The sequence below is a fragment of the Spirochaetota bacterium genome, assembly GCA_026415295.1.
Taxonomy (GTDB): Bacteria; Spirochaetota; JAAYUW01; order JAAYUW01; family JAOAHJ01; genus JAOAHJ01.
The window spans coordinates 1-50,922 of record JAOAHJ010000033.1; the positions used below are offsets into that span (position 1 = coordinate 1).

Consider the following 50,922-nt stretch of genomic DNA (forward strand, 5'->3'; position numbering starts at 1 on the left):
GATATAAGAATTATGGATTATATATATAATTTTAAATTTTTTATATTTTTAATTTTCTATATTATATTTATATTTAGGATAATTAATTTTTACAAATTGAATAGATTAAAAAATAAAAGTAAATCTAATAATAATGAAAAAGATAATAATATTAAAATTTCTATTATAATACCTATAAGAAATGAAGAAAAAAATATTTTATATATATTAAATGACTTAACAAACCAAACTTATAATAATTTTGAGATCATTATAATAGATGACAATTCAGAAGATAGATCAGAGGTAGTAATAAAAGATTACATAATCAATTATAATATTAACTTTTCAAATTATTATTTAAATAATAATATAAAAATAAGCTACTATAAGCTTAACTATAATTTAGAAGTTTTTAAAAATTGGCAAGGTAAAAGTGCTGCTTGTTATTATGGAACCCTTTTTGCTTTGAATGATTTTCTACTTTTTATAGATGCTGATGTAAGATTGGAAAAAGATGCATTAGAGTATATTATTAAAAATTACAAAAAAGATTCAATTTTAACTATCCAACCATACCATTATACAAAAAAATTTTATGAACAATTTTCTATGTATTTCAATATAATTGCTTTTATAGGAATGGATCTTGGAAAAATAATAAATACTAATAAGACAAAAAATGGTTTATTTGGACCTTTTATATTTTTACCTAAAGAAATTTATTATAAAACTAATGGACATTTAAATGTTAAAGAATACATTATAGAAGATATTATGCTCGGTAAATTTTTTGTAAATTTAGGTTACGAAATAATTTCAATACCTCATTTAAAAAAAATTAAATACAGAATGTATCCAAATGGTTTTAAAGATCTAATTAATGGTTGGATAAAGAATATTTCTTTAGGAGCTTTAAAAACTTCAGTGTGGGTATTTTTAATAATAACATCCTTTATAGCTTTTTCAACTTCTATAACATTAAATTTATTAAGTTCAATATTTAGTTTAAACCTAAAAAATATACTAGTAAGTATTTTATTTTATTCTATATTTTCCTTTATTAATTTTTATTCTTTTAATTTTATTGGTAGCTTTAAATTTATAAGTTTAATTATTTTTCCAATACATTTATTTCTTTTTTTATTGATTTTTATTATTTCGTTTATAATGAAAATATTTAGGATACCTGTAAATTGGAAAAATAGAAAAATTCTTATAAAATAAATTTTATATATAAATTAAAAATATCTATCATGTTAAATTTTATTTTTATTTTTTTATTAAATTCATTATTTTGGATTTTTGCCCACTTAATTTCTGGTTATATTGTTCTTTTAATACCTGATAATTTTTACAATATAAATAATTTTTTATTTAAAATTAAAATTTGGGGCAAAGAGTATTTTTTCTACAAAAATATATTAAAAATTAATAATTGGAAAAACAAATTACCAGAAGGAGGAGAATTTTACAAAATAAAACCATTTAATAAAAAAAAATTAGAGGGTAAAAATATTAATTATTTATATAGATATTTATTAGAAACTTGTAGAGGTGAACTTGCTCATTTATTACCTTTTCTATTTTATCCTATTTCAATTATCTGGAATTCATTTCTTGGAGCTATAATAATGTTTTTATTTTGCTTATTTTTTAACTTACCATTTATTTTTATTTTAAGATACAATAGAATAAGAATTTATAAACTAATAAAAAAAATTAAAACATATAATATAAACTCATAGATATAAGTTTTTTTCTTCTATATATTTATATACTTCTTCTACCAAAAATTGTTTATATACTTTCCCTTCTTTAATATTATTTCTTATTTCTGATGAACTAATAGTTATTGGTCTACCAATTACTATATAATCATCTTCAACTAATATATTTTCAATACATAATTTAGAATTATTATTTATACTATTATCAAAATTTTTTGTTAATAAAAACAAATCTTTATTGTATCTATAATAAAGCACTATTTTGGAATTTTTTTTTATAAATTCAATATTCTTCCAATTCTTCAAATCGTCTTTCCAATCGTACCCAACTAAAATAAAAAAACTACTACAATCATTAATTTCTATATTTTTATAATTTTTTTGATCTTTTTTAAACTTAGTAAACTTTTCCATAAAATATTCTAAAGTCTTATATGTATAGTTAATTTCTCCTGAATTTATTTCAAAATCTGACACTTCAAAAAATGGAAAATCTTTAATCATTAAACTAACCATCTTTAACCTTTCTTCAGGTTTAGCATAGACCTGTTTATCTGTTTTATACTTTTTAGTTGGAATAAAATAAACAATATCTAAACTCAACAAATAATAAAAATCACATGCCATTATTAGATGCCCAATATGAGGAGGGTCAAATGATCCTGGAAATAAACCTATTCTCATATAAAATATATTTTATAAAAAATTAAATAATTTCCTAAGGGATTTAAATATTTGAATCCATGCACTTATCATATATTGCTTTTTTTAAATTTTCAAGATTTTCTTTTGTAAAAGAAGAAAAAGGATAAATTTCATAACCTAATTTTTTCATATATTCTTCAAATTTTAAAACATTTTCAAGATTGATATTTAAATCTATTTTTGAAACAGAAATAATCCTTTCTTTCTTAAGTAAATATTTATCAAAATTCTCTAATTCCTGTAAAAGAATTTTGTATTGCATTATTAAATCGTCTTTTTCACTATCTATTAAAAAAAGTAATACCTTTGTTCTTTCAATGTGTTTTAAAAATCTAATACCAAGTCCTTTCCCCAAAGAAGCCCCTTCTATTAAGCCAGGAATATCAGCTATAATAAAATATTTCTTGCCATCATATGAAAAAGTTCCTAGATTTGGATAAAGTGTGGTAAATGGATATGGAGCTATTTTAGGATTACTATTTGTAATAGTTTTTAATAGTGTAGATTTACCTGAATTTGGAAAACCAACTAAAGCGACATCAGCGATAAATTTTAACTCTATTTTAATTTTTTTACTCTTTCCTTCTAAACCCCTTGTGCATATTCTAGGAGATTGATTAACAGGAGTAGCAAAATGTTGATTCCCTTTTCCACCTTTTCCACCTTTTAATATAAGAATTTTTTCTTCTTTAACAAAGTCATAAATTATATTCCCGTTTTCATCTATTAACTGACTACCTATTGGAACTTTAATAATTAAATCTTTTCCTTTTTTACCAGAACAATTTTTAGGTTTCCCTTTTTCTCCATTACCTGCTTTATATATGTGAGAGGTAGTAAGATGGCTTAATGTATTAATTTCATTAGTAGCTTCAAAATATATATCTCCTCCATCCCCACCATCTCCACCATCTGGACCACCTTTAGGCACAAATTTTTCTCTTCTAAAAGAAACTATACCATCACCACCATTACCAGACTTTATATTAATTATTATTTCATCTTTAAAATAACTCATAAATTACCAACAATTATTTTTAAATTAAAAAAGCCACCTAACTGGCAAGTTAGATGGACTTTAATTAATTTTTATTTTGTTATTATTAATAATTTAATATTAAATAAAATATTTTATAAATTATTTTTATGTAATAGCTATATATTTAATTAAATTATTTGCTATCAGGATAAACTGAAACAATTTTTCTGCCTTTTTTCCACTTATGATTTTCAAATTTAATAATCCCATCTATTAAAGCAAATAAAGTATCATCTCTTCCTCTTCCAACATTTTCTCCTGGAAATAATTTAGTTCCTCTTTGTCTAACCAAAATAGAACCCGCTGTTACAAATTGCCCTCCAAATCTTTTTATACCTAATCTTTTGGCTTTAGAATCTCTACCATTCTTACTACTTCCCCCACCTTTTTTATGTGCCATATTATTCTCCTTTATTGTTTTTATGATTTACAAATTTTTGTAAAAATTAAAGTAAATTATTATTTTTTTATTCTATGAAATTATCCTTATAAATTTCTAACTTTATATAATCTTTAAAATTATTTTCAATTAGAATTAAAGAATTAATTAAAAAATCATTTAAATATTTTAGTTTCTCATCCTTATATAACAAATTATTATAATTTAATTTATTCAAATCTAATTCAATTAATGCTTCTTTAGGATTTCTTAATTCAATATTTGTACCATATGTTTTATATATAAAAAAGGAATAACTCTGCACTAAAAATGATATAGATGAGCAAATTATATCATTCCCCTTAGTACCAAAACCACTATGGCCTTTTACTATAATTTTGCTCAAATATTCTATATTATCAATAATTTTTTTATATATCTTAATATCTATCAATTTTTAATCTAAAAGATTTAATATTATTCTATTTTCTCTATTCTAATAACAGAATATTGTTGCCTATGTCCTTTTTTATTTCTATAACCTTTTCTTCTTTTATATTTAAAAGCAATTACTTTATCACCTTTAATCATAGGTACAACAATTTTTGCTTTAACATTAACACCATCTAAATAAGGATTGCCTACTTTTATATTACCGTTATCATCCCTAATCAACAATACTGTATTAAAATTTATTTCATTATCCTTATCCATATTCAAATAATCAACCCTATATTCTTTACCAGTTTCAATCTTATACTGTTTTCCTTTTATTTCACATATTGCATACATATCTATCTACTCCTTAATCAAATGTAATAAATATTAAATATTAATCTAAAATAAAATATCAAAAATAATTATTTTGTCAATAAAAAACCTCCTCTAAATGAGGAGGTAATTTGCGAGGGTAGGATTTGAACCTACGACCTTCGGGTTATGAGCCCGACAAGCTACCAGACTGCTCTACCTCGCGTCGTTGAATTAAATTTATATAGTTAATTTAATTTGTCAAGAAAAATTTACTTTTGTTTTAATTTAATCAAAAAAAGATATAAAGAAAACCACATTTTATATATTTTAAAGACAACATAATATTTAGTTTTTATAATTAAATTAATCACCCAAAAAATAAAAAAATTTCTAAAACAATCTTAAAATATTTAAATACTTTTCAAGTTCTTTTCTAAAAATTAAGACAAAGTCATCAGTTTGATTAAACATTAAGCTTTTATCAATTAATTCTATACTATGAATAAAATTATTACAAAAATCACTTATAAACTCATTTAATAAGCTAATATTACTCACAGCATATTTATATTTTTCTGAATCATGAGAAATACTTTTATCTTTAAATTCTCTTGTAATAAATATTTTTAAATTTCTTGTTTTTTCTTCAATAGATTCAATAATAAATTGAGTTTTATCTATTATTTTCAAGGAATCATTAATAGAATCAATATGAACTTTTTCAAAGAGATAAAATTTCTCTCTTAATATTTTATCTATTCTTATCGAAAAAAAAGTTTGCCATACATAAAAATAAAAAGATGTTATAAAACCAATTTTTTCAATATAATTTATTAATGGTAAATTATATTCTTCCAAAAATTTATTAATATTTTCATCAAGATTAACAAAATTATATTGTTTTAAGTTTAGCTCTTTAATTTTATTATATATATTTTCCCTTTCTTTTATTTTAAGATTTTGTTCAACTTCTTTCACTTTCTTCTCTAAATAATTATCTATATATTTTGTAACTTCCTTAAAAAAATCTATCTTATACCTAACAAATTCATATTCATATACTGGATTGTTATATATTATTTTTAATAAGTTTAATCCTTTATTTTCATATATATAAAATAAAATAGAATTAATAAAAAGCTCAATATCTCTTTCTTCTATATCAAAATCGAATTGAATATTTTTATAATATTCAACCATCTGCTTAATTAGTTGAATAATATTTTCATTTTCAAATGGAAAGTTTAAAACCTTTTTAATAAAAAATGCTATTTGATCTTTTATCTGATTTAGAGGAACTTTTTCATCAAATTTTTTTGAAAATTCTACTAAAAAATTAATTTCTAAATTAAAAAAATTTATTAAATTAAAAAAAAGATTCAATTTATTATTAAAATTATTTTCAATTTTTCCTCTCAATGAATTTAAGATATCTTTTTTTATTTCAAACAATTTTTTCTTATAGTTAGAATCTTCATAAATCATCTTTTCAATGTTTTTATCAGAAAAATTTTCTAATTTTTTCTTGACAGTTTCATCATACAGTGACTCAAGAAAATATAGTAAAATTTTTTCCTTTATTATTTTTTCTTTAAAACCTAAATAAAAATATTTAAGAAATTCATCATATTTCTTTATAAAATCGCTAATATTATAAATACCACTAAAAAATATTTTATTTAAAGTATCATCAGATAAATTATAGATAATTGTATTTTTCGAATTTAAAAGTTTTACAATTTTTTTTATTTCTTTTTTTAAAATATATTTTTCAATATCATAGTATCCAAATAGGGAATTTATAAAAATAATTATTGAATCTAATAAAGTTAATTTATAAGACTTAATTAAATAATTTTTACTTTTTTCATTATCTTCCTCAACCTGATCTAATACAGAATCATCAGATATATATAATACTCTTGAAAATTTCTCATATAAAATTTTTCTTTCATTTTCAGATAAATTTTTTAGTATTTTTTCAAGATATGTTCCATCACCCATTTTAAAATTCTCTTTAATTAATCTTATAAATAATTTTAATATTTTTTTTTAAAACTTTTTTAATATTATAATATTAATTAATATTTTTAATCTTCTCAGTTTAAACTTACTTTATTTTCTTTTAAAAGGTAATCCTCTTATATAAAATCTTGGATTAAGTAATTTATTAAATCTTCTTATTTCAAAATGAAGATGAGAACCTGTCGATCTTCCTGACGAACCCATATAACCAATAAGTTGTCCTTTTGAAACTGTTTGACCTACTTTAACACTTATTTTACTTAAATGTCCATAAATAGTCTCGTAACCAAGTGGATGTTTTATTACTATCTTTAAACCATAACCTCCATCCCAGCCCGTATAGATAACTGTCCCAGCATAAGCTGAATAAATCGGAGTTCCATATAAATTTGCTATATCCATTCCTGAGTGAAATCTTCTTATTCCTATAAAAGGATCTATTCTAAACCCAAAACCAGATGTAATATATCCATAAACTGGTAATCCGAAATCAACACCATAAGCTTTCAATTTCTCAGTAATTGGAAGCTCAACATTTGGGAAAAAAACTTTACCTAAAGCAACCAGCTCTTCTTTTGTTGCAACCCTATTTGCTATATAGATGGATAAGATATCTACATCATATTCATCTATTTTTTTATTTAAATCATCAATATTTTCAACCTTTATTAAGATACCTGTTTGAGTTGGAATAACAATTTCTTCTGAAACTTTTAAAGAATGTGCATCTTTTAATTTATCTCTATTTGCAGAATATATAGAATCAACTGAAATTCCAAATCTTTTTGCTATATCCCACAATGTATCACCTTTGCCTGTCTTATAAACAACAAAATTAACAGGCTCAAGAATTATATTTGATTCCCCTCCAATTGAATTAATAATTTCAAAAATTTCTCTGGAATAAATATTTTTAGAGTATATAATTTTGTTTAATAATATAAATGGATCAATTTTTTCATCATTAATTAAATCTGATTCATTTTCATTTATATTAGCTTCTATATTTGTTAAAAAGTTCGTACTTTTATATTTATCAAAATAAATTTTTGTTATATCTTTATTTTTATAAATAATAAGATTAATTGATTCATAAAAAAAAGAAAAATTAAATATTATAAAAAAAATTAAGACAATAAAAAGAAAAGCTGCTAAGCTAAAAGACTCAATATCAAAATTATTCGTTAAATAATATTTAACTTTTTTTAAGAATTTTTTTCTTTTATAATAAAAATTATTTTTATCTATATATCCATCATAAAACATAATTTACCCTGAGAAAATAAATTAATTTATTTTTTACTTTTAATTCTTGCAATTCTAGCTTTTAATTCTTCAAGGAATTTTAAACTTTCCAACGGTGATTTATTATATATATCGAAATTTAAAATTGAATTTAAAATACTTTCTTTTTCATTTTCAAAAAAATCAAACAAATAATTTTCCTTTTTCTCTTTTTTAATTTCAAAATCAAACCTTATATCATTGTTTTTAATAATTGAAAGTAATTCATTTGCTCTCTCAATTATATCAAAGGGAATTCCTGCTATTTTAGCAACATAAATTCCATAACTTTTATCTGCATATCCTTTTTCAATTTTCTTTAAAAAAATAATCTTATCCTCCCACTCTTTAACAAGAGTATGGTAACATTCAACCTGAGGATTTTCATCAAGATGTACAAGTTCAAAATAATGAGTTGCAAATAAAGTTTTTGCTTTTATTTTATTAATTATATATTCTGATATAGCAAAAGCTAGACTCATCCCATCAAAAGTTGAAGTTCCTCTCCCAACTTCATCAAGAATTATAAAGGATTTACTTGTTGCATTTTTAATAATATAAGCAGTTTCAGACATTTCTGCTAAAAAAGTAGATTGTCCTCTTGCTATATTATCAGAAGCACCTACTCTTGAAAAAATATTATCAAAAACATGCAATTTAACCTTTTTTGCTGGAACATAAGATCCTATATGAGAAAGGTATATTATAATTGCATTCTGTCTTAAAAAAGTACTCTTACCAGACATATTTGGCCCAGTTATTATATGAAAAAATTTATCTTTATCCATTTTTAGGTCATTAGGAATAAATTGGTCTTTCGATTCTTCTTCTATAAATTTTTTAACAATTGGATGAAAACCCTCCTCAATAATAAGCTCATTTTCATTTATAAACTCTGGTTTTACAAAATTATACTTCTTTGCTACAATTGCTAAAGAAATAAAAACATCAAGTTCGGCAACTTTATTAAATATGTCATATAAAAATATTTTAATATTCTTTATCTTTTCACATAAATCATCAAAAAGTTTTTTTTCAAGTTCTATTCTCTTTTCAGAAAAGTTTAAGATTTTTGACTCAGTTTCAATTAAAAATTCTGTTGTAAATCTTTCTGCATTAGTCAATGTTTGCTTTCTAATAAAATAATTTGGAACTTTTTCAATGTTTCCTTTTGAAACTTCTATAAAATAACCAAAAACTTTATTGTATTTTATTTTTAAATTTTGAATATTTGTTTCTACCTTAAGTTTTTCAAGATAGTCAAAAAGAATCTTTTCAGAATCATTATAAAACTTTATTAATTCATCTAACTCGTAATTATAACCAATTTTAAAAATACTACCTTCTTCAATATTAAAAGATGGATCATCGATTAAAGCTTTATCAATTAATTCTAAACATTCAAGTATTTTGGGTGAGATACATAAAAAATTTTTAAATAAACTCAGTTTATCTAACCAAATATTTGATATTTCGTATATTTTATAAATACTGTTTTTGAAATTAACAATATCTACTGGACTACATCTTTTAAGATAAATTTTAACAAATAATCTTTCAATATCTTTTATTGTTTTAAACTCATTTTTTATTTTTTGAGTTATTTCATAATTCTGAAGAAGTTCCTCTATAAAATTCAATCTTCTATTAATTAAATTTACATTTTTTAGTGGAAAAAGCATAAACTCTTTTAACTTTCTTCTACCCATTGGAGTAGAAGTAAAATCAATAAAATTTATCAATGTTGTATCTTTTTCTCCTGAAAACAAAGGAGAAAAAATTTCTAAATTTCTTCTAGTTCCTTCATCAACTTTTAAATAATTATTTTCTTCAATAAATATTACTTTATTTATAAAAGATAAATCTGAAATATGGTTATTCCTAAAATAATTTAGCATTAATATTAATAAATAGATTAAATTTTTATTCTTTTCTATACTTTTCCAAGATTCAAAATTATTAGTTTCTAGAACTTCTTTTATAAAATCATTAAACTCAAAAAAAAATTCTTCCTTTTCAAAATTGTTTAAATTTAATTCTTCAAAACTTATATTTGAGAAAAAAACTTTATTTTTAAAATTTGATTTTAAATTATTAATAATATTGTCTTCCTTATTAAAAGTTAGATAAAATATAATTTCTTTAGGTTTATTTTTATATAGATAATCTATTAATTCATCATCATCTCTAAATATTGATAAAAATATTTCACCAGTGGAAATATCTGCAAGGGCTATATAATAAATTAGAAATTGTTCATTAGTTACTAAACAATTACATATAAAATTATTCTCTTTTGTTAAAAATTCATCATTTATTATCATTCCAGGAGTATAAATTTCAACAACCCCTCTCTTTACAATACCTTTTGCCTTTTTTGGATCTTCAAGTTGCTCACAAATAGCAACTTTTTTGCCATTATCGATAAGTTTTTTCAAATATGGTTTATAAGAATGATACGGTACTCCACACATTTTTATACCAGCTCTTTGGGTTAAAACTATATTTAATATCAAAGAGGCTTCTTCTGCATCTTTATCAAACATTTCATAAAAATCACCAGCTCTAAAAAAAATAATATAGTCTTTATACCTTTCTTTTATAGAATAAAATTGTTTCATCATTGGAGTTAAATTTTTTACATCTAAAAAATCCATAGTTAAATACTACTTGTTAATTAAATTATTTTTTGCTTAAATTACTAATTAATTTTGATTAAAAAGGATAAAATTTATTTTCAAAATAATAGTTTTCTTCTAGTTCTTTCAATTCTTTATTCAATAAATCATAATGACCAATTTCCCATTTTGAAAGAGTTTTAAAAAGATTTTTTAAATCTTCATTTTCAACTTCAAAAGATAATTTTTCATAAAGTTCAAATGAATCTTTCTCAAGTTTTATAGCAATAGAAATTGCACTTATTTCAAAATGTTTATTTTTAATATTTTTTTTAAATTCCTCAGAAAATATTGGGGCACTTAATCTATTTTTAGTAAGCAATTTTTCAAAATCAACTAAATTAAACTTTTCTTTATTTCTTGACCATTCAAAAGCAACCTGTTTCAATGTTTCAAAATGTTTATTTTCCTCATCTGATAAAAAATTAAAAAATTCCTTTGCCTTTGAATCCTCTGTTTTTTCAGAAATAGTTTTATAAAGTTCTCTTCCCTCAATTTCACCTTTTATAGCAATTTTTAATGCATCACTAAAATTAATTTTCATTTTTAACTCCTTCCTTATGTATTATATTATTGAAAATTTAAATAAAAAGAATAAATTTTCTCTATAAAGATAATTTACTTTTATTAATTTTCAATATATTTAAGAAAATGGATTTTAAACTACTAAATTTAAAAGAAATTAAAGAAAAACTAAAAAATAATAAAATTATATTATGTGAAGGTATTAACTCTTGTATTGAAGCAATAAAAAATAATCTTGTGCCTCAATTATTTCTAACTGTAGATAAATATGAAAATATCAATAAATTTGATTTACTTAGAAAAGAATTATACAAAATCCAAAAAATAGAAATTGAAAAAATTTTAATAGTTGATAAAGATTTAAAAATTATAAATAAAATCTCTTCTACAAAAACTCCATATCCAATATTAGGGATATTTAATTTTCCAGATTTAATAAATATAATAGATGATTCTAATTTTTTAAATCAAAATAATGAAAAACAAAACAAAAACATAAAATTTGCATTTGAAAATATTCAAGATCCTGGAAATCTCGGAACAATAATAAGAACTTTAGTATCTTTTAATTTTTTTGACATAATTCTAATAGGAAAAGATACAACTTCAATATTTTCTCCAAAGGTTATTAGATCTTCATCAGGGAATATTTTTTATCTTAAAAATATTTTTTTATTTAAAAATGATGATAACTTCTTAATTTTTTTAAAAAAATTTAATTACGAACTTATATCTTTAAGTATTGAAGGAGAAAGTATTTTATCCATAAATAATAAAATAAACTTTTTTGATCAAATTAATTCAAATGAAAATTTAAATAAAATAGTTTTTATTTTTGGTAATGAGGGGAAAGGGATATCTGAAAAAATATTAAAACATTCATATAAAAAACTAAAAATACCATTAAATAATAAAATAGATTCTTTAAATGTTTCTATTTCCTTTTCCATAATAGCATGGGAAATCTTTAAAATATTAAATAATTATTAAAACGAATTGTTACATATTATCAATTGGCAAAAATAGAGGATAAGAAAATAAAAAAAAATGAATTTTTTAATTTAATTCAAAGCATAGAATTTAATAACTTTTTACAAATTATATATTTTATTTTAGAGGAAAATTATAAAACAATTTCAGACAACTCTTTTATAAAATTTGATCCTTTATTTTTCCCTAAAACTTTATTTGATGAAAAAAAACATAAAGATAATATTATAGAATTCTATGCCTTATTATCTTCAACATTTGCTTTTGGCAACAGAAAAAGTATAATGAATTTTCTATCAAATTTATTTAATAAAATCTCTAAAGTACTAGATTTAAATGAAATAATAAATAATAAAGATAATGAAAATAAAATAAATTTTAATGTTTTAAATAAAAAAATCTTAAAAAAAATCATTAATTTAAAATATAGATGGTTAGATAGTTATATTATCTCATCATTTATAACAAGTCTATTATTATTTTATAAAGAAAATACTAGTATTTTTAATGTTCTCATTACAAAAAAAATCGAAACTAATAAAGAATTTTGGCTATCTATTGAAAATATTTTGCAAACTATAAAAAATAATACAAAATATTTTTTTATTTTGCTAAAAGAAAAAAATAAAAAACAAAATAAATATTTAAAAATTAATAGTGATTATTTAATTAAAAATTATGATTTAAAATATAAAAAAGATTTTATAAAAATTAATTCTTTAATTCCTTCATTTTCTTCATCATCTCTAAAAAGATTTATGCTTTTCTTAAAATGGTGTAATTTTAAAGATAACCATAACCTAGGAATTTGGGATAAAGATTTTAGAGATTATATTTTATATCCTTTAGATACTCACATTCTAAAAAAAACAACTATCCTTTTTTTATTAATTATTTATAATTTTATATATAATAATTTGGTAGAAAAATTTTATGAACATTTTATAGATTTAAATAAAATAAATTTAATATCTAGATTGAATAAGATTAATACAAAAAGAGAAATTTATCTTAACAATTTGAAAAAATTGTTTGAAAACTTTATCGATTCAAATATCCCCTCACTAATTATAAAAAAATACTTTGAAATAGAAAAATTAATAATTACTGATAATAATAATTTTCTTTACAATAATTTTGTTTCTTTTTTTATAGAAAACTTCGATATTATTGAAGAAAAATTAAATAAAAAATTTTTATTTAAAAATTGTTTTAAAGACGCAATTCTAATAAAAGAGTTCTATAAAATATTTTCATCAGAAAACCCATTAAAATATGATTTTTCTTTAACATTTTTATAAAATATATTTTAATTTATAAATTAAAAACAAAATTAAAAATAAATAAAAATTTTTTTTCTTCTAAAATTAGTCTACATTATCTATATTAAAATCTTCGCCTAAAATAATTGTTACATCTACACCAAGATCAAAATTTTTATTGGTATTTATAGAACCTGTTCTTAAAATAGTTTGAATACTTTTTGCATAAAAAAGATTACCTGTTCTATCAATAATAACAGTCTCTTTTAAATTTTTGCTATAATTACCAAAATATATAACATCTATGTTATAATAAACAAGTTTATTTCTTAGTAATTTAGCTAATCCTAATTTGTTTGAAGCATTTAAAATTTCAACCCTTATTTTTCCATAATATTTCTTTTCATTGCTAGCAAGAAATTCTCTTAAGTTTTTTAATCTTTCTCTATCATAAGTTCCTTTTTGTAAAATTTCAAGGTAATCAGTTCCACCAATCCTTACTGGTTTAGTTAAAACTGTATCATAATAAAAATTTGAAATTTCAATTTTCTCAAGTTCATTAAGTAATATTTTTACATCTGACAAAGTAAAATTTGTTTTTGTTTTTTTAAAAAGAATATCTACTACTTTAGGAACATTTTTAAAATCAAGAATCTCTTTTTTTCTTTGTAATAATACATTAAGAAAATTAATTTGTCTGTTGAGTCTTCCAATATCTCCTTCTTCATCACTTCTAAATCTCAAATATTCAAGAACTTTTTCCCCATCAAGGATTTGCAATCCTTTTTTTAAATTTATATATAAACCACCGGCTTTATCTATATAACTCATATCTTTATCTATATAAATTTTGATTCCTCCAAGTATATCTACTAAACTTGAAACAAAATCATAATTGATTATAACATAGTAAGGAATAGAAATTTCAAGTAAAGATTCAATAGTTTCTTTGAGAACTGATATATTATATTTTGAATAAACAGAATTTATCTTATCATATACAGTTTTTGAAGGATCACTTACTTTAACTCTTAAATCTCTAGGTAAAGAATATATAAGTACTTTTTTGGTAATTAAGTTAAAAAAAACGACAAAAATTGTATCAGTTCTACCTTTGCTAATCTCTTTAGAATCAACTCCCACAACAAGACAAATTAATTCATTTTTATCAGTTGATAACTTCTCTATTGTAGAAATTTTATAATAATTTTTTGTAACTAAAAAAGCAATGTATATTAAAACTAAAATTAAAATTAATGAAACTATTAAAACAATAAAATTTCTTCTTCTCATAAAACCTCTACATTTTATATTTAATTACTAAAGGTTATAATTTAATAACTTACTAATTTATTTTAAAATGTAATTAATACTTCTTAAAATAAAAATAATCAAAGTATTTTATTTATAAATATCATTATAAAATAAACATTGCATCTCCATATGAAAAAAACTTATATTTGTTTTCTTTAGCATATTCATAATATTTAAAAATATTATCATAACCTGCAAAAGCACAAACTAATATTAATAATGTAGACTTAGGTGTATGAAAGTTTGTAATTAAACTATCTACAACTTTAAATTCAAAATTAGGCTTTATAAAAATATCTGTTCTATGATAACCTTCTTTTAATTGATTATAGGAAAAATAATTTCCTTCTAAAGCTCTTAAAGTAGTTGTACCACAAGCTATTACTTTGTTACCCATTTTTTTCGTTCTATTTATTTTATCTACAAGTTCTTTACTTAAAAAATATTCTTCCTCATGCATCTTATGATCATTAATATTCTCCGTTCTTATTGGATTAAAAGTTCCAGCACCTATATTCAAAGTTAAATAATCTATTAATACACCTTTATTCTTTAATTTCTCTAAAAGTTCATAAGTAAAATGTAGACCAGCAGTAGGTGCAGCAAAAGAACCTGGCTCCTTTGAATAAACAGTTTGGTAATATTCTTCATCTATTTGAATAGGTTTTCTTTTCAAATATGGAGGAATTGGAATATTTCCATATTTTTCAAGTAAATCATAGTTTACTGGTTTATTAAATTCTATTTCTACTTTATCATCAATAAATTTATTCACTTTAAAATAAAGTAAAGAATCATTTAAAATAAAATTATTTTCTATTTTATAATGTTTTTCAAATTCCTTATTAACTATGAGTATGTCTCCAAATTTTAATTTTTTCCTATTTTTTATAAAAGCTAAATACTTTCTTTCGGAAATAGCTTCAACAAGGTTTACATTAAAAAAAAGGTTTTTGTTATATAAAATAGCATTTAATTGAGATTTAATAACTTTGGTATTATTTAAAATTAATAGATCATTTTCGTTTATAAAATTTTCTATATCAAAAAAATATGTATCCTTTATTATATCTCCTTTTTTATTAACTATTAATAACTTAGCTCTATCTCTTTCTTTTCTAGGATAAATTGCAATATATGACTCTGGGAGATCAAAATCATATGAACTTAATAAAAATAAATTTTTTTCCATATCAAAAGAAATATAAATAACATTCTAAATTAATCAATAATTTAGATTCTTATTCATTAAATATTATAATTAAAATTGATAAGATAAATATGAAATAATAATAAAAAATAAACCTGAAAGAAACATTAAATAATATATTTTAATCTTAATTTTTTTAAAATTTAATATTAATAAATTAGTTATAAAAATAAATATTGTAAAAAAATATTTCATAATAAAATTTTCATTAATAAAACTATCTTTATAATATTTATTATTTTCAAAAATAAATGAAAAAATTAAATCTCTTATTTTTTTTAGCTCAAAAATATTATTGAAAAGATTTAAAGCAGTAATAATAATTAATACAACAACAGTTTTCAAAATGATATTCAAAAAAATACTATCATTTAAGTTAACTTTTTTAAGAACAATAATTAAAAGTATTACCAATATTATAGAAGGAGTTATAACTCCTATAGTTGATATTAATGAGCCTAAAAATCCACTTAATTTATAACCAATAAAAGTTGCTGAATTAATAGCTATCGGCCCTGGTGTTATTTGTGCAATAGAAATAAGATTAAAAAAATCTTCTTTAGAAATCCAATTATATAAATCTACAAAATCATGATATAAAAGACTTATAATAGTATATCCACCTCCATATGCAATTAACCCAATCTTAAAAAATATAAAGTATAATTTTATTAACATAATTTATAAATTCTAAATAAAAATTTTTTATATTTTTTAATAAAAAAAATATAAGAAATATAATTAAAAAATTAAATAAAGAATCAATTTTTAATGAAGAATATTAATTTATTTTAAATATTCTTTAAATACTTTTGATTTTAAAAAAAATATAATTACACCTAAAATCAATAAAATTATTGGATTAATTTTCAAATAATAATATATAAAAACTAAGAAAAAGGTACAAGCTAAGGAAAAAGGATCCCAATTTTTTTCTTTTAACAATTTATAACTTAAATTTATCATAACAGCAGTAAGACAAACCTTAACACCATAGAGAAACTCATTAATTATTTTATATTTAATGAAGTTTTCATAATAGATAGATATAATTAATATTATTAAAAAAGGTGGTAAAATAACTCCTATTCCAGAAAAGAAAGCCCCCCAAAAACCAGCTATTTCATAACCCAATATTAAAGATATATTAAAAGCTATCACTCCAGGAATAGCTTGTGATTTAGCAACTATATAATAAAACTTACTCCTTTCAATAAATTTAAAATTATTAACAATTTCATCTTCAATAACAGGTATCATAGCATAACCACCACCTATTGTTAAAGAAGAAATTTTAAAAAACATAAAAAAAAGTTTAATAATGTTTTTACTTTTCATGAAAAACATATACACCATCCCAATCACTAGGTGGTGGATTATCCTTATAATATTTGCATCTATCTATGTAAATCAAAGATGGGCCATCTTCATTAATTTCATATGCTTGAGCAAAATAATTTATTGCTTTATCCCAATCTCTTGATTTATAATAACTTAAGCCTTTTTTATAAAGCTCAATAACTTTTTCAAGAGTACTATCTATTTTTTCAAAAGGTTGATAGATAGCAAAAGGAATATTTTTTCCTTTTGGTCTTATCAAATCAAGTTCCCTTGTAGGAAAATGTTTTTCTATATAAACTTTAGTATACTCTGAAATTAGAATTGGGACTTTATAAGCTTTAGTTAAGCCTTCAAGTCTAGATGCGGTATTTACAGGATCTCCTATAACCGTATAATCTACTTTTTGCTCTGAACCAATATTTCCAGCAATTACCTCTCCTGTTGAAATTCCAACTCCTATTTTAAATTTTACCTTACCAAGTTCTTCTTGTTGTTTATTAAACTCTTTTAATACCTCAATCATTTGAAATCCAGCTTTAACACAATTTAAAGCATCATTTTCATGAACTATTGGAGCACCAAAAACTGCCATTATAGCATCACCTATAAATTTATCTATTATTCCATTATTAGCTATGATTTTATCTACCATAAAATTAAAATACCGATTAAGTGACTTTACCAGTTCATCAGCTTTCATTGATTCTGATATTGTAGTAAAATCTCTTATATCTGAAAATAAGATAGTACAAATTTGTTTATTTCCAATTAAAATTGAAGCATTAGTAGATTTAATTTTTAACATTTGATCTACTACTTCTTTTGGTACATATTTCTGAAAAACAGTTCTTACTCTCTTTTCGTTTTCTTTTGCTATAATAGCTTTATAAGCATAATTTTTAACAGCATTATAAGCTTGATTTAATGATTCTATCATTATATTAAATGAGGCAGATAAATTTCCAATTTCATCATTATAATAAACTTTTACTTTTTTATTCAAATCATTGGTTTCTATAATATCGTTTATTGTCCCATTTAGAGCTTTAATAGGAAAAGTAATTTTGCTAATAACAAAAGATAATACTAAAAAAATAAAGATAATAGTTATGATTCCAACAACTAAAATTTGTATTCTAATTTTTTCTGTTTCTGAATAAAAAGTTTTAGCTTCTTCTGATATAACAATATACCATTTCCATGGAGAAAAGGAAATATACATACCTACTCTTTGTACATTATCAGATTTATATTCTATCCATCCAAATTCATTTTTAATTATTTTATTAAAAAGTTCAGAATTTTTTATATTTGCTCCTTTATTTCTTGGAGAAATTACTACAAAACCCTCAAAACTAATAACCTCAATATATCCAGTTTTAGATAATTTAATAGTTCTAGAATACTCCTCTATACCATCATAAGTTTTTTTTAACATTTCCTGATCATTCAATAGATTTGTTTCTTCTAAAATATCATATTGATAAGAAATATTCTTATACATATCTTCAAGTTTAAAAGAAAGAAACTCTTTAGCTACCTTAGTTATACCATCATTTGCGGTTTTTGTAGATAAAACTGCTATAAAAAGTAAAGGAAAAACTATCAATGGAATAGTAACTGATAAGATTTTCTTTTGTATATTCATATACATTCTCTTGAAATTATAATTATATATATATAATTCTATATTTTTTTCTAATTTCAAGCAAAAATAAAAAATAATTAATATATAATTTTTTTAATTTATTCTAAACTATTTTTAATCTCCCTTTTTAATATAATTCTGATAATACTTCTAGCTATAAAAAACATTATTATTAAAATAAAAATTAAATAAAATTTAATATCAAAAAAATTATTTTCAAAATTATAATTTAGTAATTGATCATTATAATTGTTATTAAAGATAATAATAATAAATTGAAAAAAATTGATTAAAAAATGGAATATTGTAGTGTACCATAAGTTTTGAGTTTCTACAAAAACATAACAAAAAGATAATGAAATTATTATTAAGTAAGGTATTCTAACAAAATCAAAATGTAAAAAAGTAAAAAAGAAAGAGGAAGATAAAAAATAAAAAAAATAAAAATTTTTTTGGTTAAAATTTTTTGAAAATAAGGAAAATAAACCTCGGAAATAAAATTCTTCTGAAATCGGAGCAAGTATCACAATGAATAAAAAAGAATATATTTTAGAATAATTAATAAAATCAAAAATATTTTTTTGATAACTTTCTGAACTCATTAAACCATTTAAAAACATTATACTAATAATCATTTGTAGAAAAATAGCAAAAACTAAAGATAAAAATAAGAATTTTATTGAACTTATTAAAGTCTTTAATTTGATAAAAGAATAAAAAGGGATTTTCTTCTCTTTAAAAATCAAAAAAACAAAAGGAACTAAAAAAATTAATACAAACTGCAATAATAATAATTTAATAATAGAATTTTCTTTATTTTTTAAATTAAAAATAAAACTCCATAATTTTTCAAAGTTAAAATTAAAAATTATAAGGAAAAAAAATATTATAATAGTTAAAAAAATTAATGGTGTTAGAATTAGAAAAATATTAAAAAATAAATTTTTTTTATTCATATTTTTTATAAATAATTTAACTATTTTATAATTTTATTATATAATATATATATTGTATAATACCTTATTAATAATTAAAAAATATTAATTAAAAATCTTCAAATTTAAAACATAAAAAATTAAATTTTTTTATTTTCATCTATCAAAGGAGCAAAAATAAACCTCATTAAATATTTCTTTAATAAATTAAGATCCTTTTTGGTTATATAAGGTGATGTAAAAATTCTATTAAAAAGTCTTTTGAACTTTTCAACATCATTTCGAATAAATAGTTTTTTTCTCTTAGAAGCTTCAATAATTTCTTCAAAAAATTTTTCCTTATCTTTAGTTGTCGCTAACTTAAATATACTTTCTACCTCAAAATTTAATCCAGAAACTATTTTTTTTGATTCTTTCATTTCATGATCTTTTTTAATTAAACAATTTTTATATTGTATATTCTCAATATAGTATATTTCACTAAGAATAATACAAACTGCTTGTGCTAAATTTAAAGATGGTGATTCAGGATTTGTGGGTATATATAAAAGTTTTTCGCATTTTTGAATAATAGAATCCTCAAGTCCTGTACTTTCTTTTCCAAAAATAAGAGCTACAGTAAAATTTTGATTATTTAACTTATTTTCCATTATTGAATTGTAAAAATTCTGGAAAAATTCTTTGTGATTTGAAGATATTTCTCTATCTTTACCTGATCTTCGAGTGAAGGCTACCACAATATGTGGTTTTTCATTAAATAAAAAATCATCAAAATCTTTGTAAACTACTCTATTTTCAAATATTCTTTTGCCTAAATCAGTATGAGCCATCCACTTACCTTCAGTTTCATCTTTCCATAATGGATTAACTAAAATAAGTCTATTAAAATCAAAATTTCCCATTAATCTTGCAATTGAACCAACATTTCCTGAAAATTCATTTTCAACAATTACTACCAGATATTTTACATTACTCATAAAACTCACTTAAGAAGGTAATAAAAAACATACAATTTAAGTTTTATAAATTAAAAAAAATTATTTAATAACTTATTAATAAATATTTCAAATGCTTCTTGTCTATGAGAAACTAGATTTTTTTCACTAATTTGTAGCTCAGCTAAGGTTTTTTGTAATTCAGGTACATAAAAAATAGGGTCATAACCAAAACCATAGTTACCTTTAGGATCAGTAAGGTAACCAAAAATATAACCATTAGCTTCTATCTCTTTTTCTTCTGACTTAAAGTAAATAGAAGTTGTAAAATATGAAAAAAAGTAATAATCATTATATAACTTGCAGAATTTTTCTTCCAATATTAGATTTTTTAATTTATTTAAACTTTTGTTATCTTTATTTTCTTTAAACAGCTCTTCTAAAAAATTAAACAAAAAATTTTTATAATCAAACTTAATTTCATCAAAAACAGCATTTTTCAAATAATAAACTAAATTCAACAAAATTTTATTTCTTTCTTCAGTTTCATCTATAAAACAAAACCTTTTAGAAAAAACCCCAGGTAATATTGATATATCTTTCTCATAAAGAGCAAAATTAAAAAAATCCATTATTTTATTACTAATTAAACCAAAATTATTAAGAATATTTTTAGTTTCAATATATTTTAAAAAATTTTTTAACAAATTATTAATAAAATAATCCTTACCAAAATTTTTAATTGAAAAAGTTAATAATAAATTAGTCAATCCTGAATCTTCTCCAATAACTGGCTTTTTAAACTTTTCAAATATATATTCACATTTGATTTTAGCATTTTCATTAAATGTTTTTCCACTTTCTTCAATATCTTCATAAAATGAAAGATCAGAAAGATTTATAAATTTTAAATTATAAATTATATCATTTTTATTATTAAAAAAACTTTTTAATTTATTATTAACTTCATCAATTTTATGTTTATTTTGTGTTGCAAAAATTATTTCCATCCAATTACCCTTTTTATTTCTAAAATATTTTACCAATATCTTATTATATAACCAAATGTATCCATAATACTATTATTGTCATAAATTAATTTGTAAAACAAATAACTTCTCATAATTTTTTTAATATAGATTTGTGTCTCAGAAATATTTATAAATTCAGTATCCAATAAAGTATAAAAAGATCTATTTTGAAATAGTCTTTTTATTCTATTTGGACCTCCATTATAAGCAGCAAAAGAGAGCCCTTTAGAATTTAATGTTAAATAAACTTGATTTAAATATTTAATTCCTAAAATAATTGAAGTTTCTGGTTCTGATAGTTTATTAATAAAATCTTTATCATATTTATAAGCTTTTTTATAATATAAATAATAAGCTGTTGATGGCATTAATTGCATAAGTCCAATAGCTCCTGCAGGAGAAACAGCATCTTTTTTAAAATATGATTCTTCTCTTAATAAAGACAATATTTCAAAAGAATCAAAATATTTTTCGACATTATTTTTATCAATTAGATCCATAAAAAAGTACGGAAAAGAAAAAATATATTCATATAAATTAGATGAAGCTATAAAATTAAGAAAAATATTCAATATTTCTTCATCAAAATAGAAGGAGTTGTTTAAAAATAAATTCAAATCTTTTTTAGTGGAAAAAATTTCATCCTTTGTATGAATGTCTTTTTTTTCTTTAATCAAAAGATTTTTATCACTCATAGAATAAATTTTGTTTTTTATCTTTAAGAAAAATAAAGAATTATCTCTAAAATTAATATAAAAGTTTTTAGATTTTTCATTGAAGATTAAATTTTGATAATAAACGGAATAATTTAAATTTCCAATAAAAAAACCAAAATTCCTATTTATCTCATATAATTTAATTTTATCATCAGATAAAGAAGATAAATAATTAATAATATTGATAAACCTATCAGAAAATCCATGATTAACTAGTATTTTAAGCAAATCTATAAATTTACTAATTTCTTCGTTATTAAAATTATATTTTTCTTTTAGGATATTTTTAATTAAATGTTCTATTTTATTTTTATTAAAAAAATCTTCTAAATCTTTATAAAAGAAATGTTCAAATTTATTAATTATATCTTTGCTCTCATCAAAAAATATCTTTTCTAAATTTATAAATTTTTCATCACTATATAGCGAGTTAATAATACCGTATGATAATATTGAATAATAATAATTTCCACCACAAACATAAGCTAAAGCTAAATAATCAAAAAATAAATTATATTCCCCCTGCAATAAATTTATAAGAGCTAAAAAGTAAAATATTTTTGATATATTAGATAAATTAATTAAATTAATATTTAAAAAATAATTTAATATTTCATACTCTAAATTTTCGAGACTAGTAAAATAACTATAAATTTTTTCTTCTGTTAAATTTATAATATCAACATTTTTTATTCTCAGCTTTTTGTTCTTTTCTAATTGATCTGCAATTGATTTATTTATCTCTTCAGATATTTTTGTATGTAAGAATAATTTTAATTTATTTGTCCTTTCAAAAGAATACAAAGAATTATCTTCTTTTTTATCAGTATATTTCGAGAATATAATTTCATAAAAACCTTTTAAGATTTCATAATATGTATTAATAAATTCTATATATTTAACATCTATTTTTTTTATCATTTCATTTATATATTTTTCTTCTTCTAATTTTGAATTTTCTTGATCATTATTTGCTTTCTTTTGTTTATTAATTAAAGAAGATAAATAATCAACATTTCTTTGAGATAAAATTAAGTATGGATTTCCATTTATATTTTTAAATATATTATAAGCATTTTCATACTTTTTCAACTTTAATAATAATAAACCTTTAATGTAATATAAAAAATTACTATCAAGTTTATCTGACTCTTCTAAATTATTAATATAGTTAAGAAACTCATTAATCCTATTTTCATCCCAAATCTTCTCTTCAGAATATAAATCTTGTAATTCATTAATAAAATTATATATACTAATTTTAGAAATTTCACCTTTTTTAATTTTATTAAAATATTGAGATTCATAAAATTTACTGCAATAGTCATTAAAATAATTATAAACATTTTCTATTTTTATACTAGAATTACAATCTATGACTAATAAAAACAAAAGTAAAAAAAACAATTTTAATAATTTATTAAAATTTCTAAAATTCATAATAAAAAATTATAATTAAATTTTTTGTCTTTTATAATTATCTTTTCGTTAAAGCAAATTTACATTTAAATCTTTTTATTGCAATTAATTTTATTTAGTAGATTTACAAACCTAAATGTTATTTAATTATGTAAAATTAATGTTGACTATTTTATAAATAGAATTATTTTTTTTTTGATATTTTAAAAATAATTAAAACTTATTAAATTATTATTTTTAGAAAATAGATTTGAAATATAGCATCAAAATTTATTATTCTTTAATTAAACATTTTATTATTTTTTAGAGGATATTATGAGTATAAATATAAAAATAGTTAAAAATAAAAAAGATTATCTTGATTTTATAAAAATTCCTTTCAAAATTTATTCAAAAAATAAATTTTGGGTTCCACCACTTATAAATTATGAATTTAAGAATCTTTATCCTTATAAAAACCCTTTATATAATTATTGTGAAGCTACTCTTGCAATTGCTTATAAAAACAATGAACCTGTAGGAAGAATAGCTTGCATTATTAATAATAAAGAATGCCAAATGCTAGATCAAAAAATAGTCAGATTTTCAAGGATTGAATTTATCGATGATTATGAGGTATCATCTGCTTTATTAAAATTTGCTGAAAGTTGGGCTACTGAAAAAAAAGCAACCATAATTCATGGACCATTAGGTTTTACAAATTTTGATCATCAGGGATTATTAATATATGGTTTTGATAAAATACCAACTGTTGCATCTGTTTATAATCATCCATATTATGAAGACCATATTCTCAAAATGGGTTACCAAAAAGAGATAGATTGGGTAGAATATAGATTTCCAGTTCCAAAAGAAATTCCTGAAGTTGCAGAAAGAGTTGCAAATGCTGTAAAAAAAAGATATAATATAGAGGTTTTAAATTTTAATAGAATAGAAGATATTTTACCTTATACAAAAAGTATATTAAAAATAATAGAGGAAACATACAAAGATATATATAGTTCAACTTTAATGGATGAAGTAACCGTTAACAGGTACATAAAAGATTATTTAGCAAAGTTGAATCCTGAATTTATAAAAATAGCTGTCAATAAAAATAAATCAGTAGTTGGCTTTGTTATAGGAATGCCATCATTGTCTGAATCTTTGCAAAGAATTAAAGGAAATCTTTTCCCGTTCGGTTTTATCAAAGTTTTAGACGCTATAAAGAAGCCTAAATATCTTGATCTTTATTTAGGAGCTGTCACTCCTCTTATGCAAGGGAAAGGAATCCCAGCTCTTCTTATGATAGAAATGACTAAAACTTGTATAAAAAATAAAATAAAATATGTTGAGACAAATTCAGAATTGGAAACAAATACTAAAGTTCAAAGCAACTGGAAATATTTTAATACAGAGTTACATAAAAGAAAAAGATGTTTTATAAAATATCTGACATAGAGCAAAAAAAAATAAAAATTTTAATAATAAAAATATCATCAGCAGGTGATATAATTCATTCAACGGCAGTTATAACAGGTTTGTATAAATATCTACTAAATTTAAAAGATTTGGAAAATAAGAAAGGTAATAACTTTGATTTTCAAATAGACACAGTAATCGATCCTCAATATTTAAAATTAGTCCAGGATTTAAATATTTATACTAATTTTTTTTTCTATGATGAGATAAAATATATCAAAATTTTATCAATTATAAGAAAAAAACCCTACCTTATTTTTAAAAACTTATACTTAATATTTAAAGATATAATAAAAGTGATAAATACAATTAATAAAATTAATTACGATTTTATTTTTGATCTTCAAGGTATTGAAAAATCATTAATCTTTTATTTTCTTTGTAAAGGAAAATATAAAAATTGTAAATGGAGTCTACCATACAAATATTTAAAAGAAAATAAATCAATGCATGCTGTTGATGCAATGGCAATTGTAATAAAAAAGTATTTCAAAGAATTCACTCCCAATAAAATAACAATTAATATTAAAGAAAATCTAATATTAAATAGACTCAAAAATAACAAAAAAGATTTTATAATAAAATTAATTGAAAATGGAAATTATGTTACTTTTTCGCCATTCACAAGATGGAACTCAAAAAATTTACCACTAATTTATTATATAATATTTTCATACTACTTAAAAGAAAAGCATAATATTAATTCGATTTTTTTAGGCTCTAAATCAGAAAGAGAAATATTTTTAAATTTTTTAACAGATCTTTTAAAAGATCCAGAAAATTTTTTAGTCCAATATTACAAATCAAATATTGTATTAAATAATTCTACTAATTTTTTAATAAATTTTTTAAATATTGACTTAAAATCTTTTATAAAAATTATTGAAAATGATACTCAAAAATTTAATTTTTTTAATAATTTTGAAAACTATTTATTAAATAACAATGCTTTTATTCTTATTGGACTACTTGATTTAGATGAAGTGCCATTAATTATTAAAAATTCAAACTTCTTTGTAGGATCAGATTCAATGAATCTTTTTATTGCAGATTCCCTAGAAGTTAAAAATTTAGCTTTTTTCGGACCTACATTTCCCGAAAGAGTTGCTCCATATAATACAAAAAACACACAAAAATCTTTTATATATCAAAAAAAAGAGTTAGATTGTATAAAATGTTATAAAAGAGATTGCCCAAAATTAAAAAATGATTTTATGAGATGCTTATATGAAGTTAATTTTAATGAAATTATTAGAATTTTTGATAAATTAATTAATTAAAATTTATTAAAAATATAAATTAAATAATAAAAAAATAAATATAATAATTTTATTAATAATTAAAAAATAAAAAATAATTTTTAACAGATTTAATTAGTGGAGGTAAAATGAAATTTGATGTACTTAAATGGGATAAAGAAACCAGAAAATTAAAAATAATCGATCAAACACTTTTACCTATCGAAAAAAAAATAATAGAACTAACAAAAACTGAAGAAGTAATAGAAGCTATTAAAAAATTAAAAGTTAGAGGTGCTCCTCTTATTGGTGTTGCTGCAGGATTCGGTGCAGTTATAAGTTATTATGAAGTTATAAAAGAATTAAAAATCAATATTGATAATGACAACATCTCAATAGATAAAATTAATAATTATTTAGATAAAATAAAGGACAAATTTTTAGAAAAGATTAATCTTATTAAATCTTCAAGACCAACAGCTTACAATATGTTTTTTATATTAGATCAAATAATTACATATTTTAACGATATGATATTAAGTTTTAAGTCTTCTTATCAAAACACTATCTTTAAAAAATCTGATTTTAATAATTTTATTGAATATATAGGACTTAATCTACAAAAAAAAGCTCAGTTTTTCCAAAGTGAAGATGAAAGTTTATGTGAAAAAATTGGAGAATATGGAATAAACCTCATTAATGATGGAGACACAATTTTAACACATTGTAATGCTGGTTCTTTAGCAACTAGTGCATGGGGTACTGCTCTTGCTCCTATTTATAAAGCTTTTGAAAAAGGTTATAATATTACTGTTTATTGTGATGAAACAAGACCTTTACTACAAGGAGCAAGGCTTACTTCCTACGAGTTAAATGAAAAAGGTATTAATACTTATGTAATTTGTGATAATATGGCAGGATATTTAATGCAATTAAAAAAGATAGACAAAATAATAGTAGGAGCTGATAGAATATGTAAAAATGGTGATTTTGCAAATAAAATAGGGACATATTCAATAGCTGTATTAGCTAAATATCACAACATTCCATTTTATGTTGCAGCTCCCTACACAACTTTTGATTTAAAACTGGAAGAAGGGAAACAAATCCCTATAGAAGAAAGAGATAAAAATGAAATAATTTTTAGTTTTAATAAACAAATAGCTCCTTTAAATATTAATGTATTTAATCCAGCTTTTGATATAACTCCAAATCAACTTGTATCTGCTTTTATTACCGATAAAGGAATCTTTTATCCACCTTATAATTTTGAAAAATTAATATAAAAAATATTAATATTTTAATCTTTTTGATTAAAATTTTTAATGTATTTATTTTTAAAAAATATTATTCTTATTTTAGTTATAAAAATCATTAATTAAGCTAAAATTTGATGAAAATATCTATTTTATTATTTTATTTTGCAATTAATTTTTTTATTTTGTTATTAAAGATTTCTTATTATTAGTTTATGAGTACAACAAATTTATTAAATGATTTATTAAATAAAGTTGAATCCTTAAAAATATATAATATCGAAAAAATTAAAAAAGCTATAGATTTTGCTCAAAGAAAACACGAAGGGCAGAAAAGGCTTTCTGGGGAAGATTATATTACTCATCCAATAAATGTAGCAATGATTTTATTAAACTTAAAAATGGATGAAGATACTATTATAGCTTCAATACTCCACGATATACTTGAAGATACAGAAACAACTGAAAAAGAGATAATAGAAAATTTTTCAGAAAATATTTTAAAACTTATTCAAGGTGTAACAAAAATAAGCACTATTAAATCTTCATACAAATATGTCAAAGAAGAATATAACTTGAGAAATTTCATTTTAGCTTTTATAGATGATATACGTATTCTTTTTATTAAACTAGCAGATAGGTTGCATAATCTACAGACTTTGCAATATCAACCTCCTCTTAAAAGAATCCAGATAGCAAAAAATACGCTTGAACTATATGCTCCACTAGCTGAAAGAATAGGAATAGAGTGGATTAAAAATGAACTTGAAGATAGAAGCTTATACTTTCTAGATCCTAAAATGTATCTTTATATAAAAAATTTAATTGCTCAAAAAAAGAATGAAAGAGAAAAAGAAATAAATGAAATAATTAATGAAATAGATCAGTTAATTCAAAAACATAATTTAAAAAATTACCAAATTAAAGGAAGAGTAAAACATTTTTATTCAATTTATAGAAAAATGAAAGAAGAAAATAAAACTTTCGAAGAAATTTTTGATTTAATAGGAGTAAGAATACTTGCAAATACTGTAAATGATTGCTATACAATTTTAGGAATAATTCACAATAACTACAAACCTATAACAGGAAGATTTAAAGATTATATTGCTTTACCAAAAAATAATCTTTATCAAAGTTTACATACAACAGTCATAGATAATAAAAAAAGAAAACTTGAAATACAAATAAGAACTTTTGAAATGGATAAGGTAGCTGAATATGGTATAGCTGCTCATTGGATCTATAAAGAAAATATAGAAGATATAAATCAAATAAAAGAACAAATTAATTTAATAAATAAAATTAAAAACTGGCAACAAAATGATTTTGATGCAAACCAAATTTTAAGCAATATAAAATCTGAAATTTTAAAAGAGGATATATTTATTTTTACTCCAAAAGGTGATGTTGTACAGTTACCAAAAGGATCAACTGCTTTAGATTTTGCCTTTGCTATCCACACTGAAATAGGACTAAAAGCTATTGGAGCTAAAATAAATGGTAAACTCTCACCATTAAGAAAAGAATTAAAGAATACGGATGTTGTAGAGATAATTACATCTGAAAAAAAACTTCCTTCAACAGATTGGTTAACTTTTGTAAAAACCAAAAAAGCAAAATCAAAATTAAAAAGTTATTTTAATAAATTGAAGCTTTTAAACAAAGACAATTCAATTATTATTAATTCAAAAACTTTACAATATATTGACAATATTTTAAACCAGACACCTAAAAGTGATTTTAAAAATAAAACTACAAATTATGATCTTAACAAAAACATTTCCTCTAAATTATTAAATAAATCTGAAATTTTAAGTAAAGAAGAACATAATATTAAAACTATAACAGATTCAAATCAAATGATAAAGTCTTTTCAGATATATATAAATAAAGAAAAAAACATAGATTATGAGTTTGCTAAATGTTGCAATCCAATGCCTGGAGATCATATAAAAGGGATTGTTTCTATCAGAAAGAAAAAAATTATAATACACAGATCAAATTGTGAAAATCTTATTAATATTAAAAATAGAAATAAACTATTTGATGTTGAATGGTCAGAAGAATTTAAATATTATTTTGCTAAATTTAATATAACTGGTAAAGGAAATTCAACCTATGTTTTAACTGAAATAATATCTTCTATAGATAAATCAAATTTAATACTTGAACATCTCAACTTTCATGTAAAACCCTTTGATAAGGTTGTTTGCTATATAATATTAAAATCAAAAACAAATGAAAATATTTCGCATTTTGAATCATTACTTTCAAAATCTCAATACATAATTAATTTTAAAAGAGTTAATTAAAAAATTTGTAAACAAAATTAATTCTTAATTTTTATTAAAATTTTTATTTTTTTATTAAAATTTAAATATTGAAATAATAAGTTTTTATGATATTTTAATTTTAACAAAATAATATTATTTATTTTAATTAATTATTAAAAAATATTATGTCTTCACTAATACTATTTATAAATTTTTTCAGAGCAGGAGGAAAAGATGAAAATTTGGGTTGATAAAGATCTATGTATAGGTTGTGGAGTATGTACCTCAATGGCACCAGATTGTTTTGAACTAAATGATGATGGTAAAGCTCAAGTAATTGAGGGTTGTGACTTTACAAGTTGCGATATTGATGAAGTTATTAATTCATGTCCTGTTGAAGCTATTAAAAAAGAATAAATTTTTCATTTTAGTATTTCAAATATATACTATCTATAAATTTAAATTCTTCTAAAAAATAAATTTTATCGATTTTGTTAATTTCAAAAAAATTTTTTTGAAAAAGTGAAGTTTTTATTTTAATTCCTGTTTTGGAAAAAATTCCAATTTTTTGATTCATATGATTTAATTTATCATCAAAATATAGAACTGCTTTATATTTTATATTGTTTCTATCAATAATTTCTATATTATCTTTCAGTATTCTAACTGATTTGTCTTTTTTTGAATCATATTTACCATCATTATTTAAATCAAAGTAAATATATAAAGAATAATAATAAAACAAAAAATCATAATAATAAGAAAGATTATTCAAGTTTTCATTAAAAATAAATTCAAACGTATATTCATTAATTATATTTAACTTATAGGTTTTATTAAATAAATTTATATCCTCAAAAACTTGATCGATAGTTATTTTTTCATATGGCTTAATAATAAAATCTTTATAAAAGAAAGCTTTAATTTTAAATTGGAATTCCTGATTTTCATTAAAAGTCCATTCTTTAGTTAATATACTATAATAAAAATACTTTCCTGGAACAAGCTTTAATTCTAACTGTTCTTTATTTATATTTTCAATATCCCATATTTTAGAAAAAACTGGTTTATATTTTGAATCAACTATTGTAAAAATAATTTTTATCTTATCATTTTCGTTATAAATATTCTTATTATTGTCAATATTCAAAGATACATTCAATATAGCATTTGGTGAACAAATAACTTCAAATGAATTTGAGCAGGAATATAATAAAAAAAATAAATTTAAAAAATAAATAAAATAAAATTTATTTAATTTAATATTAATTCTTTTCATAGAATTATTCTTAATTATAAAATTTTATATTATTATACTAAATTTTTTAAAAAAAATTTCAATACTTTTATAAAAATTTTTTGAATAAAATTTTTGATTAAAATATTTAGAGAAATATTTTTTTTATTTATTTCATTATTGTTTATTTTAGATATTAATTAAAAGAATTGAAAAATTTGAAAATTTTACAAATTCCCAAAAAAGTTTAAAAAAATAGTTTCCTTTGATGATTTAAAATAAAAATCATCAAGAAATTGATCATATGAAAATGATTTATTAATAACTATAGAAAAAGAATAATAATAGAGATTTTTAAAAATATTTTCGTTAATCTTAAAATTTTCATCAAAAAAATAAACACTTAAATTCTGGTTTCCATTTTTGTCATAAAATATAAACTTTTTTAATTCTTCCTCAAAAACTTCAATATTATAAAAACCAAAAGAAAAATTATTGGATAATCTTTTAAAATTAATTCCTACTTCATAATCTAAAGAACTAAAAATATAGTTATTAGTATCTTCTTTAAATTCTATTAAATACTCTTCTTCTAAAAGCCTTACAAGAGATATTTCTTTTATTTTACTTATTTCAAACCTTAAATCTAAAAAAATTTGATAATTCTTAAATACTCTATCATTCTTAGAATATATATTTAATTTCAAATTATTAAAATAATTTTTTTTACTAAATTCATTTCCAATATCAGTAAAATAAACAGTATCATTTACAAGTCTTAAAAAATAATATGAAGGATTTTTAAATAAATTTTTTATTGTATAATTTTTCTTAATAAAACTAGATGTATAAATATAATTTAAATCATTTTTTATCTCTTCTGGTTGTATTTCTTCAATATATATATTTTCTACATATGAATCTTTATCAAAAAATGATTCAATATAAAATATTATTACTTTTTGGTCTCTTGTTATAGTTGTTGAGAACCTTCCATCATTATCTGTCCATACCTCTTTCAATAAACCTGCTGATTTAATATAAATTATTGATTTTGAAAGAGGTACTTTATCCTTGTAAAATATACCATTAAACGGAACTTCCTTCTGTGTATTCTTAATTGGCGATAAATTTATAGATAAATTTATCAATTTTTTTCTTTTAAGCTGTATTATAACCCTTTCAAAACCATCTTTATTTATTAATAAATACATTGGAAAATTATTGTAAAAGATAGTTTTAAATACTCCATCTTGACTTGTAACTCCAATTAAACTATTTTTATCATCATAAATTTGAGTATTTTCTAAAGGACATCCAATATCAGAATAAATATTTAAAACTATTTCTATTTTTTCTCCACCATATATATCATTTATATTTACTAAAAAAATAGATAATGATAAAAAAAATATAATACTTATCTTTTTAATTTTCATTTTTTTTATAAAAGTATTTAAAGCAAAAAATAAATTCATAAATTTTTCCTGTTTTTTATTTATTTTTCGATTAAAAATATTATTTGATTAGTCTATCATATTTATCTTCAATTCTTACAATATCATCTTCTTCAAGATAATCACCTATTTGGACTTCTATAAATACTAAACTTTCTTCATTTTCATTTATTATTCTATGTAATTGTCCTTTTTGAATAAAAAAATGATCTCCTTTCTTGCAATTCATCTTTTTATCACCTAATTGTATAATTGCAGAACCTTTTACAATAATCCAATGTTCATCCCTTTTATTATGAAATTGAAGAGATATAGATTCACTTCCAAAAACTTCAATCCTCTTTATTTTATAACCATCATCAGAATTGAATATTTCAGTAAAAATTCCCCATGGTCTCTTTATTGTTTTATGATATTTTAAATAATCTGTATTTATAAGCATATTTTCATTTTGAATATTATTTTTATCTGAGTAATTTTTTTTATTAATAAAATTAATAAACTCTTTTATATTTGAACTTGTATCTTTCTTTGATATATATAAAATATCCTTCATATCAACAATAATAATATTTTGAATTTCATTTATAATATAAATTTTTTCATCTCCAAAAATTAATATCTCATCTTTATCTTTTTTATTTATCAATATATTTTCATCCTCTTTTTTATTTCTATTTAATTCCAATTTTTCATTACAATAACCATAAAGAGTTACTTCTTTATCTTTAATTAAATATGCCTTACTTCTTTTAATTTCATTATTATTAAAAAAGTTTGAACTAAAAAAGGGAACTATACTTTTGTTTTTACATAACTCTAATATAGATTCAAATGTGCCAAGATCAGACCAATTACAATCACAATATACTGTCTTAATTTCAGAGATTTTTTCACAAATTGCTTTATCAAAAGACAAAGGACTAAAGGTAGAATATATATTTTTAATTTTCTCTTCATTAAATATTTGATTATTATTATTATTTTTATCAACTAATTCATTTAATTTAATAAGTTCTTTATAAATATTAGGATATAAATTGTTTATTTTATTATAAATAAAAGACTTTTGAAAAATAAATATACCTGAGTTCCAAAGAAAATTCCCACTTTCTAAATATCTTAAAGCATCTTTATAATCGGGCTTTTCATAAAATGCTTTGCAATTATAAATATCACCATTTTGAAAAATATTATTTAAATTTTCTTTTACAAATTCAATATATCCATATCCCGTTTCAGGTCTATCTGGTTTTATTCCTATTAAAATTAAATTATTATTAACACTTTGGATACCTTTTTTTATACAATAATTAAAATTTTCTTCATCTCCAATAAAATGATCAGAGGGTAAACAGACAACAGGTTCATCATTTTTTATATAACTTAATGTATAGCAAATTGCATAAAAAGTATTTTTCCCTTCTGGTTCATAAATAATTTTTACATCTGGGTAATTTTTAATAATATGATAAAATAGATCTCTATGATTTTCTGAACCAACTACATATATTGTTTTTTCTAAATCTACTTTTTTTATTCTTTCAATTGTTGCTTCTATAAAATTTTTACAACCAAATATATTTATAAATTGTTTTGGGTAATTTTCTCTTGTAAGTGGAAATAATCTTAAACTTTTCCCACCAGCCATTATAATAAAATTCATATAACTAAATCCTTATAAGTAAAATTATATACAAAGACATATAAAACTTTAATTATTAAAAAAAATTATGATTAAAATAATTTACTAAAAAATAATATTATAATGATCAACTAAAAATTTAAAAAACTCAAATCCATATTTTAATGCACTTTCATCAGGATTAAAATCTTTTGTATGTAAAGATTGTAGAATACTTAACCCAGGATTTTTAACACCAAGAAAAAAGTAAATACCTTTTCCAATATCTCTAATAAAATATGATATATCATCAGCAACCATTACTTTTTTGGTTAATTTTACTTTTGGTAAATTTAATCTATTTAAATTATAGAACTTTATATTTTTTTTATTATTTAGAAAATCCATTAATTTTTTTGAAAGTAAAAAATCATTAACAATAGGAATATAATCTGAAAGAATTAAAAAATCAGATTCTGCTCCATACAATTTTGAAAGATTTTCTAAATATTCTTTTGAAAATATTAATATTCTTTCTTTTATCTCATCCTTAAAATATCTTAAAGTTCCACCTATTTCAAGGACCGAAGGAATAATATTGGATTTATTTGCACCACTAATCTTCCCACAAGTAATTAGAGCAAGTTCATCAGCTTCTATTTTCCTAGTTATAAAATTTTGGACTTGCAAATACCAATCTGAAAATATAGATACAAGATCTGAAGTTTCATGAGGATAAGCACCATGTCCACCTTTCCCTTTTAATTTAATCAAAAATTCTACAGAACCAGCCCAAGCCTCTCCCTCACAAAATGCAACATAACCGGTTTCAAGTGAAGGCCATACATGAAAACCAAAGATAGCTTCAGGTTTTCCAAAAATTTCCCACAATCCACAATTAAGCATTAGTTGAGCACCACCACTACCTTCCTCTCCTGGTTGAAAGATAAACAAAAGAGAACTATCAGGTTTGTGGTTTTTAAAATATATTGCAAGATTCAAAATAATAGACATATGAAAATCATGGCCACATGCATGCATATATCCATCATTTTTTGAAGTAAAATCCAAATTTGTTTCCTCTTTTATTGGTAGTGCATCCATATCAGCTCTAAAGCATAAAAGAGGCTCTTTATTATTTCCTTCAATATAAGCAATTATACCAGTTTCTGAAATTCTTCTATACTCTATCTTATTTTCTTCCAAAATACTTATTATATAATTTGCCGTATTAAACTCTTTTAAAGATGGTTCAGGTATTCTATGTAAAGACCTTCTTATTGATACAAGTAAATCAAAAAAATACTCCTCAATTTTATTATTTTTATTATTAATCTCTTTTTTATCCATAATTATTTGCTCTTATAACCTTTAATTTTTATATAAAGATTTATTACAGTTTTATTTTCAAAAATGTAACTCTTAAATATATTTTTGTTATATGTCTTATTTTAAAAATGAAGTTAATCAAAACTTAAAAAAAATTTATTTATGTTCAAATCCTTTTATAATTTTAACAATATAATCCCCTATTCTTTTTTCTGCTTCATAAGTTAAAGCCCCAATATGAGGTGTTAATAAAATTTTATGTTGTAAATCAGATAAACCATTTATCATATCAACATATCTTTTAGACTCAACAGAATCTAATGCAATACCACCAACAAAGCCATTTATAAGTTTATTTATTAAAATATCCATATCAATTAAACCAGATCTTGAAGCATTAATAATTAAAACCCCACTTTTCATTTTATCAAACTCTTCTTTTCCAATAATAAATTTATCTTCTTTTATAAGGGGAATATGAAGAGTTATTATATCTGAAGACATTAATAAGTCATCCAAAGAAACCATTTTAACTTCTTGTAAACTTAAACTTTTTAAAAACTTATCATATGCAATTACATTCATATTAAAAGATAGAGCTCTTTTTGCAACTTCCCTTCCTACTCTTCCAAAACCAATAATCCCAAGAGTCTTTCCAGACAATTCATTACCCAAATAGTCTTTTGAAAGATTAAAATTATTTTTATATTTAAAATTATAAAAACACAAATTTCTTGAAAGATTAAGCATAAGTCCAATTGTAAGTTCCGCAACTGAAATACTATGAGCTTCTGGAATACTCATAACTGAAATATTATTATGTTCTGCAAAATCAATATCAATATTGTCGTTTTCAACATCACAGGAAATTATCATTTTCAAGTTTTTTGCTTTTTTAATTAAACTTTTATCTACTTTATCCTTATGCCTTACAATTAGGATGTCATAATTTTCAATTATATCTTCAATTGGAATACCTTTGAAATCTTTATAATACAAAAAAATTTTATGCTCTTTTAATTTGTCAAAATCAAAACCATATACTTCGCTTAAGAAAAGAATATTCATAATAACTCTTTTTGTATTTATTTTTATTTATTCACTTTCCATAAATGGATATCTATAATCCTTAGGTGGTATAAAATTTTCTTTTATAGATCTAGTAGAAACCCATCTTAATAAATTTAAATATGATCCTGCTTTATCATTTGTTCCAGATTTTCTACCACCACCGAATGGTTGTTGATTTACAATTGCTCCTGTAGGCTTATCATTTATATAAAAGTTTCCTGCTGCATATCTTAAAATATTATTTGCAATTTGAATCGCTTTTCTATCTTCTGCAAATATAGACCCTGTTAATCCATAGCAAGATGTATTATTACATATTTCAAGAGTTTCCTCATATTTATTATCATCATAAACATAAACAGTTAAAACTGGTCCAAATATCTCTTCTATCATTAACTTTGAGTATGGGTCAGTTGTTTGAATTAAAGTAGGTTTTATAAAATATCCTTTTGAATTATCACAATCTCCCCCTATCAAGATCTGATCATTTTTTGAATATTTTGCATAATCTATGTAGGATTTTATTTTATTAAAAGAACTTTCATCTATAACAGCACTCATAAAGTTCCTAAAATCTTCAACATCACCCATTCTTATAGACGAAATCATATCAATTAAAATTTCTTTTAAATCTGGCCACAAACTTTTAGGGATATAAGCTCTCGAGGCTGCAGAACACTTTTGTCCTTGATATTCATATGCTCCTCTAATCAATGCCACAGCTGTTTCAAGAATTGATGCTGATGAATGAACAAAAACAAAATCTTTACCTCCTGTTTCACCTACAATTCTTGGGTAATTTTTATAAGTATTCAAATTATTCGCTATTGTTTTCCAAATAGAGTTAAATGTTTCAGTTGACCCAGTAAAATGAATACCTGAAAAATCTTCACTATTAAAAATAACTTCAGAAGCAACTTTTCCATCACAAGGTACAAAATTAATAACCCCATCAGGTAAACCTGCTTTTTGCAAAAGCTTCATTATATGATAAGCAGTATAAACAGCTGAAGAAGCAGGTTTCCATAAAACAACATTTCCCATAATGGCAGGAGAGGATGGTAAATTTCCCGCAATTGAAGCAAAATTAAACGGTGTTACAGCAAAAATAAACCCTTCAATTGGTCTATATTCAACTCTATTCCAAACACCATAAACACTTTCAGGTTGATTTTTATATATTTCTTGTGCAAAATATGAATTGTATCTAAAAAAATCTATAAGTTCACATGCAGAATCTATCTCTGCTTGATAACATGTTTTAGATAAATCTAACATAGCACAAGCATTTAACAAACTTCTATACTCAGTTGAAAGAAGCTCTGCTGCTTTAATAAAAACAGAAACTCTTTCATCCCATTCAATATTTGCCCAATATTTCCAAGCTTCTTTTGCACTTTCCATAGCCATTTTTAATTCTTTTTCTGTAGCTTTATGATATTTACCAAGTATATGATTTTTGTTATGAGGAATTATACAATTTCCAGTTACACCAGTTCTAATTTCTTTTCCACCTATAATAAGTGGTATCTCAATTTGCATCGATTTTAGAAAATTTAATTTGTCTTTTAATTCTTTTCTCTCTAGAGAACCTGGTTTATATGAAAAAACAGGTTCATTTTTGGGATGTGGTATATTAAAAAAACCATTCATAATTTTGCTCCTTTTTAAATATTTTTTAAATTCAAAATAAAGTTTATTTTTAATTTTTTTTTGTATATATTTCTTTAAGCTTATTTTAATTATTATTTTTATATTTTCAATTTTTTTATTTCTACAATACCATTTCTATTAATTTCAATTGAATAATAATCAGTTTCAGAACTTTTTTTATAAGTATAATTTACTACTAGATAGATAAAGTATGTTTTTAAAGTTTTAACTTTCTCAAGCTTATTTATTTCATTCAATATTAAAATATCTTTTTCAGGATCATCCATTTTTGAAGTAAAATTCTGAAATGAAAACCTAATAATATCATCAATACCTTTAATTTCATAATATTGCAAAAAATTTTTAATTAATTTATTTCTTATTTTTATTACTTTCCTATAGTGAATAATATCAAAATCACTTTGATTCATAAAACTTGTCTTTAAAAAATTGTAAAGTTTAATTCTTTTTTTATTAATCTGAGAACTTTTAAAAAACCAAATTCCTTCTTTCATCTTGGCTATGATCTTTTTATTGTTATCTACAATATTAATATTGTAATTATAAATATATTTTTTTAATTTAACAAGCAAATAAAATTTAAGAAAATCTTTCAGTCTATCTTTCATAATATAAATAAGAACTATAATTAATAAAATTATTGAAGTAAAATTTAAGCTTATTGATGCTGGATAACCAAATTTATTTTGAGAATAAATTGTAAAAATTGTTGCAAGTAGCATAGAAAATCCAGCAGCAATAGAAAAAATAATCTGTTCTAATGCAAATGAAGCACTAGCTCTTTTAATATCAAGAAATAATATAGAACTAAAAATTTTTTTTAATTTAGCTTTTCTATTTAAAAAATTAGCTGAATTTATTAAAGAATTCTTTTTTGAAAAAACCGGAATTCCTAATTCTAAACGAAATTTATTTAATTTTTTAACATTTTTAATAATTTCTTTTTCAAGTATTATTAAAGTTTTTTTTTCAAATTTTTTTTCATTATTATAATATAACTTATCATTTTTATATATTTTTGAATAAGCACCATTAAAATCTTTTAGAATAATTTCTAATAACTTAATGTAAAATTTTTCAATATAAATTAAGATATATTCGATAGAGTCAAGAATCGATTGTTCTAAATCCTTTATGCTTTTTTTATCATTTATTAATCTTATAGAATTTAAATTAATTAAAACATTTTTTATTTTTTTATTAAAAATATGAAACCTTTTTGAAATAATCTTTATATCTTTTATATTTTTTAAGCTTGAAATTTTATTTTTTATTAAAACACAAAAAGATAAAACAATTATCTTAAAATCATCTTTTACCTTTTTTATATCATTTATTTGTTGCTGTGAACTTTTATTTTTTGTATTATATAATTCTATTTTGTTTTTTATTTCTTTAAGTTTATTTACAATTTGATTTGACGATAGAATTGGAGTTTTAAATCTAAAATAATTTTTAAAACTTTTATAAAAATCATTTAATTCAAAAAATGGTGGAATTATAAAAAGATTTTCAGGAATTATAAAATAAAGATCAAAATTATATTTTTCTTTTCTTTTCGTGTAATTTAAAGGATAAAAGTTTTTAAGTTCAATTGTAAAAAAATCATGCTTTTTTAAATTTCCTTTTATATTTTTAACTATTAAATTCTTCATTTAAAAATTAGATTTTTATTTTTTTTAAAAAGAATATTAAAAAATTTATTAATTTATTTTTTTAATTCTTATAAAAAATTAAAATTCAAAAAAGAATAATTTAGAAAAGAATAGATAAATAAAGATATTTGTCAATAATTTGAGAAGAATAATTAAGAAAATAATTCGTTTATTTTATTTCTTAACTGTTCTATATTAAAAGGTTTTTGTAAAAAATTCATTTCTCTTATTTCAATATTTTTTCTTAAAAGGTCCTCAAATGAAAAACCAGAAATGATTAATTCTTTAATATTTTTAAATCTTTTTCTTAAAAGTTTAATTAATATATCAGCAGACATATCTTCAAGTAAGAAATCAACTATAATAAGATCTGGTATAAAATTTTCTTCTTCAATTATTCTAAAAACTTCTTTTGCATTTTTTGCTTTTTTTATAAGAACATTAAATTTTCTTAACATTCTTTCTATTGTTAACGAGACATAATAATCATCTTCAACCAATATAACTCTATTTAATTTTAAAAATTTATTATCTTTATTTTCTTCAATTTTTAATGTGCTATCTAAAGGTTTTTCTTCTATTATTGGAAATAATATTATAAATTCAGTTCCTTTATTTATTTCTGAAGAAACAAAAATATAACCATTTGACTCTTTAATAATATTAGAAACAAGAAACAAACCAAGACCTGTACCTTCTTTATCTTTCTTTCTTGTAAAGAATGGATCAAATATCATTGGTAAAAACTCTTCCTCAATGCCTGAGCCATTATCTGAAAATTTTATTTCTAAATACTCTCCTGGTAATATACTTTTTTCATTATTTTCTCTAAATTTAATATTATTGGTCTCTATTTTTATTATACCTCCATTTTCCATAGCATCCTTAGCATTTGAGCATAAATTTATTAAAATTTGTTCAAAATTTATAAGATCAATATATATCTTAGTTTTTTCTGCACAAAGTTTATAAATAATATCTATATTTTCTCCTACTAGCTTTTTTAATAACTTATTAGCTTCATCAAACTCTTTATGTACATCAATAACTTCAGGAGAAGAATGCTTTTTTTTGCTAAAATCCAAAATCTTTTTAACAAGTTTAGAACCATTAATCGAAGCATCATAGATATTTTTAGCTTCCTCAAATAAAGGATTATTCCTATCTAAAGAATCTATAAGATTCTGACTACAATTAATTATAATGGTTAATATATTATTAAAATCATGAGCAATTCCACCTGCAAATTTTCCAATAGAATCTATTCTTTGAGAATGCAAAATTTCTTTATACATTATCTCTCTTTGGTAAATTAGATTTTTTAACTCTGTTTGATCCTCAAACACAATAATAAATTCTTTGGTAAAGTTATCTTTTAAGACAATTAATTTTATCCTAACATTAAAAAATCTTCTATTATTATTGGAATCTTCAATAAAAATTTCATAATTATTTATTTCATAATTATTAATTAAAATATCACTTAATATATCTTTTAAATCTGTTTTTTCAAAAATTCTATTTTTTATTTCAAAAAAGTTTTTATTTTCAATATCTTCTTTAGAATTAAACAATTCTTTGAAAATCAAATTTGCTTTCTTTATTAAATAGTTATCATTTAGAATTACTATTGGATTTGGCATAATATCTATCATATTATTTAAATAAAGAAAGTTTTCATATGCTTCATTTTGAGCTTTTTCCTTAGCTAAAATTTCCTCTTTTAACTTTTTATTTGCATCTTCTAGTTGAAGCATTTTACTCTCAAGTTTTTTTACAAGCACATCATTATACAATTTATAGTAGTTTAACTCATTTTCTACTTTTTGATGTTCAACTTTTAAAGCTCCTTTACCATATTCATCTAAAACTTCTTTTATAAGTTTATTAAACTCTTCCTTTTCTTTCGGTTTTAATATGTATCTGCTTGCCCCGCTATTTAATCCTAAATTTATATCCTCTTCATCCGTATATGTAGCCGTATAAAATACAAAAGGAATATTTTTTAATTTTTCATCTTCTTTAACTACTTTACATAATGTAAAACCATCCATCTGAGGCATTAAAACATCCGATATGATTAAATTAATAACTTTTCCTTTTAATATTTGTAAAGCTTCAACACCATTTCTTGCTTCAAATACACAATATCCATCAGATTCAAGGTAAGTTCTCAATAAATAACGATTTTCTTCATAATCATCAACTATAAGAATATTTACCATAAATTTATCCTAAATATAAAATAGTTAAAAATTAATTAATTTTAAAAAATTTTTTAATTTATTTTTATAAATTTTTTTATTTCATCAATAAATGTATCTGGATTTATAGGTTTTTCTATATAACCAATACAACCTGATTCAAAAGCTTTTTCTTTATCACCTGGCATAGCATAAGAGGTTACTGCTATAATAGGTATATTTTTTAATGATTCAATATTTTTTATTTTCTTTGCCAAATTATACCCATCTATATATGGAAGTTGTATGTCAAGTAATATAATTTCAGGTTTTATCTCTTTAAGCTTTTCCAAAGCAATAAATCCATTATTTGCATAATCAACATCAAATCCATTCTTTTCTAAAAGATACTTTATAAGATATAGGTTTTGTTCATTATCTTCTATTATAAATATTAAAGCCATTACTACCTTCTTAACTTTTTATTTATCTAATCTTTTTAAATATCTTCATAAGGTATTGTAAAAATAAATGTTGATCCTTTTCCAAATTCACTTTCAAAACATATTTTACCCCCTAAAAGTTCAACTAATTTTTTACATACAGATAATCCAAGTCCTGTTCCTTCATAATTTCTACTTAAACCTTGATCAACTTGTAAAAAAGGTTTAAAAAGATAAACTTTATCTTCATCTTTGATACCAATACCTGTATCAGCTATAGAGAATACTAAATTTTTATCATTTTTTTTACAAGTAAAAGAAATTTTACCAACATTTGTAAATTTAATAGCATTACTAAGAAGATTTATTATAATTTGTTTTAATCTTCTTTTATCTGTATTTACAAAAATTAGACTTTCATCAATAAAAAAGTCAAAGCCTAAGCCTTTTTTTTGAATTTGTGGCATTAAAGAGTTAAAAATATCCTCTAAAAATGGTAAAAGTTCAAACTTTTCATAAACTAATTTAAATTCACCTGCTTCAATTTTTGAAAGATCTAAAACATCATTTATAAGGTCAAGTAAATGTTGTGAGCTTTTTTTTACCATAGTAAGTTGTTTCTTTTGTTCATCATTTAATTTACCTGGAAGTTCCTGAAGAAGAATTCCTGTAAATCCAATAATTGAATTTAGAGGTGTTCTTAATTCATGAGACATAGTTGCTAAAAAAGTACTTTTCATTTTATCAGCAAATTGAGCTTTTTCAAGAGCTTCTTCTAACTCTTTTGTTCTTTCATTTACTATATGTTCAAGTTCCTTGGAATGTAACAAAATTTTGGAATGTAATATTAAATTATTTAATGAAACAGCTAAATTTGATGCAATTGTTTCTATTAGGTTTTTATTTTCAAAAAAATTCTTTTCAGTAAATGAAGCTAAAAGTAAAATACCTGTTAAATTTGATAAATACATAAGTGGAATAACTGCAATTGATTCAAATCCAGCATCAATACACTCATCCCTTGTAACTAATTTTTCATATTTTAAATTTCTTATAAATAATGATTTTTTTTCTTTTAAAACATTTCCACAAACACATTCTCCAATATTATGAATATGTTTAGGATTCCATTTTAGTTTTAAATCTTCAGGTTGAATTTCTTTTACAATAAGATTTTCATTCTCAGTTAAAAATATAATTGCCCCATTTATTTTTAAATATTCAATTATCATGGTCAATACATTAGAAAAAAAATTGGAATCTAATAGGTAAAAATTTATTATAGTAGATAATTTGTATAAAAAATCAAGTTCATCAACTTTTTTATTTAAACTTTCTATTAAAAACCTTTCTCTATTATGAAATCTCTTGTAATCATTTTCCATTTTATTTTTCATTCTAACAATATTTCTTCTCATTAAAAAAAAGAAAAATATTAAAATAGAAAAAAATACTATTGAAAAAATAGTTATATATTTTAGTAATATCTCAACTTTGCTTTTATAAGATACCTCCCATTTTTTTAAAATTCTATAATATGTAGAATTTTTATCTTTTTTTAATTTTTCCAATACAATATCAATGGAATCCAAATATTGCAAATTTTTGCCTTTTTTTGTTATAAAGAAAAGTTCAACTGGAAATAACTCAATATTTGATGCCCTTAAGTTATATTCTCTAAAGAAATAATTACCAAAAAAATTATTAACAATTACACAATCTGTTAAACCTTGATATGTTAAAATAAAACCATCTTTAAGAGAATTTACTTTTACAATTTCATAATTAAATAATAAATTCTCTTTTAATAATATTAAATTCTTTTCTTGAATAGAAGAACTAAGAACGGCTATCTTCTTACCATTTAAATCTGATAGATTCTTTAAATTTATTTTATTATTTGAATAAATTTTAGAAACAGAATATAAAACAGGGACTTTATTAAAACTATAAAGTTCAGCTCTTTCATCAGAATAAGCAACATCAGGCATTAAATCGATAACTTCATTTTGAAGATTATCTAAACATTTTTGCCAATCACCAAAAATGAATTCAACATCCCAATTATTTATTTTGGCAATTTCATTTATTAAATCAACCCAAATACCAGCTGGTTTTCCCCTTAAATCTAGAAATATTTTTGGTTCATTATTATAAATTCCAACTTTTATTTTTTCTTTAAAATTTTCTGAAAACAAATAATAAATCTCATTAAATAATAAAAATGATAAGATAATTAAAAATATTAAAAATTTATTAGCTAATTGAGTTTTTAACTTAATAAAAAGTAAATTATTAAACATTTTAATTCTTTAAAAAATTACTTATTAACAAATAATCAATCTTAAATAAAAATTCTTTTTTTATAAATTTATTTTTTATAATTTTTTTATTTATTCATATTCTTTTTCTTGCAATATTCTACTAAATTATAAAAATTATTATAATATTTATAATATAAATTTAAAAAAGTTCAATAAAGAATTTTATCAATTTTTATTTTTAATAAATTTGTTTAAAATAAAAAAAAATTATGTAAATTTTATTTTAGATAATAATTTTTAATAAATTTTTAATAAATAATATTTTTAACATATAAAAAAAATTATATTAAAAATTATTTAATAAATAAAAAAATAGAAGGGAAAATGTTTTCTTATATAATTTCCGGAAAATATAAAGGAAGAAAAATTTTTATACCAAAAACAAATATTAGACCAACAACAAACCTAGTAAGGGAAGCTTTATTTTCAATTATTGGAAACAATATTGAAGGTAAAAGTTTTCTCGATGTATTTGCTGGTTCTGGAATAATTGGAATAGAAGCTCTTTCCAGAGGTGCTTCATATGTAACTTTTGTTGATCTTAATAGAATAGCAACAAACACAATTAAAAGAAATCTTAATAATATTTTTCATCCAAATGAAAAAAACTTAAGTTACAACATTCTTGATATTTATAATAAAATGAGAAATAATAAATATGATAATAATAAAGATTTAAAAAATTCAGAATCTACTGAAAATAATAGTTCATTATATAAAATATTTAACATCGATTTTAGAAAGTTTTTTAAGATAAACATAGAGAAGTTTGATTATATATTTTTCTCTCCTCCATATTTTGAGAATTTTGAAGATGACATTTTAAACTGTTTAATAGAATATAAGCCACTAAAAGAAGATGGTACAGCAATAGTTCAAATTTTTAAAAAGATAGATTTAAACTTAGAAAATAAAAATCTTATAAAAATAGATGAAAGAAGATATGGAATAACAAAACTTATATTTTTAAAATATAAAAATTAAACTCAAATTAAAATAAACAAAATTTACTAAATATAAAATTTCCTTTCTAAAATGATAAAATTTTTTACTTATGAAATAATTTAATTATATATAACTATTATGATTATTATTATTCTATTATAATAATTAATCAAAATAAAAAGATCCAATGATCAGAAGATAAAAAATAAAATCAAAAAATATTAATGGTTTATATAATACAACATAATGAAAAATATTAAATAAAAAACAATTTAAAATAAAATGTTTCTTTAAATAAACTTATTTTAATCATTAACAAAAAGTTCTTCGATTAATTTTCTGTACTTTTCTTCTACAACATTTCTTTTTACTTTTAATGTATGAGTAAGCTCAACTCCAGCCTCAAAATCTTTTTCAATAAACTTGAAATTTCCTATTATTTCATATCTTTTAAATCCATTTTTAATATTAATTGTATTTGCAATTAAATCTCTATAAAAATTTATAACTTCTTGCCTGCTTAAAAATTCAGTTAAATTAAATTTTTCATCAACTGTTACATTAAAATGTTTAGTCAAATTATCAATATCAGGAATAATTAAAGCACCTAATCTTCTTTTATCCTGACCAAGTACGACAACATTCTTTATAAAAATTGATTCCTTCAATTTCTCCTCTATTGGTTCAGGTTCAATGTTTTCACCACCTCTTAAAACTATAGTATTTTTAGCTCTACCAGTAATTTTTACTCTTTTATTTATATCCATCATACCTATATCACCAGAATTAAACCATTCACCATCCATAACCTCTTTAGTTTTATCTTCCATTTTATAATAACCTTTCATAACAATAGGACCTTTGATCCATATTATCCCTTTTTCTCCAAATCCTAATACATTATTTTCAGGATCTCTTATCTGAATATCAACATCAGGAATTAAATCACCAATCGTATGCATAACAGGGTGTTTAACATGTCTAACAGTTACAACTGGTGCTGTTTCAGTTAAACCATAGCCTTCAAGAAGCGTAATTCCAATTCCATTAAAAAAATCATCAACTATTCTTGGTAAACCACCTCCACCAGAAACACCAGCTTTAAACCTTTTTCCAAGTTTAGCTTTTATTTTTTTAAAAATTAAAATATTGCCTAAAAAATAAAAAGGTGTTAATAAAATATAAGCTATAATATTAAATGGAATTTTGACTTTTCTTAAATATTCATCTTTATATGAAAAAATTGGAACCCAACCTTTAAATGAAGCATATGCATAATATCTTAATTTTGTAAAAAAATAAAAAAACTTAAAAAGAGCAAAAGTTATTTTCCCTTTTTTCATTAAATTCTTTAATATACCTTCATATACTCCTTCCCAAACTCTTGGAACAGAAGGCAAAAATTGTGGGTTTTCCTCTTCAAGATCTCTCAATAAAATTGAAGGAAATGGCTTTGAATAAATTATAGAAGCTTTTGAATATAAAATTATATACTCGACAGTCCTTTCATAAACATGCCATGTTGGAAGTATTGCTAAAGCTGAGTCTCCCTTTTCAACTCCAATATAATCAGGAAGTCTTATTACATCTGATGCTATATTATAATGAGTTAACATGACACCTTTAGGAACTCCTGTAGTTCCCGAAGTATAAATAATAGTTGCTAAATCTTCAGGTTTTACCTTTTCTCTACAATCATTTATTTGTGGTAAATATTTTTGAAGATTTTGTTCGCTAAAATTTAATAGATCTTTAAAATATATATAATCAAAACTATTATCAATATTTTCTATTTCATCGATTATTATTAATTTTTTAACTACAGGTATTTTATTTTTTAAATTTTTTATTTTTTCATAAATATATTTATTCTCAATTATTATATAATTAATTTCTGAATGATTTAAAATATATTCTATTTCTCCTTCACTGATATTGCTGCCTCTTGGAACATCAATAGCTCCAATATACTGACAACCCAAATCTGATAATAACCACTCTATTCTATTGTCAGAAAAAATAGCAACTTTTGTGCCATTTTTAACTCCAATAGAAACTAAATATGATGAAACCTTCATGACTTCATCAAAAAGTTGATTAAAAGTATACTCTTTTTTTTCAGGTTCTTTAACTTTTACTGCTCGAAAGTCCCCCTCTACTTTAAAAAGATCAATTAATTCTGCTATAGTTTTCATAAATCCTCCAAACTAAAATTATTTTTATTAGACTTATAAGCTTTTATTGTTTCTTTTTAATACCATTTAAGATAAAAAAAATAAGCTTATCAAAAGCTTTTCTACTTTCAAAAATATCATTAACTTCAAAAAAATCAGTCTCAACTATTCTTGAAATAATTGAGTTTAAATAATTAACTAAAATTTCTTCATCAAATTGATCAGAAATATCTATAAAGTTAATTTCTCTAAGTTTATTTAATATCTTTAAAGTAATTGAACCTGAAAATATTTTAACAACCTCTTTAATATTCTCTCTTGAGGGAATATCTAAAAAATAAACAGATTTAAGATAAAATTGGTATATATCAGGATACTTTTTATAGAAAGTTCTTAAAAAATTTATAGCTTCATATATTATTTCGTTAGGAATATTGCTTTTTATTTCAAAATTTGAGACCTCATTTTTAAATATCTCAACAGAATAATTCATTACTTGCTTAAAAAGATTTTTTTTTGATTTAAAATATTTAAATATAGAACCTTTAGAAACTCTACTTAGTTTAGCTATATTATTTGTAGATGCTTTATAGAAACCATTCTTAGAAAATTCAACCACTGCTGATTTTAATATACTCAGTTTATCAATAATTTTTCTCAAACAGAACCTTTTTTGTAAAATTATAAATTTTATAACCTTATAGTGACCATATGGTCAAATATATTTTAAAACTAATATTTTTTTTGTCAAATGTTTAATAAAAAAAATTTAATTTAAATAATATTAAAAAATTAAATATTAGATTTTAAACTAAAAATTATTTAAAAGATTTAAAATAACTCACATCTATAAAGATAAATTAAAAAAATTTGAAGATATTTGAATTAAAGATAACAAGTTATAAAAAACTTAAATTTTTAATAAAAAAAATACTACACCTAAATTATATTAATAATTATTGACTAAATTTAAAATATTTAATAATCAATGGTTTTTATAAATTTTTTTTAATTACTTAGAATAAAACTTATTAAACTAATTTTCTATAATACCAAAGTATTTTAAAGTTACATTGAATGAGCCTTTTGTATGCAATTTTAAACGTATTTCTTTTATAGTTTGACCAGCTGCAAATGTTATTTGACCAGGAAAATCTTCTGTATTTAATGCAGTTAAACCTACTATTGATATAATTTTTTCATAATCTTGACTAGTTGGAACATTTTTTATTAAGTTTGTTTTTCCATCATGAGAACATGAATTACTTGAATCTGTAAGTATTGCAGCAATATAATATGTATTATCAATTTTTAATATTAATTTTAAAGTTCTTTCATAGTAAGGGGCAAATGGAAAACTTCCATTTCCCATAGAACTTATATTTACAACAATCTTTATTTTAGTGTTTGAAGTAATAGAGTAGTTTAAAGGTTGATACATGTTTATTTCTGTTCCCTGACCATAATTAACAGTTGCTTGAAAATTTATACTACCTGATGAAATATTAATTTTTACTTTATGATTATAAAAATTTGAATGGTCTGGCACCAAAAAAATCCATTCTGGAACATAATCTCCACTGTCTTTATTATTTAAATATTGAGTAACTATTGATGAATTATCATAAGTGCTACTATATAAATCTTTCCAACCACTTTGTGTAAAGTCAGCATTTGCTACTATATTACTAGCCGGTGTTCCTTTATAAGTAAAAGTAATATATGGAGCTGGAACTGTTTTATTTCCCTGTGAATCAACACCTTGCACAACAACTGTATATAGTGTATTTACATTTAATCCTGTTAATGGTATTTCTAGAGTATATCTTCCTGTTGCAATCATTGTGGTTTCAGCTTGATTTTGTGGTTTCTGTTCTATATACCCAACCACTTTAACTGCATCATTATCTGGGTCATATATTGTTCCAGTAATTGTTATGGATGTCCCTTTAATCTCAATATTACCAATAGGGTCTATAGAAACTATAGGAGCTTCTCCTTTAATTACTTTTTTACATAGAGCCATAGAAAAAAAAGACATAAAAACTAAAACTAAAATAAGAATTTTAACTATATTTTTCATAAAAAACCTCCTCTTTTTTATTAAAAAATTTATAGAAATAAAAACCAGAATGCTCAAAAAATTTATTAAATAGAAAATAAAAAATAATATAATAAAAAATAAAAGGAACTTTAATGATACAAAATTAAAAAGAATATTTTTTGAAACAAAAAATGATTATTTTGAATGATATAAATAAAATTATTTAATTTTATATGTATGTAATAACAATTATTTCATTTTAAATTATAGAACAATTTTTAAATTTTTAAACTTTTTTCAAAAAAAATTTTAAAAATGGGTTATCCCTATTATAAAGGATAACCCATATAAATAATTAAAATAGATAATTTAATTTAGTAATTACTATAATAAGAATATTAATTATAAAAAGTTAATTAAAAAATCTAATTAATTTTATGGTCCCAGTATTACCAATCCTTCAGAACCATCTGCAACATAAAAATAATTATTCATGTAATATAAATTATAAGAAGAACCATTGGTGTTAAATGAATGAATTATTTGAGCAATTGAAAGTGTATTAATATCTATTATTTGTATTCCATAAGATTGATCAGAAACAAAAGCATAATCTCCACTTATAAATACACC

42 protein-coding genes and 1 tRNA gene are annotated in these 50,922 nt (G+C 21.3%); 10 read left to right on the plus strand and 33 right to left on the minus strand.

Translation table 11 applies throughout. The features are described from left to right. Together N3A58_08015 and N3A58_08020 are read left to right on the plus strand one after the other, a co-directional pair. The coding region (locus N3A58_08015) for a glycosyltransferase (protein MCX8059344.1) at positions 1-1,206 on the plus strand (1,206 nt) is incomplete at its 5' end. Positions 1,207-1,235: 29 nt separating this feature from the next. Next, positions 1,236-1,727, plus strand: coding sequence for a hypothetical protein (locus N3A58_08020; GenBank protein ID MCX8059345.1), 492 nt, complete (start codon positions 1,236-1,238; stop codon positions 1,725-1,727). On the opposite strand, the gene nadD is transcribed toward N3A58_08020, so the two are convergent. From nadD to N3A58_08070, 10 genes are all read right to left on the minus strand, one after another. Beyond that, positions 1,722-2,393 carry a nicotinate (nicotinamide) nucleotide adenylyltransferase gene (gene nadD, locus N3A58_08025; protein MCX8059346.1) on the minus strand — a complete coding sequence of 224 codons (672 nt, stop codon included), beginning with the start codon at positions 2,391-2,393 and terminating at the stop codon, positions 1,722-1,724. The genes N3A58_08020 and nadD overlap by 6 nt on opposite strands. 43 nt (positions 2,394-2,436) lie before the next feature. After that, positions 2,437-3,432, minus strand: a complete 996-nt coding sequence (gene obgE / locus N3A58_08030) for a GTPase ObgE (protein ID MCX8059347.1) — start codon at positions 3,430-3,432, stop codon at positions 2,437-2,439. A 154-nt stretch (positions 3,433-3,586) separates the two neighbouring features. After that, on the minus strand, positions 3,587-3,853 hold the full coding sequence (rpmA, locus tag N3A58_08035; GenBank protein ID MCX8059348.1) for a 50S ribosomal protein L27: 267 nt from the start codon (positions 3,851-3,853) through the stop codon (positions 3,587-3,589). A gap of 67 nt (positions 3,854-3,920) precedes the next feature. Beyond that, the gene (locus N3A58_08040) at positions 3,921-4,286 is read right to left on the minus strand and encodes a ribosomal-processing cysteine protease Prp (GenBank protein MCX8059349.1); all 366 of its coding nucleotides are present in this window, start codon (positions 4,284-4,286) and stop codon (positions 3,921-3,923) included. A gap of 23 nt (positions 4,287-4,309) precedes the next feature. Then, a complete protein-coding gene (gene rplU, locus N3A58_08045) occupies positions 4,310-4,624 on the minus strand; it encodes a 50S ribosomal protein L21 (GenBank protein ID MCX8059350.1) in 315 nt (104 codons plus the stop codon). Positions 4,625-4,734: 110 nt separating this feature from the next. Then, a tRNA-Met gene (locus N3A58_08050) sits at positions 4,735-4,808 on the minus strand. 167 nt (positions 4,809-4,975) lie between these two features. Beyond that, on the minus strand, positions 4,976-6,589 hold the full coding sequence (locus N3A58_08055; protein ID MCX8059351.1) for a hypothetical protein: 1,614 nt from the start codon (positions 6,587-6,589) through the stop codon (positions 4,976-4,978). Between the two features lie 111 nt (positions 6,590-6,700). Further along, positions 6,701-7,876, minus strand: coding sequence for a peptidoglycan DD-metalloendopeptidase family protein (locus N3A58_08060; protein ID MCX8059352.1), 1,176 nt, complete (start codon positions 7,874-7,876; stop codon positions 6,701-6,703). Between the two features lie 26 nt (positions 7,877-7,902). Next, the gene (gene mutS, locus N3A58_08065) at positions 7,903-10,551 is read right to left on the minus strand and encodes a DNA mismatch repair protein MutS (protein ID MCX8059353.1); all 2,649 of its coding nucleotides are present in this window, start codon (positions 10,549-10,551) and stop codon (positions 7,903-7,905) included. A 58-nt stretch (positions 10,552-10,609) separates the two neighbouring features. After that, entirely contained in the window at positions 10,610-11,116 is a 507-nt protein-coding gene (locus N3A58_08070; GenBank protein ID MCX8059354.1) for a ferritin family protein, read from the minus strand. A gap of 107 nt (positions 11,117-11,223) precedes the next feature. Between N3A58_08070 and N3A58_08075 the strand changes: the two genes are divergently transcribed. Further along, entirely contained in the window at positions 11,224-12,087 is an 864-nt protein-coding gene (locus tag N3A58_08075; GenBank protein MCX8059355.1) for an RNA methyltransferase, read from the plus strand. 23 nt (positions 12,088-12,110) lie between these two features. Further along, positions 12,111-13,388, plus strand: a complete 1,278-nt coding sequence (locus N3A58_08080) for a DUF2400 family protein (protein ID MCX8059356.1) — start codon at positions 12,111-12,113, stop codon at positions 13,386-13,388. A 66-nt stretch (positions 13,389-13,454) separates the two neighbouring features. Here the strand turns inward: N3A58_08080 and N3A58_08085 are convergent, their stop codons facing one another. The 9 genes from N3A58_08085 to N3A58_08125 all read right to left on the minus strand — a co-directional run bounded on the left by N3A58_08085 (position 13,455) and on the right by N3A58_08125 (position 23,919). Beyond that, on the minus strand, positions 13,455-14,642 hold the full coding sequence (locus N3A58_08085) for an LCP family protein (GenBank protein MCX8059357.1): 1,188 nt from the start codon (positions 14,640-14,642) through the stop codon (positions 13,455-13,457). 124 nt (positions 14,643-14,766) lie between these two features. Then, positions 14,767-15,855, minus strand: a complete 1,089-nt coding sequence (gene queA / locus N3A58_08090) for a tRNA preQ1(34) S-adenosylmethionine ribosyltransferase-isomerase QueA (protein ID MCX8059358.1) — start codon at positions 15,853-15,855, stop codon at positions 14,767-14,769. Between the two features lie 69 nt (positions 15,856-15,924). Beyond that, on the minus strand, positions 15,925-16,551 hold the full coding sequence (locus tag N3A58_08095; protein MCX8059359.1) for a chromate transporter: 627 nt from the start codon (positions 16,549-16,551) through the stop codon (positions 15,925-15,927). Between the two features lie 108 nt (positions 16,552-16,659). Then, the gene (locus tag N3A58_08100; protein ID MCX8059360.1) at positions 16,660-17,220 is read right to left on the minus strand and encodes a chromate transporter; all 561 of its coding nucleotides are present in this window, start codon (positions 17,218-17,220) and stop codon (positions 16,660-16,662) included. Then, the gene (locus N3A58_08105; GenBank protein ID MCX8059361.1) at positions 17,201-18,862 is read right to left on the minus strand and encodes a Cache 3/Cache 2 fusion domain-containing protein; all 1,662 of its coding nucleotides are present in this window, start codon (positions 18,860-18,862) and stop codon (positions 17,201-17,203) included. Before N3A58_08105 ends, N3A58_08100 begins: the two co-directional genes overlap by 20 nt. Positions 18,863-18,960: 98 nt before the next feature. Then, positions 18,961-19,818 (minus strand): CPBP family glutamic-type intramembrane protease, encoded by an 858-nt coding sequence (locus tag N3A58_08110; GenBank protein ID MCX8059362.1) that lies wholly within the window; start codon positions 19,816-19,818, stop codon positions 18,961-18,963. Positions 19,819-19,937: 119 nt separating this feature from the next. Beyond that, positions 19,938-20,774, minus strand: coding sequence for an RNA methyltransferase (locus N3A58_08115; protein MCX8059363.1), 837 nt, complete (start codon positions 20,772-20,774; stop codon positions 19,938-19,940). 50 nt (positions 20,775-20,824) lie between these two features. Next, a complete protein-coding gene (locus N3A58_08120) occupies positions 20,825-21,742 on the minus strand; it encodes a non-canonical purine NTP pyrophosphatase (GenBank protein MCX8059364.1) in 918 nt (305 codons plus the stop codon). A gap of 29 nt (positions 21,743-21,771) precedes the next feature. Next, the gene (locus tag N3A58_08125) at positions 21,772-23,919 is read right to left on the minus strand and encodes a transglycosylase SLT domain-containing protein (protein ID MCX8059365.1); all 2,148 of its coding nucleotides are present in this window, start codon (positions 23,917-23,919) and stop codon (positions 21,772-21,774) included. 294 nt (positions 23,920-24,213) lie between these two features. Here N3A58_08125 and N3A58_08130 point away from each other — a divergent pair, with 294 nt between their 5' ends. The 5 genes from N3A58_08130 to N3A58_08150 all read left to right on the plus strand — a co-directional run bounded on the left by N3A58_08130 (position 24,214) and on the right by N3A58_08150 (position 30,546). Beyond that, positions 24,214-25,338 carry a hypothetical protein gene (locus N3A58_08130; GenBank protein ID MCX8059366.1) on the plus strand — a complete coding sequence of 375 codons (1,125 nt, stop codon included), beginning with the start codon at positions 24,214-24,216 and terminating at the stop codon, positions 25,336-25,338. Next, positions 25,314-26,639, plus strand: a complete 1,326-nt coding sequence (locus N3A58_08135; protein ID MCX8059367.1) for a hypothetical protein — start codon at positions 25,314-25,316, stop codon at positions 26,637-26,639. The genes N3A58_08130 and N3A58_08135 overlap by 25 nt, the downstream gene beginning before the upstream one ends. Positions 26,640-26,746: 107 nt before the next feature. Beyond that, entirely contained in the window at positions 26,747-27,883 is a 1,137-nt protein-coding gene (mtnA, locus tag N3A58_08140; GenBank protein MCX8059368.1) for an S-methyl-5-thioribose-1-phosphate isomerase, read from the plus strand. A gap of 185 nt (positions 27,884-28,068) precedes the next feature. Continuing rightward, positions 28,069-30,168, plus strand: coding sequence for a RelA/SpoT family protein (locus tag N3A58_08145; protein ID MCX8059369.1), 2,100 nt, complete (start codon positions 28,069-28,071; stop codon positions 30,166-30,168). Positions 30,169-30,363: 195 nt separating this feature from the next. Beyond that, the gene (locus N3A58_08150) at positions 30,364-30,546 is read left to right on the plus strand and encodes a ferredoxin (GenBank protein ID MCX8059370.1); all 183 of its coding nucleotides are present in this window, start codon (positions 30,364-30,366) and stop codon (positions 30,544-30,546) included. A 10-nt stretch (positions 30,547-30,556) separates the two neighbouring features. Here the strand turns inward: N3A58_08150 and N3A58_08155 are convergent, their stop codons facing one another. From N3A58_08155 to N3A58_08200, 10 genes are all read right to left on the minus strand, one after another. Beyond that, positions 30,557-31,408, minus strand: coding sequence for a hypothetical protein (locus N3A58_08155; protein MCX8059371.1), 852 nt, complete (start codon positions 31,406-31,408; stop codon positions 30,557-30,559). 185 nt (positions 31,409-31,593) lie between these two features. Continuing rightward, positions 31,594-32,844 carry a hypothetical protein gene (locus tag N3A58_08160; GenBank protein MCX8059372.1) on the minus strand — a complete coding sequence of 417 codons (1,251 nt, stop codon included), beginning with the start codon at positions 32,842-32,844 and terminating at the stop codon, positions 31,594-31,596. 40 nt (positions 32,845-32,884) lie between these two features. After that, positions 32,885-34,489, minus strand: coding sequence for a sugar phosphate nucleotidyltransferase (locus tag N3A58_08165; GenBank protein MCX8059373.1), 1,605 nt, complete (start codon positions 34,487-34,489; stop codon positions 32,885-32,887). A gap of 84 nt (positions 34,490-34,573) precedes the next feature. Next, positions 34,574-35,797: an amidohydrolase gene (locus N3A58_08170; GenBank protein ID MCX8059374.1), complete on the minus strand. Its 1,224-nt coding sequence runs from the start codon at positions 35,795-35,797 to the stop codon at positions 34,574-34,576. A 135-nt stretch (positions 35,798-35,932) separates the two neighbouring features. After that, complete coding sequence (locus N3A58_08175) at positions 35,933-36,844, minus strand: 3-phosphoglycerate dehydrogenase (protein ID MCX8059375.1); 912 nt, start codon at positions 36,842-36,844, stop codon at positions 35,933-35,935. Between the two features lie 27 nt (positions 36,845-36,871). Beyond that, positions 36,872-38,500, minus strand: a complete 1,629-nt coding sequence (gene pruA, locus N3A58_08180; protein MCX8059376.1) for an L-glutamate gamma-semialdehyde dehydrogenase — start codon at positions 38,498-38,500, stop codon at positions 36,872-36,874. A 98-nt stretch (positions 38,501-38,598) separates the two neighbouring features. Further along, complete coding sequence (locus N3A58_08185; GenBank protein ID MCX8059377.1) at positions 38,599-40,176, minus strand: hypothetical protein; 1,578 nt, start codon at positions 40,174-40,176, stop codon at positions 38,599-38,601. A 152-nt stretch (positions 40,177-40,328) separates the two neighbouring features. Next, positions 40,329-42,401 carry a response regulator gene (locus tag N3A58_08190; GenBank protein MCX8059378.1) on the minus strand — a complete coding sequence of 691 codons (2,073 nt, stop codon included), beginning with the start codon at positions 42,399-42,401 and terminating at the stop codon, positions 40,329-40,331. 53 nt (positions 42,402-42,454) lie between these two features. Next, complete coding sequence (locus N3A58_08195) at positions 42,455-42,823, minus strand: response regulator (protein ID MCX8059379.1); 369 nt, start codon at positions 42,821-42,823, stop codon at positions 42,455-42,457. Positions 42,824-42,858: 35 nt separating this feature from the next. Beyond that, on the minus strand, positions 42,859-45,105 hold the full coding sequence (locus N3A58_08200; protein ID MCX8059380.1) for an ATP-binding protein: 2,247 nt from the start codon (positions 45,103-45,105) through the stop codon (positions 42,859-42,861). 345 nt (positions 45,106-45,450) lie between these two features. On the opposite strand from N3A58_08200, the gene N3A58_08205 reads away from it, so the two are divergent. Beyond that, positions 45,451-46,110 carry an RsmD family RNA methyltransferase gene (locus tag N3A58_08205; GenBank protein ID MCX8059381.1) on the plus strand — a complete coding sequence of 220 codons (660 nt, stop codon included), beginning with the start codon at positions 45,451-45,453 and terminating at the stop codon, positions 46,108-46,110. Positions 46,111-46,376: 266 nt separating this feature from the next. On the opposite strand, the gene N3A58_08210 is transcribed toward N3A58_08205, so the two are convergent. The 4 genes from N3A58_08210 to N3A58_08225 all read right to left on the minus strand — a co-directional run. Further along, on the minus strand, positions 46,377-48,266 hold the full coding sequence (locus tag N3A58_08210; GenBank protein ID MCX8059382.1) for an AMP-binding protein: 1,890 nt from the start codon (positions 48,264-48,266) through the stop codon (positions 46,377-46,379). A 43-nt stretch (positions 48,267-48,309) separates the two neighbouring features. After that, a complete protein-coding gene (locus tag N3A58_08215; GenBank protein ID MCX8059383.1) occupies positions 48,310-48,906 on the minus strand; it encodes a TetR/AcrR family transcriptional regulator in 597 nt (198 codons plus the stop codon). Between the two features lie 375 nt (positions 48,907-49,281). After that, positions 49,282-50,328, minus strand: a complete 1,047-nt coding sequence (locus N3A58_08220; GenBank protein ID MCX8059384.1) for a fibronectin type III domain-containing protein — start codon at positions 50,326-50,328, stop codon at positions 49,282-49,284. 396 nt (positions 50,329-50,724) lie between these two features. Next, the coding region (locus N3A58_08225) for a hypothetical protein (protein ID MCX8059385.1) at positions 50,725-50,922 on the minus strand (198 nt) is incomplete at its 5' end.

Bases quoted from the DNA above. Each gene is read 5' to 3' on its own strand.
- N3A58_08020 (MCX8059345.1), top strand. From the start codon at position 1,236: ATGTTAAATTTTATTTTTATTTTTTTATTAAATTCATTATTTTGGATT.
- nadD (MCX8059346.1), bottom strand. From the start codon at position 2,393: ATGAGAATAGGTTTATTTCCAGGATCATTTGACCCTCCTCATATTGGG.
- obgE (MCX8059347.1), bottom strand. From the start codon at position 3,432: ATGAGTTATTTTAAAGATGAAATAATAATTAATATAAAGTCTGGTAAT.
- rpmA (MCX8059348.1), bottom strand. From the start codon at position 3,853: ATGGCACATAAAAAAGGTGGGGGAAGTAGTAAGAATGGTAGAGATTCT.
- rplU (MCX8059350.1), bottom strand. From the start codon at position 4,624: ATGTATGCAATATGTGAAATAAAAGGAAAACAGTATAAGATTGAAACT.
- N3A58_08055 (MCX8059351.1), bottom strand. From the start codon at position 6,589: ATGGGTGATGGAACATATCTTGAAAAAATACTAAAAAATTTATCTGAA.
- N3A58_08060 (MCX8059352.1), bottom strand. From the start codon at position 7,876: ATGTTTTATGATGGATATATAGATAAAAATAATTTTTATTATAAAAGA.
- mutS (MCX8059353.1), bottom strand. From the start codon at position 10,551: ATGGATTTTTTAGATGTAAAAAATTTAACTCCAATGATGAAACAATTT.
- N3A58_08070 (MCX8059354.1), bottom strand. From the start codon at position 11,116: ATGAAAATTAATTTTAGTGATGCATTAAAAATTGCTATAAAAGGTGAA.
- N3A58_08075 (MCX8059355.1), top strand. From the start codon at position 11,224: ATGGATTTTAAACTACTAAATTTAAAAGAAATTAAAGAAAAACTAAAA.
- N3A58_08085 (MCX8059357.1), bottom strand. From the start codon at position 14,642: ATGAGAAGAAGAAATTTTATTGTTTTAATAGTTTCATTAATTTTAATT.
- queA (MCX8059358.1), bottom strand. From the start codon at position 15,855: ATGGAAAAAAATTTATTTTTATTAAGTTCATATGATTTTGATCTCCCA.
- N3A58_08095 (MCX8059359.1), bottom strand. From the start codon at position 16,551: ATGTTAATAAAATTATACTTTATATTTTTTAAGATTGGGTTAATTGCA.
- N3A58_08100 (MCX8059360.1), bottom strand. From the start codon at position 17,220: ATGTTTTTCATGAAAAGTAAAAACATTATTAAACTTTTTTTTATGTTT.
- N3A58_08105 (MCX8059361.1), bottom strand. From the start codon at position 18,862: ATGAATATACAAAAGAAAATCTTATCAGTTACTATTCCATTGATAGTT.
- N3A58_08110 (MCX8059362.1), bottom strand. From the start codon at position 19,818: ATGAATAAAAAAAATTTATTTTTTAATATTTTTCTAATTCTAACACCA.
- N3A58_08115 (MCX8059363.1), bottom strand. From the start codon at position 20,774: ATGAGTAATGTAAAATATCTGGTAGTAATTGTTGAAAATGAATTTTCA.
- N3A58_08120 (MCX8059364.1), bottom strand. From the start codon at position 21,742: ATGGAAATAATTTTTGCAACACAAAATAAACATAAAATTGATGAAGTT.
- N3A58_08125 (MCX8059365.1), bottom strand. From the start codon at position 23,919: ATGAATTTTAGAAATTTTAATAAATTATTAAAATTGTTTTTTTTACTT.
- N3A58_08130 (MCX8059366.1), top strand. From the start codon at position 24,214: ATGAGTATAAATATAAAAATAGTTAAAAATAAAAAAGATTATCTTGAT.
- N3A58_08135 (MCX8059367.1), top strand. From the start codon at position 25,314: ATGTTTTATAAAATATCTGACATAGAGCAAAAAAAAATAAAAATTTTA.
- mtnA (MCX8059368.1), top strand. From the start codon at position 26,747: ATGAAATTTGATGTACTTAAATGGGATAAAGAAACCAGAAAATTAAAA.
- N3A58_08145 (MCX8059369.1), top strand. From the start codon at position 28,069: ATGAGTACAACAAATTTATTAAATGATTTATTAAATAAAGTTGAATCC.
- N3A58_08150 (MCX8059370.1), top strand. From the start codon at position 30,364: ATGAAAATTTGGGTTGATAAAGATCTATGTATAGGTTGTGGAGTATGT.
- N3A58_08155 (MCX8059371.1), bottom strand. From the start codon at position 31,408: ATGAAAAGAATTAATATTAAATTAAATAAATTTTATTTTATTTATTTT.
- N3A58_08160 (MCX8059372.1), bottom strand. From the start codon at position 32,844: ATGAATTTATTTTTTGCTTTAAATACTTTTATAAAAAAAATGAAAATT.
- N3A58_08165 (MCX8059373.1), bottom strand. From the start codon at position 34,489: ATGAATTTTATTATAATGGCTGGTGGGAAAAGTTTAAGATTATTTCCA.
- N3A58_08170 (MCX8059374.1), bottom strand. From the start codon at position 35,797: ATGGATAAAAAAGAGATTAATAATAAAAATAATAAAATTGAGGAGTAT.
- N3A58_08175 (MCX8059375.1), bottom strand. From the start codon at position 36,844: ATGAATATTCTTTTCTTAAGCGAAGTATATGGTTTTGATTTTGACAAA.
- pruA (MCX8059376.1), bottom strand. From the start codon at position 38,500: ATGAATGGTTTTTTTAATATACCACATCCCAAAAATGAACCTGTTTTT.
- N3A58_08185 (MCX8059377.1), bottom strand. From the start codon at position 40,176: ATGAAGAATTTAATAGTTAAAAATATAAAAGGAAATTTAAAAAAGCAT.
- N3A58_08190 (MCX8059378.1), bottom strand. From the start codon at position 42,401: ATGGTAAATATTCTTATAGTTGATGATTATGAAGAAAATCGTTATTTA.
- N3A58_08195 (MCX8059379.1), bottom strand. From the start codon at position 42,823: ATGGCTTTAATATTTATAATAGAAGATAATGAACAAAACCTATATCTT.
- N3A58_08200 (MCX8059380.1), bottom strand. From the start codon at position 45,105: ATGTTTAATAATTTACTTTTTATTAAGTTAAAAACTCAATTAGCTAAT.
- N3A58_08205 (MCX8059381.1), top strand. From the start codon at position 45,451: ATGTTTTCTTATATAATTTCCGGAAAATATAAAGGAAGAAAAATTTTT.
- N3A58_08210 (MCX8059382.1), bottom strand. From the start codon at position 48,266: ATGAAAACTATAGCAGAATTAATTGATCTTTTTAAAGTAGAGGGGGAC.
- N3A58_08220 (MCX8059384.1), bottom strand. From the start codon at position 50,328: ATGAAAAATATAGTTAAAATTCTTATTTTAGTTTTAGTTTTTATGTCT.